This is a genomic window from Pseudomonas sp., assembly GCF_049590575.1.
Classification (GTDB): Bacteria; Pseudomonadota; Gammaproteobacteria; order Pseudomonadales; family Pseudomonadaceae; genus Aquipseudomonas.
In genome coordinates this window covers 1-42,096 of the sequence record NZ_JBAWDE010000386.1, presented here as the reverse complement: position 1 = coordinate 42,096, position 42,096 = coordinate 1, and the positions used below count along the sequence as shown (strand labels likewise).

At 59.1% G+C, this 42,096-nt stretch carries 45 protein-coding genes and 1 pseudogene; 23 read left to right on the top strand and 23 right to left on the bottom strand.

The window, feature by feature from the left end; translation table 11 throughout:
* The first annotated feature begins 136 nt into the window (after positions 1 to 136).
* The 8 genes from WBR57_RS26765 to WBR57_RS26730 all read left to right on the top strand — a co-directional run bounded on the left by WBR57_RS26765 (position 137) and on the right by WBR57_RS26730 (position 7,989).
* A complete protein-coding gene (locus WBR57_RS26765) occupies positions 137 to 1,165 on the top strand; it encodes a Gfo/Idh/MocA family protein (RefSeq protein ID WP_424088115.1) in 1,029 nt (342 codons plus the stop codon).
* A 127-nt stretch (positions 1,166 to 1,292) separates the two neighbouring features.
* A complete protein-coding gene (locus WBR57_RS26760) occupies positions 1,293 to 1,472 on the top strand; it encodes a hypothetical protein (RefSeq protein WP_076952495.1) in 180 nt (59 codons plus the stop codon).
* A gap of 48 nt (positions 1,473 to 1,520) precedes the next feature.
* Positions 1,521 to 2,456 (top strand): sugar ABC transporter substrate-binding protein, encoded by a 936-nt coding sequence (locus tag WBR57_RS26755; protein WP_424088113.1) that lies wholly within the window; start codon positions 1,521 to 1,523, stop codon positions 2,454 to 2,456.
* A 66-nt stretch (positions 2,457 to 2,522) separates the two neighbouring features.
* Complete coding sequence (locus WBR57_RS26750) at positions 2,523 to 4,076, top strand: sugar ABC transporter ATP-binding protein (protein WP_424088111.1); 1,554 nt, start codon at positions 2,523 to 2,525, stop codon at positions 4,074 to 4,076.
* Between the two features lie 31 nt (positions 4,077 to 4,107).
* Complete coding sequence (locus WBR57_RS26745; RefSeq protein ID WP_032885788.1) at positions 4,108 to 5,130, top strand: ABC transporter permease; 1,023 nt, start codon at positions 4,108 to 4,110, stop codon at positions 5,128 to 5,130.
* A 342-nt stretch (positions 5,131 to 5,472) separates the two neighbouring features.
* Positions 5,473 to 5,877: a TraR/DksA family transcriptional regulator gene (locus tag WBR57_RS26740; RefSeq protein ID WP_010564800.1), complete on the top strand. Its 405-nt coding sequence runs from the start codon at positions 5,473 to 5,475 to the stop codon at positions 5,875 to 5,877.
* Positions 5,878 to 5,974: 97 nt separating this feature from the next.
* Entirely contained in the window at positions 5,975 to 7,657 is a 1,683-nt protein-coding gene (locus WBR57_RS26735; protein ID WP_424088107.1) for a methyl-accepting chemotaxis protein, read from the top strand.
* A gap of 128 nt (positions 7,658 to 7,785) precedes the next feature.
* Positions 7,786 to 7,989: a hypothetical protein gene (locus tag WBR57_RS26730; protein WP_065906309.1), complete on the top strand. Its 204-nt coding sequence runs from the start codon at positions 7,786 to 7,788 to the stop codon at positions 7,987 to 7,989.
* Positions 7,990 to 7,996: 7 nt separating this feature from the next.
* On the opposite strand, the gene WBR57_RS26725 is transcribed toward WBR57_RS26730, so the two are convergent.
* From WBR57_RS26725 to WBR57_RS26715, 3 genes are all read right to left on the bottom strand, one after another.
* Entirely contained in the window at positions 7,997 to 8,233 is a 237-nt protein-coding gene (locus tag WBR57_RS26725; protein ID WP_424088104.1) for a DUF2789 domain-containing protein, read from the bottom strand.
* A gap of 70 nt (positions 8,234 to 8,303) precedes the next feature.
* Positions 8,304 to 8,534, bottom strand: coding sequence for a hypothetical protein (locus WBR57_RS26720; protein WP_122542956.1), 231 nt, complete (start codon positions 8,532 to 8,534; stop codon positions 8,304 to 8,306).
* 111 nt (positions 8,535 to 8,645) lie between these two features.
* Positions 8,646 to 8,918 (bottom strand): hypothetical protein, encoded by a 273-nt coding sequence (locus WBR57_RS26715; protein WP_424088102.1) that lies wholly within the window; start codon positions 8,916 to 8,918, stop codon positions 8,646 to 8,648.
* 419 nt (positions 8,919 to 9,337) lie between these two features.
* Between WBR57_RS26715 and WBR57_RS26710 the strand changes: the two genes are divergently transcribed.
* Together WBR57_RS26710 and WBR57_RS26705 are read left to right on the top strand one after the other, a co-directional pair.
* Positions 9,338 to 9,787, top strand: coding sequence for a hypothetical protein (locus WBR57_RS26710; RefSeq protein WP_205900074.1), 450 nt, complete (start codon positions 9,338 to 9,340; stop codon positions 9,785 to 9,787).
* A 133-nt stretch (positions 9,788 to 9,920) separates the two neighbouring features.
* On the top strand, positions 9,921 to 10,937 hold the full coding sequence (locus WBR57_RS26705) for an ABC transporter substrate-binding protein (RefSeq protein WP_424088100.1): 1,017 nt from the start codon (positions 9,921 to 9,923) through the stop codon (positions 10,935 to 10,937).
* Between the two features lie 70 nt (positions 10,938 to 11,007).
* On the opposite strand, the gene WBR57_RS26700 is transcribed toward WBR57_RS26705, so the two are convergent.
* Positions 11,008 to 13,134, bottom strand: coding sequence for a TonB-dependent receptor (locus tag WBR57_RS26700; RefSeq protein ID WP_424088098.1), 2,127 nt, complete (start codon positions 13,132 to 13,134; stop codon positions 11,008 to 11,010).
* 95 nt (positions 13,135 to 13,229) lie between these two features.
* Positions 13,230 to 13,619: a DUF2946 domain-containing protein gene (locus WBR57_RS26695; protein WP_424088096.1), complete on the bottom strand. Its 390-nt coding sequence runs from the start codon at positions 13,617 to 13,619 to the stop codon at positions 13,230 to 13,232.
* A gap of 93 nt (positions 13,620 to 13,712) precedes the next feature.
* Between WBR57_RS26695 and WBR57_RS26690 the strand changes: the two genes are divergently transcribed.
* Positions 13,713 to 14,150 carry a DUF3995 domain-containing protein gene (locus tag WBR57_RS26690; protein ID WP_424088094.1) on the top strand — a complete coding sequence of 146 codons (438 nt, stop codon included), beginning with the start codon at positions 13,713 to 13,715 and terminating at the stop codon, positions 14,148 to 14,150.
* 7 nt (positions 14,151 to 14,157) lie between these two features.
* Here the strand turns inward: WBR57_RS26690 and WBR57_RS26685 are convergent, their stop codons facing one another.
* From WBR57_RS26685 to WBR57_RS26655, 7 genes are all read right to left on the bottom strand, one after another.
* Positions 14,158 to 14,541: a hypothetical protein gene (locus WBR57_RS26685; protein WP_424088092.1), complete on the bottom strand. Its 384-nt coding sequence runs from the start codon at positions 14,539 to 14,541 to the stop codon at positions 14,158 to 14,160.
* Positions 14,542 to 15,077: 536 nt separating this feature from the next.
* Positions 15,078 to 15,728: a hypothetical protein gene (locus tag WBR57_RS26680; protein WP_424088090.1), complete on the bottom strand. Its 651-nt coding sequence runs from the start codon at positions 15,726 to 15,728 to the stop codon at positions 15,078 to 15,080.
* A 244-nt stretch (positions 15,729 to 15,972) separates the two neighbouring features.
* Positions 15,973 to 16,602, bottom strand: coding sequence for a hypothetical protein (locus WBR57_RS26675; protein WP_424088088.1), 630 nt, complete (start codon positions 16,600 to 16,602; stop codon positions 15,973 to 15,975).
* A 183-nt stretch (positions 16,603 to 16,785) separates the two neighbouring features.
* Positions 16,786 to 17,421: a hypothetical protein gene (locus WBR57_RS26670; RefSeq protein ID WP_424088086.1), complete on the bottom strand. Its 636-nt coding sequence runs from the start codon at positions 17,419 to 17,421 to the stop codon at positions 16,786 to 16,788.
* 149 nt (positions 17,422 to 17,570) lie between these two features.
* A complete protein-coding gene (locus WBR57_RS26665) occupies positions 17,571 to 17,960 on the bottom strand; it encodes a hypothetical protein (protein ID WP_424088084.1) in 390 nt (129 codons plus the stop codon).
* Positions 17,960 to 18,187, bottom strand: coding sequence for a polymorphic toxin type 47 domain-containing protein (locus WBR57_RS26660; protein ID WP_424088082.1), 228 nt, complete (start codon positions 18,185 to 18,187; stop codon positions 17,960 to 17,962). The genes WBR57_RS26665 and WBR57_RS26660 overlap by 1 nt, the downstream gene beginning before the upstream one ends.
* Positions 18,117 to 18,683 (bottom strand): hypothetical protein, encoded by a 567-nt coding sequence (locus WBR57_RS26655; protein ID WP_424088080.1) that lies wholly within the window; start codon positions 18,681 to 18,683, stop codon positions 18,117 to 18,119. Before WBR57_RS26655 ends, WBR57_RS26660 begins: the two co-directional genes overlap by 71 nt.
* 263 nt (positions 18,684 to 18,946) lie before the next feature.
* On the opposite strand from WBR57_RS26655, the gene WBR57_RS26650 reads away from it, so the two are divergent.
* The 5 genes from WBR57_RS26650 to WBR57_RS26630 all read left to right on the top strand — a co-directional run bounded on the left by WBR57_RS26650 (position 18,947) and on the right by WBR57_RS26630 (position 23,981).
* Positions 18,947 to 21,436, top strand: a complete 2,490-nt coding sequence (locus tag WBR57_RS26650) for a TonB-dependent siderophore receptor (RefSeq protein WP_424088078.1) — start codon at positions 18,947 to 18,949, stop codon at positions 21,434 to 21,436.
* Between the two features lie 91 nt (positions 21,437 to 21,527).
* On the top strand, positions 21,528 to 21,857 hold the full coding sequence (locus WBR57_RS26645) for a hypothetical protein (protein WP_026136677.1): 330 nt from the start codon (positions 21,528 to 21,530) through the stop codon (positions 21,855 to 21,857).
* 133 nt (positions 21,858 to 21,990) lie between these two features.
* Positions 21,991 to 22,686, top strand: coding sequence for a fumarylacetoacetate hydrolase family protein (locus tag WBR57_RS26640; protein WP_424088075.1), 696 nt, complete (start codon positions 21,991 to 21,993; stop codon positions 22,684 to 22,686).
* Positions 22,687 to 22,722: 36 nt separating this feature from the next.
* Positions 22,723 to 23,631, top strand: a complete 909-nt coding sequence (locus WBR57_RS26635) for a helix-turn-helix transcriptional regulator (protein WP_424088073.1) — start codon at positions 22,723 to 22,725, stop codon at positions 23,629 to 23,631.
* Between the two features lie 89 nt (positions 23,632 to 23,720).
* Positions 23,721 to 23,981 (top strand): hypothetical protein, encoded by a 261-nt coding sequence (locus WBR57_RS26630; protein ID WP_424088071.1) that lies wholly within the window; start codon positions 23,721 to 23,723, stop codon positions 23,979 to 23,981.
* Between the two features lie 287 nt (positions 23,982 to 24,268).
* Here WBR57_RS26630 and WBR57_RS26625 read toward each other — a convergent pair whose 3' ends face one another.
* Positions 24,269 to 24,409, bottom strand: a complete 141-nt coding sequence (locus WBR57_RS26625; RefSeq protein WP_424088069.1) for a hypothetical protein — start codon at positions 24,407 to 24,409, stop codon at positions 24,269 to 24,271.
* 223 nt (positions 24,410 to 24,632) lie between these two features.
* On the opposite strand from WBR57_RS26625, the gene WBR57_RS26620 reads away from it, so the two are divergent.
* From WBR57_RS26620 to WBR57_RS26605, 4 genes are read left to right on the top strand one after another with little or no spacing between them, the layout of a single operon-like run.
* A complete protein-coding gene (locus tag WBR57_RS26620) occupies positions 24,633 to 24,944 on the top strand; it encodes a YXWGXW repeat-containing protein (protein ID WP_424088067.1) in 312 nt (103 codons plus the stop codon).
* A 31-nt stretch (positions 24,945 to 24,975) separates the two neighbouring features.
* The gene (locus tag WBR57_RS26615) at positions 24,976 to 25,554 is read left to right on the top strand and encodes an RNA polymerase sigma factor (RefSeq protein ID WP_424088065.1); all 579 of its coding nucleotides are present in this window, start codon (positions 24,976 to 24,978) and stop codon (positions 25,552 to 25,554) included.
* Entirely contained in the window at positions 25,551 to 25,976 is a 426-nt protein-coding gene (locus WBR57_RS26610) for a hypothetical protein (RefSeq protein WP_424088063.1), read from the top strand. The genes WBR57_RS26615 and WBR57_RS26610 overlap by 4 nt, the downstream gene beginning before the upstream one ends.
* Entirely contained in the window at positions 25,973 to 26,446 is a 474-nt protein-coding gene (locus WBR57_RS26605; protein WP_424088061.1) for a periplasmic heavy metal sensor, read from the top strand. The genes WBR57_RS26610 and WBR57_RS26605 overlap by 4 nt, the downstream gene beginning before the upstream one ends.
* Before the next feature lie 100 nt (positions 26,447 to 26,546).
* On the opposite strand, the gene WBR57_RS26600 is transcribed toward WBR57_RS26605, so the two are convergent.
* The gene (locus WBR57_RS26600; protein WP_424088059.1) at positions 26,547 to 26,909 is read right to left on the bottom strand and encodes an NUDIX hydrolase; all 363 of its coding nucleotides are present in this window, start codon (positions 26,907 to 26,909) and stop codon (positions 26,547 to 26,549) included.
* Between the two features lie 127 nt (positions 26,910 to 27,036).
* Between WBR57_RS26600 and WBR57_RS26595 the strand changes: the two genes are divergently transcribed.
* Entirely contained in the window at positions 27,037 to 28,017 is a 981-nt protein-coding gene (locus WBR57_RS26595) for a Gfo/Idh/MocA family protein (RefSeq protein WP_424088057.1), read from the top strand.
* Positions 28,018 to 28,053: 36 nt separating this feature from the next.
* Positions 28,054 to 28,683 (top strand): ribonuclease T2 family protein, encoded by a 630-nt coding sequence (locus WBR57_RS26590; RefSeq protein ID WP_424088055.1) that lies wholly within the window; start codon positions 28,054 to 28,056, stop codon positions 28,681 to 28,683.
* Here the strand turns inward: WBR57_RS26590 and WBR57_RS26585 are convergent.
* Together WBR57_RS26585 and WBR57_RS26580 are read right to left on the bottom strand one after the other, a co-directional pair.
* Positions 28,680 to 29,291, bottom strand: a complete 612-nt coding sequence (locus WBR57_RS26585) for a TetR/AcrR family transcriptional regulator (RefSeq protein ID WP_424088053.1) — start codon at positions 29,289 to 29,291, stop codon at positions 28,680 to 28,682. The two genes, WBR57_RS26590 and WBR57_RS26585, sit on opposite strands and share 4 nt — an antisense overlap.
* Before the next feature lie 64 nt (positions 29,292 to 29,355).
* Positions 29,356 to 29,457, bottom strand: a pseudogene (locus WBR57_RS26580) (alpha/beta fold hydrolase); the annotation flags it as partial.
* Between the two features lie 84 nt (positions 29,458 to 29,541).
* Between WBR57_RS26580 and WBR57_RS26575 the strand changes: the two are divergent.
* Complete coding sequence (locus WBR57_RS26575; protein ID WP_424088051.1) at positions 29,542 to 30,129, top strand: LysE family translocator; 588 nt, start codon at positions 29,542 to 29,544, stop codon at positions 30,127 to 30,129.
* On the opposite strand, the gene WBR57_RS26570 is transcribed toward WBR57_RS26575, so the two are convergent.
* The 7 genes from WBR57_RS26570 to WBR57_RS26540 all read right to left on the bottom strand — a co-directional run bounded on the left by WBR57_RS26570 (position 30,071) and on the right by WBR57_RS26540 (position 41,936).
* The gene (locus WBR57_RS26570) at positions 30,071 to 30,955 is read right to left on the bottom strand and encodes a helix-turn-helix domain-containing protein (protein WP_424088049.1); all 885 of its coding nucleotides are present in this window, start codon (positions 30,953 to 30,955) and stop codon (positions 30,071 to 30,073) included. The genes WBR57_RS26575 and WBR57_RS26570 overlap by 59 nt on opposite strands.
* A 60-nt stretch (positions 30,956 to 31,015) precedes the next feature.
* Positions 31,016 to 34,423, bottom strand: coding sequence for a hypothetical protein (locus WBR57_RS26565; protein ID WP_424088047.1), 3,408 nt, complete (start codon positions 34,421 to 34,423; stop codon positions 31,016 to 31,018).
* Between the two features lie 141 nt (positions 34,424 to 34,564).
* The gene (locus tag WBR57_RS26560) at positions 34,565 to 36,172 is read right to left on the bottom strand and encodes an ABC transporter ATP-binding protein (protein ID WP_424088045.1); all 1,608 of its coding nucleotides are present in this window, start codon (positions 36,170 to 36,172) and stop codon (positions 34,565 to 34,567) included.
* Between the two features lies 1 nt (position 36,173).
* Positions 36,174 to 37,193 (bottom strand): ABC transporter permease, encoded by a 1,020-nt coding sequence (locus WBR57_RS26555; RefSeq protein WP_016972786.1) that lies wholly within the window; start codon positions 37,191 to 37,193, stop codon positions 36,174 to 36,176.
* A 1-nt stretch (position 37,194) separates the two neighbouring features.
* Positions 37,195 to 38,271, bottom strand: coding sequence for a microcin C ABC transporter permease YejB (locus tag WBR57_RS26550; RefSeq protein WP_424088043.1), 1,077 nt, complete (start codon positions 38,269 to 38,271; stop codon positions 37,195 to 37,197).
* Positions 38,272 to 40,110 carry an extracellular solute-binding protein gene (locus WBR57_RS26545; protein WP_424088041.1) on the bottom strand — a complete coding sequence of 613 codons (1,839 nt, stop codon included), beginning with the start codon at positions 40,108 to 40,110 and terminating at the stop codon, positions 38,272 to 38,274.
* Complete coding sequence (locus WBR57_RS26540; RefSeq protein ID WP_424088039.1) at positions 40,107 to 41,936, bottom strand: extracellular solute-binding protein; 1,830 nt, start codon at positions 41,934 to 41,936, stop codon at positions 40,107 to 40,109. Before WBR57_RS26540 ends, WBR57_RS26545 begins: the two co-directional genes overlap by 4 nt.
* Between the last annotated feature and the right edge of the window lie 160 nt (positions 41,937 to 42,096).

The window sequence follows — 42,096 nt, the reverse complement described above, 5'->3', positions numbered from 1 at the left end:
GCGGTGTATCAGTCAACCCGCCCGGTGACTGACCCAGCGCATTCGCGAGCAAGCCCGCTCCCACATAAAGCGAGATCCGGGAGTATCCGAAAATGCGTATCGCCCTGGATCCCTACCTGTATAGAGGAATCAACCCATGCGAATCGGACTGGTTGGATACGGCCACGGAGGGCGCTTCTTTCATGCGCCGCTGATTGCAACTCTGCCCGGCGCAACGTTCGTCGGTGTAGTAACCCGTTCTGCCGAGCGGCGCCAACAGTTAAATGCCGACCACCCCGGCGTCCAGGCCTTTGACAGCATCGGCCAGATCGTCGAGGCCGGCGTCGATGCCCTGGTGATTTCCACCACCCTCAAAGGCCGCCCGGCCCTGGTGTTGGAGGCCATCGAGCATGGCGTGGCGGTGGTCAGCGACAAACCCTTCGCCGCCAATGCCGAACAGGCCCAGGCGCTGATTATCGCTGCCGAACGCCAGGGCGTGCTGCTCAGCGTCTACCAGAACCGCCGTTGGGATTCGGACTTTCTGACCCTGCGCAAACTGATCGACGCCGGCGCGCTGGGGCAGATCACCCGATTTGAATCGCGCGTCGAACGCTTCAGCCCGCAGGCGGTGGGCAATGCCAGCGGTGGCGGCTGGCTGCGCGACTTGGGCAGCCATCTGGTGGACCAGGCGCTGCAACTGTTCGGCCCGGTGGACCGAGTGTTCGCGCAATTGCAGTTCAGCCCGCAGCATCCCAGCCTCGATCACGGCTTCTTTGTTTCCCTGACCCACGCCAACGGGGTGATTTCACACCTGTGGGGCAGTGCGCTGCAAAACAGCCAGGCCCCGCGTTTTCGCGTCAGCGGCACCTTGGGCTGCTACACCGTCGAGGGCCTGGACGGACAGGAAGACGCCTTGATGGCCGGCAAGTCGCCGAAAACCGAAGGTGAGCACTGGGGCGCGGAAGAACATCGACGCTGGGGCTGGTTTGAACAGGGTCAGGAGCGTGAACGGGTGCCCTCGGAAAAAGGCTGCTGGACGCAGTTCTATCAGCAGTTGCAAGCTGCCGTGCAAGGGCAGGGGCCGCTGCCTGTGGATGCCTATGACGCGCTGGAAACCACCCGTATATTGGACGCCGCACGCCTGAGCGCCGAGCGCCAGCAGGTGGTTTCAACAAAAATAGAATAAAATTCTAAAACAGGTTGATATGGAAATTATTTTCCAATAAAGTCTTTTCCAGGTTGCATAAAGTACGTTCGGACTCGATTCGCGCGACTCAACAAAAACAAGATCAAAAACAACCAGGTACCGTCAGATGAAAATCTTCAACGCTGTACTGCGAGTTTTACGCCCTGCCCACACGCCCCGCGGTCTGCCCCGCGCCCGGCCGTTTTATTTCTCCTTCCTTAATGTGCTGTGCGTCGAAAACCAAGGCGCCCTGGTCTGCTGCATTCCAGGTGCACCGGTCGTTCGACTGCCGTCGTCCTCGCTCTGATAAACGCAACGTCCACAAAACCAACAAGAAATTGGAGACAGACCGTTCATGAAGACCCCGATCCGTTTTACCGCGCTGGCTTTATCCCTGATGCTGGCCAGCGGTTTTGCCAGCGCCGCCGACATCAAGGTCGGCGTGAGCATGTCCGCGTTCGATGACACCTTCCTCACTTACCTGCGCGAAGACATGGACAAGCAAGCCAAGTCCTATCCCAAGGGCGACGGCGTGCAGCTGCAGTTCGAAGACGCCCGCGCCGATGTGGTCAAGCAACTGAGCCAGGTCGAGAACTTTATCAGCCAGAAAGTCGACGCCATCATCGTCAACCCGGTCGACACTGCTTCCACCAAGAACATCATCAATGCCGCGACCAAGGCGGGCATCCCGCTGGTGTTCGTCAACCGCCGTCCCGACCAGAAGGACTTGCCCAAGGACGTCGTGGCCGTGACCTCCGATGACGTCGAGGCCGGCAAGCTGCAAATGCAATACATCGCTGAAAAACTCGGTGGCAAGGGCAAGATCGTGATCCTGCTGGGCGACTTGGCCAACAACTCCACCACCAACCGCACCAAGGGCGTCAAGGAAGTGTTGGCCAAGTACCCGGACATCAAGATCGAACAGGAACAGACCGGCATCTGGCTGCGGGACAAGGGCATGACCCTGGTCAACGATTGGCTGACCCAAGGCCGTGAGTTCAATGCGGTGTTGGCCAACAACGATGAAATGGCAATCGGCGCATCCATGGCGCTGAAATCGGCCGGCAAGGAAAAGGGCAGTGTGTTGATCGCTGGGGTCGACGGTACGCCGGACGGCTTGAATGCGATCACCAAGGGTGACATGGCCGCCTCCGCGTTCCAGGACGCCAAGGGCCAGGCAGTGGGCTCGGTGGAAGCGGCACGCAAGATGGCCAAGAACGAGCCGGTCGAGCAGAACGTGATTATCCCGTTCCAGCTGATCACTCCGGAAAATGTCGCCAAGTTCAAGTAGCCCTGACATAACAACAATGAACCGGCAGGGCGGTCGTGCCCGCCCCTGCTGATGGAGTACCGTCTTATGCTCGCTCAAGCCGCTGTCTCGCAGCCTCCCGGTATCCAGCCGTTGCCGCTGGAAGAACCCTACCTGCTGGAAATCGTCAATATCAGCAAAGGCTTTCCCGGTGTCGTAGCCCTGGCCGATGTGCAGTTGCGCGTTCGCCCGGGTTCGGTGCTGGCGCTGATGGGCGAGAACGGTGCGGGCAAGTCGACGCTGATGAAAATCATCGCCGGCATCTACCAGCCCGACGCCGGGGAAATCCGCCTGCGCGGTAAGCCGATTGTGTTCGAAACGCCGCTGGCGGCACAGAAGGCGGGGATCGCGATGATCCACCAGGAACTCAACCTGATGCCGCACATGAGCATCGCCGAAAATATCTGGATCGGCCGCGAGCAGCTCAACAGCCTGCACATGGTCAACCACCGCGAAATGCACCGCGCCACCGCCGAATTGCTGGCGCGCCTGCGGATCAACCTGGACCCCGAAGAACACGTCGGTAACCTGAGCATCGCCGAGCGGCAGATGGTCGAGATCGCCAAGGCGGTGTCCTACGACTCCGACATCCTGATCATGGATGAACCGACATCGGCCATTACCGAAAAGGAAGTGGCCCACCTGTTTTCGATCATTGCCGACCTCAAGTCCCAGGGCAAAGGCATCGTCTACATCACCCACAAAATGAATGAAGTGTTTGCCATCGCCGATGAAGTGGCGGTGTTCCGCGACGGCCACTACATCGGCCTGCAGCGCGCCGACAGCATGAACAGCGACAGCCTGATTTCGATGATGGTCGGCCGTGAGCTGAGCCAGTTGTTCCCGGTGCGCGAGACGCCCATCGGCGAGCGGCTGCTGTCGGTGCGCGACCTGCGCCTGGACGGAGTGTTCCAGGGCGTGTCGTTCGACCTGCATGCCGGCGAGATCCTCGGTATCGCCGGGCTGATGGGCTCGGGCCGTACCAACGTGGCGGAGACCATCTTTGGCATCACCCCAAGCGACGGCGGGCAGATTGAACTCGACGGCAAGCCGGTGCGCATCAGCGACCCGCACATGGCCATCGAGAAAGGCTTTGCGCTGTTGACCGAGGACCGCAAGCTCAGTGGGCTGTTCCCGTGCCTGTCGGTGCTGGAAAACATGGAGATGGCCGTGTTGCCACACTACTCAGGTAACGGTTTTATCCAGCAGAAGGCCCTGCGCGCGCTGTGTGAGGACATGTGCAAGAAGCTACGGGTGAAAACGCCTTCCCTGGAGCAGTGCATTGACACCTTGTCCGGCGGCAACCAGCAGAAAGCGCTGCTGGCGCGCTGGCTGATGACCAACCCACGCTTGTTGATTCTTGACGAGCCGACCCGCGGCATTGACGTCGGCGCCAAGGCCGAGATCTACCGTCTGATCTCTTTCCTCGCCAGCGAAGGCATGGCCGTGATCATGATTTCCTCCGAGCTGCCGGAAGTGCTGGGCATGAGCGACCGGGTCATGGTGATGCACGAAGGCGAACTGATGGGCACCCTGGACCGTGCGGATGCGACCCAGGAAAAAGTCATGCAGTTGGCCTCCGGTATGACCGCGGTCCACTGACGAACAGCACAGAATAAGAAGGTGATTGGCTATGAACGCAATAACAGACAACAAGCCTGCCACGGCACCGGTCAAGAACCGCCGACGTTTGCCCACTGAGCTGAGCATCTTCCTGGTGCTGATTGGCATCGGCCTGGTGTTTGAGCTGTTCGGCTGGATCGTGCGTGATCAAAGCTTCCTGATGAACTCCCAGCGCCTGGTGCTGATGATCCTGCAAGTGTCGATCATCGGCCTGCTGGCCATCGGCGTGACCCAGGTGATTATCACCACGGGGATCGATTTGTCTTCGGGCTCAGTCCTCGCGTTGTCGGCGATGATCGCCGCCAGTTTGGCGCAGACCTCCGACTTTTCCCGCGCGGTGTTCCCCAGCCTGACTGACCTGCCGGTGTGGATCCCGGTGGCCATGGGCCTGGGTGTCGGGCTGCTGGCAGGGGCGATCAACGGCAGCATTATCGCCGTGACCGGTATCCCGCCGTTTATTGCGACCCTGGGCATGATGGTCTCGGCCCGTGGCCTGGCGCGTTACTACACCGAGGGCCAGCCGGTGAGCATGCTTTCGGATTCGTACACGGCCATCGGCCATGGCGCGATGCCGGTGATCATCTTCCTGGTGGTGGCGGTGATCTTCCATATCGCCCTGCGCTACACCAAGTACGGCAAGTACACCTACGCCATCGGCGGCAATATGCAGGCGGCGCGCACCTCGGGGATTAACGTCAAGCGCCACCTGATCATCGTCTACAGCATTGCCGGGTTGCTGGCGGGGCTCGCAGGCGTGGTGGCTTCGGCACGCGCCGCCACCGGCCAGGCCGGCATGGGCATGTCGTATGAGCTGGACGCGATTGCCGCCGCAGTGATCGGCGGCACCAGCCTGGCGGGCGGGGTAGGGCGCATCACCGGTACCGTGATCGGCGCGCTGATCCTTGGGGTGATGGCCAGCGGGTTTACCTTTGTCGGGGTGGACGCGTACATCCAGGACATCATCAAGGGTCTGATCATCGTGGTGGCGGTGGTGATCGACCAATACCGCAACAAGCGCAAACTGAAACGCTGACGCCATACAAATGTGGGAGGGGGCTGCCCCTTCCCACATCTGCGGAATACCAGGCAGTTCTAACCGTTTGTCTTCTATATAGCTCCACTCACTTGAATTTCTTGCTATAAACGCACTCCGATATCCATTCGCCAAGCCCGTCCTGGTGCCTTTTGGGGGTATATCGGAAAAAATGCCTGTCTTTTCAGTTGCTGAGCCCTCAAGTCGGCCTTAGACTGCCGCCCCTCGTAAATTGAGTGCCGGGTGGCGCTTGAAATGGACGGCGCCTTTCCGAGGCCAGCAGAGGCCTGCCGGAACGCTCCCTTATTCGCCTTAATGCACGTATTTTTTATAGAGAAATCAATGACAAAGGAAAAGTTGCTGGCCATGCCGGCGGATGACTACATGAATGCCGAACAGCACGCTTTTTTCGAGCAGTTGCTGCAAGACATGAAAGTGGAACACCACGAGCGCATTGAACAGAACCGTATCGCTATTGAAAGCCTGGACACCCCGGCCGACCCTGCCGACGCCGCTTCCGTTGAAGAAGAACGCACCTGGCTGGTAAACGCCATCGACCGCGACCAGCGCATGCTGCCGCAGCTTGAGCGTGCACTGGAGCGCATCAAGGAAGATTCCTTTGGCTGGTGTGACGACAGCGGCGAGCCTATCGGCCTCAAGCGCCTGCTGATCAGCCCGACCACCAAATACTGCATCGAAGCGCAAGAGCGTCACGAGCAGATCGACAAGCACCAGCGCCAAGCCTGATGCCGTGAAACCAGGGGGCGCCTTACGAGCGACCCCCGAAGAAACATCCGTTACGCCGCGTCTATTGATCTGCTGCAAGCTATCCCACTAAAGGCCCATGGATAATGGCCTGATAGTGGCGTTTAATGCAGCGACAATAACGACAAGCAGTGGGGTGACGACGATGGCTGGAGACGGATCTCTGATGGGCGCAGCAGTGCCACCGCAAAGGGTGGTGCGCGGGTTGCCCGGCTGGCTGACGCCGCTTTTGCAGAGCACCGCCCTGGTGCTGGTGCTGCTGGGCCTGGCGTTTGCCAGCCTGCCGATATATCTCTGCCTGCCACTGGCCCTGCTGGTCATCTGGCTGCCCAGCCTGAAAGATCGTACATCGCGCGCGGCACCGTCCGAGGCCATCGATGCGATTGGCGAGCTGACCCGCGACCTGTCCTATACCACCAGCCACAATGCACTCTCCGCTGCTGGCGTGGCCTATTCGGTCAAGCAACTGGCGGCGCGCGTGCAGTCGCAATTGGGCGCGGCCAAGCAGATCGTCAGCAGTGCCGAAGTGATGATCGGCACGGAAAAGGTCACCTCTCAACTCAGCCGTGAAGCCCTGCAAGCTGCCAGCCAGGCCCACCAGCGCAGCACTGAAGGCCGCGAGGTGCTGGTCAAGTCGATCACCCGTATGCACCAGCTCAGCCAGCGTGCGAACGCCAGCCGCGAGCTGATCGAGGCCTTAAGCCAGCGCAGCGAAGAGATCCAGCAGGTAACCCTGGTGATCCAGTCCATCGCCAGCCAGACCAACCTGCTGGCGCTGAACGCGGCGATCGAAGCCGCGCGGGCCGGTGAGCACGGGCGCGGGTTTGCCGTGGTCGCGGATGAAGTGCGTGGCCTGGCGGGCCGCACGGCCACGGCCACCGATGAAGTCGGGGTGATGGTAGCCGATATCCAGCAACGCACGGCCCAGGTGGTCGAGCAGATACGCCAGCTTTCGGCGGACTTGCACACCGGTGTCGAGCAGGTGGAGCACGCGGGCGAACAGCTGGAAAGCATCGCCAGCCTGGCGGCGGGCGTGGAAGGGCAAGTCAATGAAATCGCCCAGGGCGCCGACACCAACCGCACCCAGCTCGACAGCCTGTTCCATGCAGTGGAGCAAATGCGCAGCGACTTGGCCGTGAGCGACCAGCAGACCCGCCAGCTGGCCGATGCAGCGGTGCAGATGGAAGGCCAGGCCGAAACCATCAGCGAACGCCTGGCGGAGGTCGGTCTGGATGACTATCACCAGCGCATCTATGACCTGGCGCGTGAAGGCGCGAGCCGGATCGCCGCGCAATTCGAGGCCGATGTGCAGCAGCACCGCGTCAGCCTGGATGACCTGTTCGACCGCAGCTACACGCTGATCCCCAATACCAACCCAAACAAATACCACAGCCGCTTTGACGGCTACACCGACCAGGTGTTGCCGGCAATTCAGGAAGCATTGTTGCCGCGCCACGAGGGGCTGGTGTTCGCCATCGCCTGCACGCCTCAGGGCTATGTGCCAACGCACAACAAGGCGTTTTCCCAGGCGTTGACCGGTGATGCCCAGGTGGATGCTGTACAGAATCGCACCAAACGCAAATTTGAAGACCGCACCGGCATTCGCTGTGGCAGTCATCAGCAGGCCGTCTTGCTGCAAACCTACACCCGCGATACCGGCGAGCTGATGCACGACCTGTCGGTGCCGATCATGGTCAACGGCAGGCACTGGGGCGGCTTGCGCCTGGGGTATAAACCGGAAGGAGCGAAGGGCGGGCGCTAGGGATTATTGCGATTCATGCAATGCAGCTATTCCGGGGATAGCTTTTTCCAACGGGAGGAAAACCGTAGCATGGCGCACATTGTTAGCCAGCTAACTAATGTTGCGGGCTCATGTTGCGGAGAGAATCCATGCAAACCAAAGTTGATGTCGCCGTGATGATCGGCAGTGGCGTCCCTCCAACCCTGCGTGCGCTGGGCCAGAAGGCCTGCTGGGTGGTGTTGCTCAACGGTGAGCAACGCGGTACCGCGTTCGCCAGCCGCGATGAAGCCGAAGAGTGCAGGGCTGCCTGGCAGGCGCTGTTGCGCCTGGAGCAGTCAGACAGCCTGCACTGAGCGCGGATCAGTTCGATTGGTGCAGGCGTTGGTTCAATTCATCCACCGCAATGGCCCATTCGGCGTCATCGCCAAGCTCTTCCTTGAGAAACCCGGCTTGTTGCTTCGTCCAGAAGGGCGCATCGACCAGCTTCACGTCCTCAGGCAACGGATGCTCAGCAATAAAGGCGTCGATAGCCTCCGGCGAGGACTCCAGGCCAAGTTGATTAAACAGGGTTTCGAGGGTAGGGATTGGCGCGTCCATTTGGTTCTCCATGCAGGGTGGGTCGTTATGCATGGGAGGCTGAGGGGGCGGCAGAGTTCGAATTTGTTGATCAGGAGTTCAGTGCACCCGAATCCACTGCGCTTTTCAGTGCCTTGGCGGCATCTTTTGCGGCGATGGCAGCAGCTTCGACGGTCTTGAACCAGCGGTCTTTTTCCACCTGGTGCGTGGTGATCGTGGTCAGTGGTGGCTTGGCGCGCATCACAATGACCGCTTGAAATTCGCCCTCTACCTCTCTTGCGTCGCCATGGATGAAAAATTCGCCGATATCAAATTCCGTCACGTATGCCTTCCCTTGGAGATAACTGCACTGGTGAAACCTGGCCCGGAGGGGCAAACTTCAGTGGACGGGCCAGTATGGCAGTTGTTGCGGGTCGGCGGCGCAGTAAAGTCATCAAGCTGACGAAACGATTGCCCCATCGGGTTGCTGCAGGATCGCTTCGAGTTTTTTAGCCAGTTCGCACGCCTGGATATGATCGCTGCGAAAGCCTTTGACCCGGCCACTGATCACTTCACGGATATGAAAGAAGTTTCTGCCGGCAGGTACGACTTGGTAAAGAACAGGATCCGAGTATCCGCGGCAGCCGTGCAAGGGGTAGTATTGCGCGTCGTTATGACTTGATGAACGAGTGCGCGAAGACATAACGTGATTATTCGGTCGTTGCATGGCCTGCTCCTTTCGATCGATCCGGTTGACCTGCCAGTAGTGTTTTGAGTAGTTTTGCGCTGTACAGCTGTTCTAGTATTGTCGTCAGTGCCTGGCGTCTGGTTCCATCGCCAGGTATGTGTTCTTGTGTGGAACGTCGGAAAACTGCGTTTTTAATAGGGTCATTGTCTGAAGTTGGTCGGCTCGTGTTCTCGGGCCGTTGAACCTGTGATCTCCTGTGATGCCTGATGACCTTGCACAAGGTTGATCACGTACGCCTGTACTAGTCTTATGACGCTACAGCGTGATCTTCTTCAGTTTTTTTTCAGTGAATGTGTTGTGTGCTCGTGCCTTGATGGCCGATTTTTCGTGCTGCCCGCCCTGGCGGACAGCGCTCTTTTCGATGTGGGGGCGTTTCCTTGGCAGTCAGTAATCTGGATATGCACGCGTTATTCGTGCTGGGTGATTTGCGCGCAAAGTTGGTCAAACAGTTTCAATCCCGTTTCGTTTACATCACTGAGCAGACGCCGGAAGGCATCTATATCGCCGAAATCGATACCGAGGCGGCCATGGTGGTCGATGACAAACCACGCCTTGAACTCAAAGTGGGTGATCATTTCCGCGCAGCAGTATTGCCCAGTCGTGAAGGCGGCAAGTTTGAGCTCAAGTTCCGTGACATCAAATTAACGGTCTATGGCCTGGGCGATTACGCCTTTGTTTCTTCAGCCGAAGGCCAGGGCATCGTGTTCAAGGAAGGCCACAGCGTGATGCTGGCGTTTGCCGCCAACGAGCAACTGCAGGAAGGCCTGACCAAAACCCTTAAAGCCGTGACCGGCAAGGCCGCTAAGTGGCGCAAGGGTGAACTGGTGACGTTCAAGGCCAGCGAGTGATTACTTAAATATCCTGTCCATGTTTATCTCCCGGAACCTCTACTACAGTTGAGTTGACTTAACTATTCAGAGGCTTCGCGCATACGCAGCAAAGCCGTCCGCCATTGGCTGCGATATCGCGAGGTGCGAAGGCATGAAAGGATTGAGAACGCTGTTGGCTGCGTCCCTGACCACCCTGGGACTGTCGGTGGCTACGCTGCCGGTTTCGGCCGCCGAGGCGCCGATACATTTTGCCGACCTGAACTGGGAAAGCGGCAGCCTTATCACCGAAGTGCTGCGGGTCATTGTCGAGAAGGGCTATGACTTGCCCACCGACACTTTGCCCGGCACCACCATCACCTTGGAAACCGCCCTGGCAAAGAATGACATCCAGGTCATCGGTGAAGAGTGGGCTGGCCGCAGCCCGGTGTGGGTCAAGGCCGAGGCCGAAGGCAAAGTGGTCGGCCTGGGCGATACGGTCAAGGGTGCCACCGAGGGCTGGTGGGTGCCCGAGTACGTGGTCAAGGGCGACCCGGCCAAGGGCATCAAGCCGTTGGCACCGGAACTCAAGAGCGTGAAGGACCTTGCGCGTTACAAGGACGTGTTCAAGGACCCGGAATCCCCCGGCAAGGGGCGTTTTCTCAACAGCCCGATCGGCTGGACCTCGGAAGTGGTCAACAAACAGAAGCTCAAGGCTTACGGCCTGGATGACAGCTACGTGAACTTCCGTAGCGGTTCAGGCGCGGCGCTGGATGCGGAAATCGCCTCCTCAATCCGCCGCGGCAAGCCGGTGTTGTTCTACTACTGGTCGCCGACGCCGTTGATGGGGCGCTACAAGTTGATCCAGCTGGAGGAGCCGCCGTTTGATGCCGAGGCGTGGAAGACGCTGACGGACGCGGATAATCCGGATCCAAAGCCTACCCGGTCGCTGGCGTCCAAGTTGAGTATCGGCGTGTCCACCCCGTTCCAGAAGGAACACCCGCAGATTGCCGGATTCTTCGAGAAGGTCGAGTTTCCGATTGAGCCGCTGAACAAGGCGTTGGCGAGCATGAGCGAGAATCACACCGCGCCGCGCGAGGTTGCGCAGGTGTTTCTAAAGGAACATCCCGAGGTGTGGAAAGCCTGGTTGACCGAGGATGTGGCGCAGAAGGTTGAGGCAAGTTTGAAGTAAGCCCTTCTCGGCGCAGACTGCAGATCAGGCAAATGGGGGAGGGCAAGCCTCTCCCATGTGCGTTGCAGGTCTAGAACCGGGTTTGCACTGCCAGCTCGAACGTCCTCGGTGATCCCAGGTAATACGCCGGCGACACGTGGGCAAACTCGGCATACACCTCATTCGTGAGGTTGCGCACACGGCCCGTCACCGAGGTATGCGCGTCCACTTTGTAACGCAGGAACGTTCCGAACAGCGTGTAAGCCGGCACTGTCTGGGTGTTGGCGTTATCTGCATACACCTCGGCCACATAGCGCGCATCCACGCCACCTTGCCAGTCTTCGGCGAAATCATAGGTCAGCCACAAGTTGCCCACGCGCTTGGGCACATTGGTCGGCGTATTGCCTTTGCGCGACACCACGGCGCCGCTGGCAATCTTCTCATTGAACGCGTCGTACTCGGCATCCACCCAGGCGACGTTGCCTTCTGCCAACAGCCTCGGCGTGATGCGCAACGAGCTGGCGACCTCAATACCCCTGGATGACTGCGCACCCACCGGGATGCTGCTGGTCGGGTCCAGCGGGTCGGTGACGGCGAAGTCCTTGCGCTCGATCTTATAAGCCGCCACGGTGGCCGAGCCGCGGCCGTCGAGGTAGTCGAACTTGCTGCCGACCTCCCATTGCTTGCCCGTGGAAACGTCGAACACCTGGGTCGTGGTGCTCGGTTGTTCGGCGGCCGTGCTGTATTGCACGTACACATTGGCCGAGGGGATGAATTGGTAGGTCAGGCCCACGCGGCCGGTCACCGGTTCCCAACTGCGCTTGACGTGCCGTGGGTTGGTGGCCGTTACCGCGCGGTGGTTGGTCACGTCCAGGTCGATGGCGTCATAACGCAGGCCAGTCAGCAGTGACAATTTGTCAGTGAGGCCCAGGCGGTTTTCCACGAATAACGCCTTGGTGGTGACCTCATTGGTCTTGTCGTTACCGAAGCTCTCACGGGTTCGCGGCAGGTCGTAGAAGTGCCCAGGGTTGTAGTTGTTCGGGTCGACTGTGTTGTTGCCGGGTACATTCAGCGGGGTGCTGGTGGTGCTGTTGACCTTGTATTCAAAGCCGCCGGACCAGGTGGTCGACAGGCCGAAGAGGCTATCGTCGTGGCGCAGTTCGAACTGGTTGCCATGCTGTTCGCCTTGATGGCGCACCTGATACGCGGTGGAGCGGTTTACCGCAGTGTTACTGGCGTTGTACTGGTAGGTTTCCAGGTTGCGGTAATCGCGCTGGCTGTCCAGATGGTAGAGGGTGTTCTTCAGGGTGGTGCTGTCGTTGATGCGGTAGTCGATGATCGAACGGGCCCAAAGCGTGCGCTGCTCGTAACGACCGTCGGCAACGTTGTAGTTGTTGAAGCGATTGTGCTTGTCGATCTTCAGTTCGCCCACCTTGGGGTTGAGCACCGGCGTGCCCCAGTAGGGGCTGTCTTCATGCTCATCCTGGTATTCCAGCGCCAGGGTGTGGGACAGGTTGGGGGTCAGGTCGCTGAGCAGCGAGAATGCCAGGCTCCAGGCGTCACGCTGATCACGGTCGATGTAACTGTGGTTGGTGTTGCGGCTCACGTCCAGGCGCGCGTAATGCTGCACATCGGCGCCGGGGTCGGTCAGGGCGTGATTGACGCCAAACGCCATGCCGGCCGTGTCATAGCTGCCATAGGTGAGCTGGCCTTCGGCAGCCTGTTCCTCGCGGGTGGCCAGCTTGGTCACGTAGTTGAGCGAACCGCCCACGGAGCCGGCGCCGTTGATCAGCGAGGAAGGGCCGCCCACCAATTCCACCCGGTCATAGACCCAGGCATCCACTGGCCGGGCCAGGCCGGTGGCGACGTTGATACCGTTGAACATCTGCGTGATCTGGCTGCTGGTGAATCCTCGATACGACACAAAACCGCCAAACCCTGGCGGCGCACTCGCGTTGACGCCGGGCAGGGTGTTGGCCGCGTCGCGAAAGGTCTTGGCGCCATGGCGCTCGATGTCATTGCGATTGGCGATGGCCACCGACGCCGGGGTTTCCCGCACGCTCAATCCCAACCGCGATGCCACGCCACTGGACTGGTCGAGGGTCAGGCCGGGCTCGGCGGACTGGTCGCCGTCAATGGTGGTAGGCGCCAGTTCGATCGCCCAGGTACACACAGGCAGGCAGCCGAACAGGCCTGCCAACAGAGGTAAATGTTTCATGCTTGAATCCTGAAAAACTTGGCTTGAAAGCAACGCACGGCCACGCGTATTTCCTCGCGGAAACGCTGGTCAGTGCAGATCAGAAAGCGAAGGGATCAGGCGAGGGCAGGCGGCGCGCGCGGGTGCGCCGTGGGCCAGGTGAAGCGGGCAGGGATGTCGGCAGCCAGGACAATGGCTGGCGGTGGGGCGTGGGGTTGCGGCAATACCGCCACATTCAGGCTCGAACTCAGCGCCGGGCCCATGCCGCCCGTGGAACACAGTGGGCAGCCAAATGCCTTGGCCAGCGTCGGCAGGTTCTCATCGGTGGAGTTGGACGGCTGCGGCGCCTGGGTGCGCGGGTCCACGGTACAGAACTGCCCGCCGATGCCATTGAGCTGCATCCCCACCATCTGCCCGTGACCCATACTGCAGGCGAACACATTGAACAGGACGCAGCAATACAGCATCCAGGCAATGAGTGAGCGGTCGGCACGGGCGATTTTCATGGGGCGGCACTTTACCATCAGCCGCCGACGAAATGCCTGCAAAAAATATCAGGCCGACTATGCTGTTTCGCACCTTTTCAGGGAGAGCCAGCCATGAGCTTCGTTGTCGCACGATGGATTGTCGGCGTGTTTACCTGCATCAGCATGGTCCACCTGTACTGGGCCGCCGGCGGCAAACTCGGCAGTCTCGCCGCCATCCCCCAACTACCCGGCGAATTCGCCCGCGGGCCACGCCCGGCATTCAAACCCTCGGCGCTCGGCACTTTCCTGGTGGCAATGGGCTTGGTGGCGATTGCGCTACTTGTCTGCCTACGAGCTGGGCTGTACTTTTCGGCGGTGTCCCATGGGGCACTTCAGTGGGGGATCAGTGCGATTGCCGTGGTGATGTTTGCCAGGGCGATAGGGGACTCGGAGTTGGTGGGGTTTTTCAAGAAAGTGGGTGGGTCCAGGTTTGCGAAGTTGGATACGTATTTTTATTCGCCGTTGTGTTTGGTGTTGGGGGTTGGGTTGTTGGTGGTGGCGTGGGGGTGAGTCGGTTTTAGAGGTTTGTTGGGTATAAATAGACGTTGGTTGCTCGCAATTCAACAAAGCCCGATGGTTGAGGGATTGGTTCGTCGGTTTCAATGAGGATTATTGAGTCTGCGAATTTTAAGGCTGTACACTCTTCGCTTGAGTCTTGGATGATTTCGGCGGTTATGTGTGTCACCTTGCCTATCACAGTTATGTATGGTGCGTTGCGGGAGGATGGTATTAGGTTTTTACCCCATGAAAAAACTTCATCTAAATCGAGTTCTACATCTAGCTCGTCACCGATTTTGGGAGTGGTACCGACCCATCGTGCTGTACCATTTCCGATCTCGGATTGAAAATTTACGAGGGCCGCGTCAAGTACTTCCTGTAAGTCAGTTATTTGTATTTTCATAAAATATCCTCGAATTCTACGTGGCTTTCAGATGACAGGCAGGTAATTCAGGTCAATGATTTCGAAGTAACTTAGGTGTGTTGAGGCAGGTCGGAAAATATTCAAAGTGCTTTTTATAAGTATTCAGAGTTTATGAAGTAAATATCGTCGTAGGCGAGGCCGGCAATGAAGGTTAAATTATTTTCAAACACTTTTCTAGTTTTTTCTCTGCTAGTCTAAAAGTCACCAGGTCTGAGGGGACGGTCAAAAACAAATACCGATTTTCAACTTTCCTCAATCCATTTTACTGTCGAGAAAAATACTGCTCTGACGATGGATGCGTTATCTTCTTAAGAGAGAACATCAAAAATAATCTCCTAATAATTGATGGCTAAATTAAATTTTCGTCGAAATAATTCATCTTTAAAAGTTGTTTTTTAGTGTTTGTATAATTTTATTAATTAAGTTGGCTGCCAGCCTTTGGAAGTGTTCTGAATCTCTACGGGGTATGAATTTGTTTAAACAAGCAAGTCATTTGAAGGTGATATAGGGGTTGGTCATGTTTTTTGAATTTTGTTTATGTAGTTTGATACATCCTCCACGTTAATTTTATTAAATTGGCTTTGAGCTGCTTTTATAATTGTGTCGGTTTCCATAGATGTGTTGTGGAAAATTTGAGCTGTGGCATGCGTTTCTGCATCATAAAACCGACATATTAATGTGTCTTTTTGAGAGTCAAGAAATTTACTGATTTTTAATGGGGTTATACATTTTTCAAATATGGTCATCCTTAACCAGAATTCTTCTATTTCTTCTTCGGATTTCTGAGCCACTAACAGTGTGTTATGTGAGCCCTCGAAGGTTTGGTCTTGGATGTGTTTGGGGTCGCTTGGAAGGTTCCTGATTGTCGAATAAATTCCACTTTGATCATTTTTTTTACACAGGTCCCCCTCGTGAAGAGTTCTGGCGATATGTTTTTTAAATAGATACTCTTCAGATGTAGAGTTGAAGTCAGCGGTTAGCGTTGATCGCCATTCTCTTTTGAATGGCCACGTTTCTGATAATTGCTCCATTACATTGCACCATGATTCCCAGGCGCAGTTAAAGTTATGACTTAAGAATGTCGTCGTGGAAAATTTCGAGTCGTTGGTTGGATATAGACTTTCCCAAGGTCTAACGCCACGTTCATTTATGTATACTGTTTTCATATTTTATTTCTTGAAGTATGTGTGTGAGTCATCGCTGATCTTAAAAAGGACTTTGATTTCGTGCGTTGCATTTTTGGTATTGAAGGGTGGTCCATGATTTTCCTCTGCATGTTCCAATTAGCTTCAATTAGCTCGTTAACGTCTTTAGGTGCGATGAATTCCTCCCCGTCTGGGTTGCTTGCATTTTCAATGCAGTATTTGAGTGAGTGGGTACTTACTAGTTGCCCAAGAATCAGCGAGTGCGTTACCTGTGGATGAATTCGTAGATGTCTTCCTGCTGGATTTCTTCTAGATTGATTTTTTTGATGACTTTTTCTAAGGAAGGGGAATGTTTTGAGTGGCAGATGAGTTGGACAACACCATGTGTTTCCGAGTCATGGAATCTAAGATAAATAGCGTTTTCGTCGGAAAGTATCAATTTGAAATCGTCGATTTTTGAAATGTCTGTCAGGTTGCTTAATTTTTTCCATAGATAATCAAGGTTGCTGTTGTTCTCCAACATGAGCACCACGGACGTTCGATGGCCTGTCATACTGTTAGGGTCTGTACGATACGGATTGCTATTTAGATTGGTTATCTGAGAGTAGATGTTTGATTCATTTTTTCTATAAATATCTCCAGGTCTTGAGTTTTCATGGAATTTTTTTTGTGATGTGTGTTCTTGGCTCTTGCTGTAGTAAGGTAGTGAGTTGGTGTGCCACCTCACAATGTTTGGCCATTTTTGTTTAAGTAGCGAGCTAACCTCGCACCAAGTTTCCCACGCTCCAGAAAACGCTTGGTTGAGTAATGTTATGCTTATATAGTTTTCATCAGCGCTAGGGTTCAGTTGCTCCCAAGGGTGAATGCCTGTTTCTTTTATGAGCGCCGATTTCATTTTTATCTCCTGAAATTGAATGATTGTCTGTGTGATTTTTTAATGGCGTTGGGTTTTCATTGGTACGTCCCTCAGTATTAAAATGTGGATGCAAGTTGTCTTTTTTATGGTCAAGGGAATTAAGGTGTCAGATTTATTTGGTTTATTTGGGAGCAAATGTTAAATAAAGCCGTCCCAATTAGCTCATATTTTTTCGATGCTGTATGTGTTTGCAGTTACTGTGAAAATATTTGATTTATTTATACTTGCCTTTAAATAGTAATTTTTTTCATTTTTTTGAGGGGTGTACTTCGCAATCTGCGGTGGGCTCGGGTCTTTTTCCTCATAAATTCCACATATTTCTGCGCCTACCGCGCTCACGCCTTGGAATGTTACGTAATTGTGAAAGGTGATGAGTAAATATTCAGATTGCGAGTCGCTAACAATCACCAATAGCTCGTTGCGCTTGCAGGTCACTTGTTGGATGGTCCCTCCCGAAAATTCAATGGCGTCTGTTTCGTGTTTTTTCTTGTTTAGTGGTTGGTCGGGTCTCCAGAACTCCAAGTCGGAGCAATGTCTTTCCACATCATCCATATCATCATCGCCGAGCGTGTCATCGAATCCTTTAGAGATTATCGTTCGGATTTTTGCCAAGCGGTGTGTGATTGCGCAGTCGTCGATGAAGTCGGTGGTTGCTTTCCGATACTCTTCAGTTGCTCCAGGCTTTTCACCGTAATAGCTGCCCATTTTATGCAGTGATATTAGTATGAATTCAACCTCCCTAAGGGCGTCCATTGCTTCTTCGCCAGAGAGAGCTATATTTTTATTTTGCTCTAGCATTGTTTTTTTCTCATAGACTTGGGGTTTTCCACTGTAGGATTTCTCTTAATGGTAAGTTTTAATGTGTTATATCTAGGGTTGCGCAATTTCTCAGTGTGCGATTCAGGTACGTCGATCTCAATAGATAGTCTCGATAATTGCAATTTTAGTTATGCCGAAATTATGCAGTCATGGTCGTCCAAATGTAGCAAAAAAGTTAGGTTGCGATCAGTCAGCCAAAAAGGGTAGCCTGTTGTTTCACCTATAATGGATTCAAGATCCTGAGAGTTGTTGATATTCCACGCTCTATAATCAGTATCAAAAACCAGTAATATCAGATCGGGGTTTTTTATGCGATTCTTTATTTCTTGCCAGAAATTTGGATTGTGTTCGGTTTTGGTTTCGTTGAATTCCATAGCGTCAAGTAGTGTGCTTTCAGTTTTAAAATATTTTTTAGTCAGCGATTTTATTAGTTGATCAATCTCTCTCGCGACTATTTTTTTGTGCTCGATCTTGAGTGTATTGAGTGCTTCGTCAATTTCTTCCTCTAAGTAATTCATTAGGGGGCACCTATTTTTGAGCGGCTAACTGGAAGCAGGTCGAGCAATATGTGACCTCTTATGGCTCCGCCGCTGGATCTTTTTCCTTGAGTCTGATATCCAATATGCGGTGAGCGTGGACCTACTTTGCTCGGAACACGTGTCGGGTCGTCTATATTAACTTCTGCTCCTTTCTTCGGTCCCTTTTGACCGTTCCCAGTGCGGTTTAAAGCCAGACCACTCGCCACGAAGCCACTGCTCCAGGTCCGCCGTCAGCCCGGCGTAGGAGGCAAACAGCGCGTCCACCTGTTCCGCCGACACGCCGCCCTGCACCCGAACCTGGTAGCGTCCGCCCGCTACGCAGGCGTGCGAGCCTTTGCCGTGCTCATCCAGCATTACAACCGTGGAACTGCCGTCGTCCAGCCCGATTACCTCAACCGGGATGTCGCCAATCGGCACGTCATAAACCGACTCGAACTTACTTTCGATCTTCAGCTCGCCGCCTAACTGGCAGAGGGTGACACTGCCCAGAACGTCCGGATCGGTCATGCTCACTGCTGTCTGCGAATTACCAACGCGCAGCACCCGATCTATCCCCAGCAACGAGGGCATATCCGTCGCATGACTGACTGAATCCAGCGCCCGCGAATACCATTCGCCCATCTGCTGGCGATACACCGCCAGGCTCTGATGAAAGCCATCCAGCTCATGTTCGATAAAGGTGATGTGGGCGGCGTGGGTCATCCGTGACGTCTCGGCGAAGGGCAAGGCGTCGGAGTCTGCCGCAGGAAAAAGCGGCTGGATCAGCGGTTGGGAAAATCAGAAAGGGCTTACCAGCGAAGGGGAAAAGCCGCAAAAAACTGGGTCTGGAAGCTACACAAAAAAGCGCTGCAACTGATTGCAGCAGCTGCGGAAAAAGTATCTCAAATAAAAATCGCTCTCATCCTTGCCCGATTTGCCGACATGGCCGTCATGGTTAATAGAACCTCTATTACGCAGGATTTCCCATGTCGCGCCTCGCTCGTCCCTTGCATCCACTGGCCCTGTCAGTGGCGATAGCTTTTGCCGCCGTGCCGTTGTTGACCGTCCAATCCACCGTTGCTGCAGAAAGCAGCACTGTGCGTGGTTTCCAGATTCCGGCGGGGGATTTGAGCCAGGCGCTCAATAGCCTGGCTGAACAGGCAGGCCTGGTGCTGGCATTCGATGCAAGCCTGACACGTGGTAAACGCAGCAATGGCCTGAGCGGCCAGTACGACACCGATGTGGCGCTGGCCCAGTTGCTCGCCGGCAGCGGCCTGCAAGCCTTGAAGATTTCTGCCGACCGCTACCGCCTGGAAGCCATCCCGGATAACGGCGATGCCATGGAGTTGCAGGCCACCACCATCAGCGGCGCGTACCAGGCCGAAAGCCCCACCGGCCCGGTCTCCGGCTATGTGGCCACGCGCAGCTTGTCGGGCACCAAGACCGATACCGCGCTGATCGAAACCCCGCAGTCGATCTCGGTTGTTACCAAAGACCAGATGCGCGCGCAGAACGCCGAGAGCCTCAACCAGATCCTGCGCTACAGCGCCGCTGTGGTCCCGGAGACCCGCGGCGCCACGGCCTCGCGCCTGGACCAGTTGACCATCCGTGGTTTCTCGCCGGCGACTTACCTCGACGGCCTGCGCATGCCGTCGAGCCGTGACGCCTTGCCGCAAAAGGATGCGTTTGACCTGGAGCGCGTCGAAGTGCTGCGCGGCCCGGCCTCGGTGTTGTATGGCCAGGGCACGCCCAGTGGTGTGATCAATATGGTCACCAAGCGCCCGCTGGACACGCCGTTTCATGAAGTGGGCGTGGAATACGGCACTTTCAACAAGAAGCGCACCACCTTCGACCTCAGCGGCCCGATGGACGATCAGGGGGTTTATTCCTACCGCGTTGCCGGCCTTTTCGATGACGCCGACGGCCAGGTCGAGCACACCGAGACCCGCCGGCACTCGCTGTCCACTGCCTTCACCTGGCGCCCGGACGAAGACACCTCGCTGACCTTGCTCGGGCATTTCCAGAAGGACCCCAAGGGCGCTTCCTACGGCTCGGTACCGGCGTGGGGCTCGGTGCTGCACAGCCCGACCGGGCGCAAGATCGATGTGGATTTCTACGACGGCGAGAAGCATTTCGAGAAGAGCGACCGCGAGTATTACTCCCTCGGCTATGCGTTTGAACATCACTTCAACGATGTATGGACCGTGCGCCAGAACGCGCGTTACCTGCGCGCCGAAGGCGTCTACCGGAGCATCTACAACAGCAATCTGCAGGCGGATTACCGCACCTCCAACCGCTCGACCATCGCCACCGACGTGGACATGGACGCCTACACCCTCGACAACCAGGTCCAGGCCAGATTCGACACCGGGCCGTTGCAGCACACGCTGCTGATGGGCCTCGACTACCAGAACACCAGCACCGATACCAAGGCGGGTTACGGCAGTGGGCCGACCCTGGATATCTTCGACCCGGTGTACGGCGCCCCGGTGGCCACGCCGGCGTTCACCACGGACGCCACCTCGCGCAGCGAGCAGACCGGCGTCTATCTGCAGGAACAAATGAAATGGGATAAATGGGTGCTGCTGCTGGGCGGTCGTTATGACTGGGCCAGCACCGACGGCACCACCAAAACCCTGAGGACCGGCGCCAAGAGCAAGTCGTCTCTGGACAGTGAAGCCTTTACCGGCCGCGTAGGCGTGGTTTATCTGTTCGATAATGGCTTGGCGCCATATGCCAGTTATGCGGAGTCGTTCAACCCGCAGTCGGGCACCGGTTTCGGCGGTTCGGTGTTCAAGCCGACCGAAGGCAAGCAGTATGAGATTGGTATCAAGTACCAGCCGCCGGGCAGCAACAGTTTCATCACGGCGGCGATTTTCGACCTGCGCCAAAGCAATGTGCCGACCCTGGACCCGGACCCAACGCACCTGTGTGGCAACGGCCGCTGCAGCATTCAGGACGGCGAACAGCAATCGCGCGGCTTTGAACTTGAAGGCAAAGCCAGCCTCAACGATAACCTCGACATCACCGCCGCCTATGCTTACCTGGATAACCGCGCAAGCAAGTCCAACAGCACCGTGCAATACGCGCCGCTCACGGATCGGGGCATCGGCCCGGCGATCCCTGTTGAAGGCACCACCACCTACGGCGTACCCCGCCACACGGCCTCGGCGTGGGCGGACTACACCTTCCATGATGGCAACCTCAAAGGCTTTGGCGTCGGCGCGGGGGCGCGGTATGTCGGTTCATCCTGGGGTGATACCGCTAACACCCTGAAAGTACCGGGTTACACCCTGTTCGATGCGGCGGTGCACTACGACATTCCAAACATCGCCAACCTCAAGGACAACCTGCGCCTGGCACTCAACGCCACTAACCTGGCGAACAAAGAGTACGTCGCGTCTTGCTATTCCTACTCGTGGTGCTGGTATGGCTCACAGCGCACCGTGCAGGCCAGCGCCACCTACCAGTGGTGATGGCACGCTGAGAAGGCAATTTAATGGCCCCTTTGTAACAAAATCCTCGCCAGAATCGCTTTTATTTTCAGGTGGTTAGGTGAGGAAGCAAATGCGCACTGTTGGAATCATGCTGATCGCCTGCTCCCTGGCCGGCGGCGCGGCTGCCGTGCAGGCACGGGAGCTGCGCGAGGGTGACAAGTACATGTGCAGTTGGGGCGCCGGCACTGCCGCCAGGGCCCAGGAGCTGAAGCTGTCGGGGGTGTCGTTGTACGCCGCGCGGCAGAAGATCCAGACCATCAAGTTCAACAAATCGTGGATGCGCATGATGGCCATGGGCATCACCGAGCAGACCTATGACAGCCGCTCGCGGCTCAAGCCCGAGGCGATTCGTCAGAGTTTTTACCAGGATTGCGTACGCTACAAAGTCGCGCGCAAATAATCCCCCAACGGCCCTGGCCCTTGCGGTGACGCCGGTGCAAGCACCGCCCAGTGCAAAATCTGCGTAAGCCTGTCCAACTTCGCCGCGCCGTGCCTCGCGATACTGGCGCCTGGCAAACCAAGAGGCACAGGCCATGACCGATTACGTTTTCACCCCGGCGCCAACTCCTTCCTTGTCCGTGCAGGGCAGCGCAGCGTGTTTTCCACTGCGCCGCATATTCTGCGTGGGCCGTAACTACAGCGAGCATGCCCGCGAAATGGGGCATGACCCGGACCGCGAACCGCCATTCTTCTTTATGAAACCGGCGGACGCCGTGGTGCCGGCTGAGGGCGTGATCGCCTACCCGCCACTGACTGCCGATCTGCACCATGAGGTGGAACTGGTGGTCGCGATCGGCAAAGGCGGGGTAGACATCAGCCCAGAGGATGCCTTGTCGCATGTCTGGGGCTACGGCATCGGCATTGATCTGACGCGCCGCGACCTGCAGGCCCAAGCGAAAAAACTCTCGCGCCCGTGGGAATGGGCCAAGGCATTCGATCAATCGGCGCCGACCACCGCGCTGCAGCCGGTGAGTGCAATCGGGCATCCCTCTGAAGGGAAAATCTGGCTCAAGGTCAATGGCGAGCAGCGCCAGGTCGGCGACCTGGCGGACCAGATCTGGTCTGTCGCAGAAGTCATCAGCCACGCCTCCCACTCCGTGGCACTCAAGCCCGGCGACCTGATCTTTACCGGCACCCCGGCCGGCGTTGGCGCGCTGCAACCGGGCGACGTGGTCAGCGCCGGCATCGACGGCCTTGGCGAGTTGAATTTCACCCTCGCCCAAGGTTGAGGCTACAGTGGTGCCCAGGCCACCCGAGAGACCGTTATGCCAGGCACCCGCGTCACCACCTACGGCATGGAGCAACGCAGCGACCGCCCGGACTTCTACATCCGCGACAAACGCGGGCGGGCGGCGCTGACCAGTCCCCATCGCCATGAGTATTTCCAGATCCAGATCAACCTCGGCGGCGACACCGTGCAGCATATCGGCGGCGCGGTGCGGCCGTTTCCGCGCAAGGCGCTGGCGTTTATTTTGCCGCATCGGCTGCATGTGATTCCGCATCCCGAGGATGGCGAGTTCATGCTGATCAACTTCAGCCAGGCGTTTTTCCTGCCGCAACTGACCTGCGACCCCCTCGATCTGGAAGACATCCCCATCGGCCAGGCGCCGGAGCTGTCGCCGTTTCGCTTTCAGGAACAGCTGGATTTCATCCTCGACGATGAGGCTTTTGCCGAGTTGAGAACCTGGCTCGCGCATATGCGCGACCTCGATGCCCAGCGCACCTTCGGCGCGCGCGAACGGCTCAAGGGCTACCTGTTTCAATTGATCGGCCTGGTGTGTGAGCACTACGCCGAACCGTTGCAGGCATTTGCCGCCAACAATGCCACCCGGCGCGGGCGCAAGCACGCGTTGGCGCGGGTGCAGGCCTACATCCGCGAACACTTGCATGAACCGACGCTGAACCTGACGGACACGGCCGCCGCCGCCTTCCTGTCACCCAACTACCTGACCCACCTGTTGCGCAAGGAAACCGGCAAACCCTTCTCGCAACTGGTGCTCGACCGCCGCATGCAACTGGCGCGCACGCTGTTGCTCAATGGCACCCAGATGATCGGCGCCATTGCGCATCGTTGCGGCTTTACCGATGAGGCGTACTTCTCCCGGTGTTTTCGCAAAGCCCACGGGATGGCGCCGGGGCAGTTCCGAAGCGCGCAACACGCTGACGCGTTGTAGGGCGCTTTACAAATCCACGACATTCGCTGTGTTTCTATTTGCATACAATTGCGCACTTCGACGCAGATAGAGCAGGGCGCTCCAGCATCATGCATCAGCCAGACGAATCATCGGCCAACAGCCTGCGCTACTTCGCGGGCGCGGTGCTGTGCGTTGCCGTGTTGCTTGGCGTTTATTTCATGCAGCTCAACGCCAAGACGGACCGCCAACGACAGGAAGCTGCGGAGCGTTTAGCGCTGTGTCGGCAGGTTGAGCGCGTTGCCAGTGCGGCCTCGGTCGGTGGTGTTGAACTTAGCGAAGCGTGCAAAAAGTTGATCAATCAGTCAACGGGTAATGGCACTTCCAAGTAATCTATAACCCTTTTTTATACGTGGATATATGCTCGGTAGTTGCACCAAAAAGTGGCATTTACATGACCGACCACCTTTAAAAATGTGTGGTTATTTAATGACTTACAACGCTTTTAATCCGACGAAAGGATTAAATTAATCTTGTTACGGCTTTTTGCACTCGGTATTATTGCCGGGCGTTCACCTCCCACGGTTTATGCACTTTTGAATCCCAAGTTTCCATCAGCTACTTGGGATTTTTTTTGTCCGCGATTTGACTCCGGCTGCCGTGGGTTTGCGGCAGTAGGCTAGCCGTTGACGGTGTGGGTTGGCGTGTCGAGCGCGCCGTAATAGCGCCAGCAGCAGTGGCGATGTTCCGGCAGGATCACGCAGCCGCTGAGACTGACGATCAGCAGGGCGGCAACCAGCATGGTTAGGCGACGGTTCATGGTATTTCCTCGTGGGTTTACCTGCGTTAATCCTTCAACGTTGCCCACTGCATAAATCCGTCGCCAAGCTTTCAGATATTTCATCAAGCCCTGTCATCCCCTGCGCAATACTGCCCGTGTCCTCTGTACGAAAAATCTGCGCAGCCCGCGACGGATTTTCTGCGCACCCGCCGTTCAACCCATCAGCAACCTGCACTTTCGCCCGTTGCATGAAGGAGTTGCCATGAAACCCCTGGCCACATTGCGTTTTGCCTTGCTTGCACCGCTGGCCCTGGCCGCATTTGTCAGCACCCCGACGTTTGCCCAGACCGAAATCATCATTCAGCAGGCCCCGCCGCCAGAGCGCGTCGAAGTGATCCCGGCCCAGCGCCCCGGTTATGCCTGGGACCGGGGGCACTGGCGCTGGGAAGGGCGCGGCTACGGCTGGGTGCCCGGCCACTGGCAGCCGGTGATGCGCAATGCGCGCTGGGAGCCGGGCCATTGGGAAGCCCATGGGCCGAACTGGTACTGGCGCGAAGGGCACTGGATCCGCTGAAACCTGACCCTCGGCCGCGGGAACTCTCTGATTGAAAGACACTGACCCGGACGTTGAACTGCTGGCGCGTATCGGCAACAACGAACCTGCCGCCGTCAACGAAATGGTGACGCGCAAGCTGCCGCGTTTGCTGGCGCTCGCCGGCCGGATCCTGGGCGATGCCGACGAGGCCAGGGACGTGGCCCAGGAAAGCTTCCTGCGGATCTGGCGCCAGGCGGCCAACTGGCGCAGTGGCGAGGCGCGTTTCGACACCTGGCTGCACCGGGTCGCGCTGAACCTGTGCCACGACCGCCTGCGTCGTCGCAAGGAGCGCCCGTTGAGCGACGCGGCCACGCTGGACCTTGCAGACAGCGCGCCGTCACCCGATGAGCAGCTCGAAGCCCAGGACCGCAGTGCCCGCATGGCCGCCGCGTTGGCGGCCTTGCCCGAACGCCAGCGCGAAGCCATCGTGTTGCAGTACTACCAGGAGCTGTCGAATATCGACGCCGCGGCCCTGATGAATATCAGCGTCGAGGCACTGGAGAGCCTGCTGTCGCGGGCCCGACGCCAGTTGCGCAGCCAACTTGCCGACACACCCGGGCTCGCCCGCCCAGGAAGGGGGAAATCATGACACCCGAACGCTTTGTTTACCTGGCCGATGCCTACGGGGCAGACCTGCATCGCTGGCCCGGCGCCGAACAGTCAGCCGCCCAGGCATTGCTCGACAGCGGCAATGTGCATGCGCGCCAGGCCGTGCAACAGGCGCGCTGGCTCGACAGCCAGTTGGACGGCCATCAACTGCCAGCTGCGGACCCGGACCTGGTGCGGCAGATACGCCAATCGGCCCCACGCGCGTTCTGGTCGCGCTATGCCAGCTGGTTATCACCCGCCGGCCTCGTTGGCGTGGGCGTTGCAGGCATTGTCACCGGGATGCTGGTGGCGTCCATGAGCGTGCCGCTGCCGATGTTGTCCGCTGAAGTGCTGCCCAGTGTCTTCGACCAGGGCGATGCGGAAGTCGTGTTCAGCGTGAATGCCGAGGAAACCGAGCAATGACCGTCAGATCCCTGAAACCGTGGTTGATTGCGTCAGTGCTGCTGAACGTGTTTTTGCTCGGCGGGGTGGGCGGTGGGCTTTACCACTGGATCGCCGCCAGCACCCAGCCTGCCGAAGTGGTGGTCAACCAGCACGGCTTGCGCCAGGCCATGGTCAAGTTGCCGCCCGAACGCCGCAAGGAACTGCGCCAGTTGCTGCGGCATAACCGTGCCGACAGCCAGCCGCTGGTCATGGCCGGACGTGAGGCGCGGTTGGGCGTGATCAAGCAATTGGAGGCGCCGACGCTGGACCGCGAGGCATTGGTGGCCGAGCTGGCCAAGGCGCGTGAGGCTGACGCGGCGCTGAGGGCGCTGGTGGACAGCACGCTGGCGCAGTTTGCCGGGACGTTGCCGCAGGATGAGCGGCAGAAGTTAGTCGAAGCGTTGTATTTGCGCGGGCAGGCCAAAGGCAAAGACAAGCCACGCTCTTGAGTGTTCACATCCCCTTTGTGGCGAGCAGGCTTGCCCTGCGTCGGGCTGCGCAGCAGCCCCAAAACCTGCCACATCATCCTGCCTGCAAGCGCCCAACTCACTACAAGCGCCGTAGAAAGGATTTGACGATGTGGCGGGTCGCGTCGGTGGTGTCCAGCTCGTCCATGGCGCCATAGGCATGCCACAGGCAGTCGACAATCTCGTTGCACGGCCGCGCCTCGGCAATGTTCACCACCGAGGCTTCGAACACATGGTGCAGCGTGTCGCGGGCCTTCAGTTCCTGCAAATACAGCAGGCCGTCGACGTTCAGCCCGGTCTCTTCTTCCAGCTCGCGTTCGGCCGCTCCGACCGGGCGCTCGTTGCGTTCGACCTTGCCGCCCGGCAGCGCCCATTTTGATCTGGCCTTGCGCACGAAGAGGATGTGTCCCTCGTGCTCGCAAATGACCGTAGCGCGTATTTTCATCGTCTGTGCCCCCGCAGCGGGATGAGTGTCACAAAAGTGTAATGCAATTGTCATGCTAAGTGGTTGTGGCGCACCGCCGTGGCTATGTGGATACTGCCAGTTTGATGAAAACGGACGAGGAAACCAGATGAGCACCGTACGTTGGGGCATGATCGGCTGTGGCAGCGTCACTGAATTGAAGAGTGGACCCGCCTTCTACAAAGCGCCAGGTTCGGCGTTGGTGGCCGTGATGGGACGGCGTGAGGCGGCCGTGCGCGATTATGCGGCACGCCATGGCATTGCTCGTTTTTACACCGACGCCCAGGCACTGATCGACGACCCCGAAGTGGACGCGGTGTACATCGCGACACCGCCCGACAGCCACCTCGAATACAGCCTGATGGTGGCGGCGGCCGGCAAGCATTGCTGCGTCGAGAAACCCATGGCGCTGAACGCCGAACAGAGCGCCTTGATGCAGCGCACCTTCGAGCGTGCCGGTCTGCACCTGTTTGTCTCCTACTACCGACGCTCGCTGCCGCGCTTCCAGCAAGTGCGTGACTGGCTGCGAGACGGGCGCATCGGCGAGCTGCGCCACCTGACCTGGACCCTGTGCAAACCACCGGCCGATGACGACGCCAGCGCCGCCAACTGGCGCACCGACCCACTGATCGCCGGGGGCGGTTATTTTGCCGACCTGGCCAGCCATGGGTTCGACCTGTTCCAGTACCTGGCCGGGGACATCGTCGAGGTCAGCGGCTTTACCGCGCGCCAGGCCGGGCGTTATGCGGCGGAAGACGCGGTGACGGCCTGCTGGACCTTCAGCTCCGGCGCACTGGGCATGGGCTGTTGGAACTTTGTGGCGGACCGCAGGGAAGACTGTGTCGAATTGATCGGCAGCCGCGGGCGTATCCAGTTCTCGGTGTTCGAGGACCAGCCGCTGCGGCTTGAAGGCGAAACCAATGAGGTGTTGGACGTGCCGTGCCACGCGCATATCCAGTGGCATCACGTAGTGGCCATGAACGCGCATATCCGTGGCGAGGCCGAGCACCCGTCGCTGGCGATCGAGGCGCTGAAGACCGATCGAATCCTGGACAAGGTGTTGCAACGTAACCCCCATATTCCGGTGTAATCGCGATACACCTGGTTTTTTCCAAGGAATGAACGCATGAAATATTGGATGGTGTTGTGGCTGGCGCTGGCCACCAGCGCGTTGGCGGCGCCGCGTAGCCAGGGGCAACCGGGGGCGTTTGATTTTTACGTGTTGTCGCTGTCGTGGTCGCCGACGTTTTGCCTGACCCACCCGGACAACCAACAGTGTTCGGGCAAGGGCTACGGCTTTGTACTGCATGGCTTGTGGCCGCAGTATGCGCGGGGCGGGTGGCCGGCGTCGTGCGCCCCGCAGTCAGCGCTGAGTCGTGAAGCATTGGCCAAGGGCGACACGTTGTTCGTCACGCGTGCGCTGCTCAAGCACGAATGGGCCAAACATGGCACCTGCAGTGGCTTGGAGCCGCTGGCGTACCTGGAGAAAACCGATGCGGCGTTGGGCGCGGTTGTCATCCCGCCGCAACTGCAACCGTTAAACACACCGCCATCGCTTGAAGCCCGTGAGATCGAGGCGCTGTTTCGCGAGAGCAACCCGCGCCTGGGCGGTCATGGCCTGGCGGTGATCTGCAAGGGCAAGGCGCTGTCCGAGGTGCGCGTGTGCCTGACCAAGGACCTGGCGTTTACCGGCTGCCCACGCAGCGTGAAAACCCAGTGCCGCGACGGCGAGATCCGCATTCCCAGCCAGCGCTAGGGCAGCATTGCCACGCGGCTACGCCCGTCGTTGCCGCCCACCAGTTGCTGGAACAACGGCGCCAGTAAGTCGATCAACACCTGCGGATCGGCTCTGGTCAACGCCGCCAATTCGAGCCTCTGGCGCATCACCTGGAAGCCCGAGACCAGCGCCATCACCAGGGCTGCCCGTTCCTCGTGATGGGCGCCGGTGAGCGCCGCAGCCAGGCTTGCCTGTTGGCCTTTTTCGAGCTGCTCGCGGCCGATCGCGGCGGCGCGTTGGCTGGACGCCGAATGCAACAGGATCAGGAAACCTTCCAGCGGCGTGCTGCCGGCCTCGTCGATGCTGACCAGGGCGGTGGCGAGGGTGCGGCCGAGGTTTTCCGCGCTGAGGTTGTCTGGCGTCAGGGTCATCGGGCTGGCCAGGGTGTCGGCAAGCACTTCTGCAAACAGCTGCTCCTTGGAGTCGAAGTAGCGGTTGATCAACATCGCGGTGACCCCTGCACCGGCAGCGATTTCAGGCAACCCGACAGCGTCATAACCCGATTGGGCAAACACCTTGCGCGCGGACAGCAGAATGGCTTCGCGGGTGACGGCGGCATCGCGTCGTCGGGGAGTCGGGTTGGGCATTGGCATCCTGGCGTGGCAGTTATCTGAGTGCGCGCAGCGGGTGCGCGCCGACAGGGTACAGGGTCTATTTGCTGTCGAGGAAGCCCAACGGTGCCGCGTTGAACAACGCCGGGTCCTGCAGGAAGGCGAAGTGGCTGCTGTTCGGCAGAATCGGCAGGCCGGCGCCCGAGGGTGATTTTGTTCAATACCGTTTTGGCCTGGGCTTATACCGTGAAGCCCTGTGTGCGCCTCATCATAAAAAGGAACTGCAATGAGCATGATCATTTCCATGGCGGCCTTCGCCCTTGCCACCTCCATCACGCCGGGTCCGGTCAATGTAGTGGCCCTGAGTTCAGGGGCGCGCTTCGGCTTTGTCGCCAGCCAGAAGCACGTGTTCGGCGCGGCGGTCGGATTTACCTTGCTGCTGGTGTTGATCGGCCTGGGGCTGCATGAAGTGCTGGTGCGCTGGCCGCTCCTGACCCAGTTGATCCAGTGGGGTGGGGTGGCCTTTTTGCTGTACATGGCCTGGAAACTCGCGGTGGACGATGGGCGGCTGGACGCAGAGGGCACGGCGACAGCACCGTCGATGCTCTATGGCGCCATCATGCAATGGCTCAACCCCAAAGCCTGGCTTGCCTGCGTGGCGGGTATGGGGCTGTTTGTGGCCGATGGCGACGCTGGGCAGGTCTGGCTGTTTGCGGCGCTGTACCTGGTGATCTGCTACCTGTCGGTAGCGTGCTGGGCCTATGCCGGGACTTTTTTGCGGCGTTACCTGAGCAATCCTCGCGGCGTGCGGCTGTTCAACCGTTCAATGGCCGGGTTGCTGGTGGCCAGTGTGGGTTATTTGCTGATGGCTTGAGCAGGTCGCGGTATTGGCCGGGGGTGGCGGCGAAGTGCTGCTTGAAGGTGCGCTGGAAATGCGCCTGGTCGGCGAAACCAGCAGCCAGGGCCACATCGGCGATCAGCTCGCCATTGCGCAGTTGGGTGCGGGCAAACTGGATACGCCGGTTGACCAGGAAGGCATGCGGCGTCAGCCCGAAATACTGCTTGAACGCGCGGATCAGGTACGACGGCGACAGCTCGGCCGCCAGGCAGATATCTTCGAGTCTCAACGCGTCGGTGCAGTGCGTACGGATGTACTCGGCGGCGCGCTCCAGTTTGTGGTTGACCTCACGCACCGGGGTCTGCGAAGGGTTCAGGCGCTGCTGCACCTCGGTGAAATAACTCACCAGCGCACTCTGTTTCTGCAGCAGCTCGGCGCGCTCATCCAGCAGTATTCCGTACAGCTCGATCAAGCCGTTGTACAGCACGCTGTCGCGCGTGTGCGGCGTGTTGAACGGGCGATAACCCAGGTCGGTGCTGAAACCCAGCTGGTATTGCAGGTCAGTCAGCCAAGGCGTATCGAGGTACAGCATGTGATAGGACCAGGGCTGGTCATGGATCGGGTTGCAGGCGTGCACATCGCCGGGGTTCATCAGCACCACGGTGCCGGCACTGATCTGGAAGGTCTCTGCGCCGTGGTGGTAATAGCTGCGTCCGGTGGTGATTGCGCCGATCGAGAAATGCTCGTGGGCGTGCCGGGTGTAGGTGACTTTGCGCCCGTCGGCGATGGTCCGTGCTTCGATGAACGGCAAGCGCTCGTCGCGCCAGAAGCAAGGAATGGTGTTATCCGGGGCAAGTGCCATCAGCGCCGCTCGCTCATCTGAATGAACGCCGATGATTGCATAGAACACTCGGTGAATCATTCATTGCATGCGCATCGGGATCACCTCGGCGATGAACGCGGCCCAGGGGTCGTGTCGGTTGATGGCATCCTTGAGGGACATGGGTTGTTTGGCGCGTTCTTGCAACTCGCTGCTGCCTGTCAGCAGGTGTTGATCGACGAGGAGGGTGGCCAGTTCCTGGCTTCTGACCGCGGCAAAGGTATACGGCACTGTAACGCCAGGGCCCGGCAGCGCCGGCAGTTGGGCGAAGCGATGGGCGATCAGCGCAACCGGGGCGTTGCGCACAAGCAGCGCGCCGGTCTCGTAGGCCGGCCAGTCCACTGCTAGCAGCGAGGTACGGTTGGGCTTGAGCAGGGCCTTGAGTGGCAGGTCCGGGCGGCCGCGAATCGCCAAGCGCTTGGGGAAAAATTCATAAGCACGCGAATGCCCGGGGTAGTAGCAGTACACCAGAATGCCAAAGCGAGCGGGCTGCGTGGCGTTGGCCTGGCGCAGGCTGAAAAAATCCAGTGCGCCGGATGCCAGCGCTTCACGGCTGTACACCGACAATTGCGAGAGCCAATACCGAATGGACACCAGATGGGCTGCGCGCACGGCCTCCAGCCGCGCCTTGAATACGTCGGCAAATACCAGGTGATGAGGTTTGAGTTGCAAAAAGCTCAGGGTCATTTGCGGGTAATTGATCGCCGTATCAAGGCTGCGCCAGTTGCCCGGGTCGTGGTGCAATCTGCCCGCGAGGTGCAGGTCCACCAGTGAAAAACGCTGCTGTTGACTAAGGCCGGGCGCCGGGCTTTGCGCGGTGCGCGCACCCTCGGGTTGCCACCAGAACAGCGGCGTATCCAGTTGCCGGTTCTGCGGGAACAGTGCGCTCAGCGCCTCTAACGCTACCTGGCGTGCGCTGATCTGCGGTGCCTCCAGAGTCTGGGCGCTGCTGCGCAGCACGCTGAGCTGCTCATTCAGCGCGCCGATGGCGCGGTTGGTGTCATCGGGACTGTCGGCCTTGTCGCTCCTGGGCAGCACACCGTTGGCCACCGCCCAGTCGATAATCGGTTCCCGGCTGCGCCTGTGCGGGTTGCCAGGCACGGTGAAGTGGATCAGCGCGAGAAAATCAGTGAAGCGCATGGCACGGGTGCCGCCGGGGTTGTCATGCTCGATGCTGTCGACGAACTGTTTGAAATGCACCCAGGTCTGTGAACTCATATAGGGTAAGTCGTCAGAAATGTCCTGCACCAGAAACTCCGGCGCTACCCCGGCCAGCAGCACATGTGTGGCCAGGGGGACCGTACCGGCGTGCAGCAGCCTCATTCTCACGGTGGCATCGACCACGCTGCGGACCTCGGTGAAACTGAGCCCCCACATGTGCGGGCTGGCCAGGTCAATTCCCAGGATGCACGCCTTTTTCAGGCCTGCCTCCGGGTCCAGGCTGAGGATCAGGGCGGCCAGCAGCAACTCGTTGCGGCTGGCCCGCGTGCTGCTCGAGGTGGCATGGACGCCGTGCCAGGGCACCGCCTGGGACAGCCTGTCGGCCAGGCGTTGGGCGCGAGGGGATGCCAGGACCTGGCCCAGCAACAGGTCGGCCTGCGCACGGACATCGTTCAGGGTGATTGGCTCGATGAATGCCTGGCTCAGGTAGTCCAATAGCGTGTCGCCGCTGGAGGGCAGAAATGCCTGGACGGTTTGCAGCACCTGTTGACGCTGGTTGGGGAGCAATGGTGCGACTTGCAGCGCATTCCAATAGTTGCCGTTCAGCGGGGAGCGCGGTAGCGGTATGGCCAACAGGCGGTCAATGGCCTTGGCCTGACGCGCGGTGACGGGAATGTCGAGTTGATACAGCTCAAGCAGCTGTTGCAGGCTGACCCGCGTATCCGTGCCGATGCGCCCCCCCGTCTGTTTGAGCCGTTGCAACAACGGCGCGACCTTGGTGCTCAACGCCTTGATCTGGTCCAGCGCCACCGGCAGAGTCTTGGGCTTTGCCTCCTGGTCCAGCCCGGTCAGCCGGCCTTCGGCGTCGATCCACAGCAAACGTTCGACGTCGAGGTCATGCTCTTGCGCGAGCCGTGTGAAGGCGGGGTCGCGGCTCAGTTGCCGCAATTGCTGCGCGGCGCTGTCGATCAGCGGTTTGAACGGCGAGTCCGGGTCCGGCTCCAGCAGCGCCGCGAGGGCCGGGCCTATGCGGCTGTCGTCGGTCATTGTCGCGAGCCCCTCGCGTGCCCGGTAACGGTCGTTGAGAATGGCAATATGCTGCAAGTGTTGGTTTGCGATTGCCAGGGAGTGAGACGCGCTGTTGACGTAAGGCATTTCTACCGCGCGGTATGCACGCAATTGGTCGACCTGGGCCTGGGCATCCGTGGCGCTTGCGGGCCTGAGCAAGCGATAGGCGTTCATCAATGCGGCGAGGCTCAGGCTGGCATCTGCCTGAATGTCCATTTGCAGCAGACCGCTCAGGCGCACCAGTTCGTCCCATTGACGGTTCAGCACATTATCCTCGGTGCGATCGGCAGGTTTTGTATGAAGGGTGCGCTTGGTGTTGACCGACACAATCGCTTGTTCGCTGAATGAGTAGTGGTAGGCACTCGGCAGTTTTGCGTCCTCCGGGTTCAGGCTGAGGAATTCTTCACTCTCGACAACCCCCTCCAGGATCGCCGCTGCTGCCTTCAGGGACATGGACAACATAGAGTCCGAGCGCAGGTTCAACCGCCGACCATACACGTGCAACCATCTGAACTCGTGGCCATCGTCCAGAATGGCTTGCAGTTCATCGGCCAGTTGCCGGTAGTCACGTTGTTCTTCGGCGAGCTTTTCGCGCACGGTGGATTTGATTCGTCCACTGTCGTCGATCGCCGGAAAGCTTCTGAGCGTCATCAGTTCGTCGAGTATGACCTGGGCTTGCCAGCGATTGACCGGGGTGGGGTAGCCGTAGAAAGCCAGGACCAGGTCCAGGGACAGCTTGACCTCATGCTGACCCGCCCGCGCAGGTACATAACGCACACCTGCCTGGCCGGTATCGAGTACCTGCAAAGCCGAAATGATGGGCTCGGCTACATGCCGCCAGCCGGTGTTGTCACTCAGCGAGAAATGGGCGGTCTGCTTTACCCCGGCGTTGTTCTGCGTGGCCTGCAAGTGCGAGCCGTGCACGCCAAGGGTGGCCAGGTCGAGGTATTGGCTGCGCGCCCAGTGACGGAACGCGGCGTGATTGATGGCCTTGAGGTAGACCTCGACCCAGTGTCCCAGGTACGTACCTGCGGGTACCGCGACAGTCAGCTGGCCGACAGGGCGCTCGGTGCGATCAGTGACCCTGTCAGCCAACTCACTGATCAATGTCGAGAGCAATACCTGATCTGTGTGCAGGCGGTTGGCTTCGCGTCTGATCTGGTCGATCGCAGACGGTGAAATATAGGCGCGTTGATGGGCCAGAAAGGCAGTGGCTTGCATGGTGATAAAACCCCGTGGAGAACCGCCCGATGTGCATGGGCGGCTGGAGTCGGTATCGTCCGGTGTGCTTGGGGTTAATGAAAGATGTACCTTCCTGCGCGAGTGTGGCGTGAGTCTCCTGCCGCGGTAGGCGGCCTAGTGTTACTGCGCACACGGCGCCAGAAAGGCTGCTTCCAGCAATTGCCGGGTGTACGCATGCTGCGGATCGGCGAAAATCGCCTTGGCCTCACCTTGCTCCACCACCTGGCCATGCTTGACCACCATCAACTGATGACTCAGCGCCTTTACTACCGCCAGGTCATGGCTGATGAACAGGTAGGTCAGGTTGTACTTGGCCTGCAGGCTGCGCAGCAGCTCCACCACCTGGCGTTGTACCGTGCGGTCGAGGGCCGAGGTCGGTTCGTCGAGCAGGATCAGGCGTGGCTTGAGCACCAGCGCGCGGGCGATGGCGATGCGCTGGCGCTGGCCGCCGGAGAATTCGTGCGGGTAGCGATTGCGCGATTCCGGGTCCAGGCCGACTTCCTTGAGCGCGGCGATAATCGCCGCTTCCTGTTCAGCTGGCGTACCCATCTTGTGAATCCGCAGGCCTTCGCCGACGATTTCGCTAACGCACATGCGCGGGCTGAGGCTGCCGAACGGGTCCTGGAACACCACCTGCATTTCCCGGCGCAACGGGCGGACCTGCTGCTGGGTGAGCTTGTCCAGTTGCTGGCCTTCAAAGCGGATCCCGCCCTTGCTTGCGATCAGGCGCAGAATCGCCAGGCCAAGGGTGGATTTGCCCGAGCCGCTTTCGCCGACGATGCCCAGGGTCTGACCCTGGGGCAGGCTGAAATTGATGCCGTCCACCGCTTTGACGTAGTCGACGGTGTTGCGCAAAAAGCCCTTCTTGATCGGGAACCAGACCTTCAGGTCATCGACCTCCAGCAGTGGCGCGCCAACCGCATTAGCCGCCGGCCCGCCGCTGGGCTCGGCCGCCAGCAGTTCCTGGGTGTACGGGTGCTGGGGCGACTGGAACAGCGTCTCGCAGTCGGCCTGTTCGACAATGCAGCCTTTTTGCATCACGCACACCCGGTGCGCGATCCGCCGCACCAGGTTCAGGTCATGGCTGATCAACAGCAAGGCCATGCCCAGGCGCGCCTGCAACGCCTTGAGCAGCTCGAGGATCTTCAATTGCACGGTCACGTCGAGGGCCGTGGTCGGCTCATCGGCGATCAACAGCTCCGGCTCGTTGGCCAGGGCCATGGCGATCATCACCCGCTGGCGCTGGCCACCGGACAATTCGTGGGGCAAGGCCTTGAGGCGCTTGTGCGGCTCGGGAATGCCCACCAGTTCGAGCAACTCCAGGGTGCGCTGGGTGGCGACCTTGCCGGTCAGGCCCTTGTGCAGGCCGAGCACTTCGTTGATCTGCTTTTCGATGTTGTGCAGCGGGTTCAGCGAGGTCATCGGCTCCTGGAAGATCATCGCGATGCGGTTACCGCGAAGGTGCCGCAGGGTTTTTTCCTTGAGTGTCAGCAGGTCCTGCCCGGCATAGTCGATGGTGCCGGACGGGTGCCGCGCCAGCGGGTAGGGCAGCAGGCGCAGGATCGAGTGGGCGGTCACCGATTTGCCCGAGCCACTTTCGCCGACCAGCGCCAGGGTTTCGCCGCGCTTGATATCGAAGCTGACGTTGTTGACCACACGGTGGTGGTGTGCGCCCGTGACGAACTCGACGGAGAGGTCGCGGACTTCGATCAGATTGTCCTGATTCATCTCATTTCCTCGGGTCGAAGGCATCGCGAGCGGACTCGCCGATAAACACCAGCAAACTCAGCATGATCGCCAGTACGGCGAACGCGCTCATGCCCAGCCACGGCGCTTGCAGGTTGGATTTGCCCTGGGCTACCAGTTCGCCCAGCGATGGCGAACCGGCCGGCAGGCCGAAGCCGAGGAAGTCCAAAGCGGTGAGGGTGCCGATGGCGCCGGTGAGGATGAACGGCATAAAGGTCATGGTCGAGACCATCGCATTCGGCAGGATGTGGCGGAACATGATCGCGCCGTTCTGCATGCCCAGCGCCCGCGCCGCGCGCACGTATTCGAGGTTGCGCCCGCGCAGGAACTCGGCGCGCACCACGTCCACCAGGCTCATCCAGGAAAACAACAGCATGATCCCCAGCAGCCACCAGAAGTTGGGCTGTACAAAGCTGGCGAGGATGATCAACAGGTACAGCACCGGCAGCCCGGACCAGATCTCCAGGAAGCGCTGCCCGGCCAGGTCGACCCAGCCGCCATAGAAACCCTGCAAGGCGCCGGCGATCACGCCGATGATCGAGCTGAGCACGGTCAGGGTCAGGGCAAACAGTACCGACACCCTGAAGCCGTAGATCACCCGGGCCAGTACATCGCGGCCCTGGTCGTCGGTGCCCAGCAGGTTCACCGAAGACGGCGGCGCGGGGGCTGGCACCTTCAGGTCGTAGTTGATGCTCTGGTAGCTGAACGGGATCGGCGCCCACAGCGTCCAGGCGTCCTTGGCCTTGAGCAATTCCTGGATATACGGGCTCTTGTAGTTGGCTTCCAGCGGGAATTCACCGCCAAAGGTGGTCTCCGGGTAGCGCTTGAGCGCCGGGAAATACCAGCCGCCGTCGAAGTGCACGGCCAGCGGCTTGTCGTTGGCGATCAACTCTGCGCCGAGGCTGAGCACGAACAGAATCAGGAACAGCCACAGCGACCACCAGCCACGCTTGTTGGCCTTGAAACGCTCGAACCGGCGGCGATTGAGGGGGGACAGGTTCATCTCAATGCTCCCGGCTGGCGAAGTCGATACGCGGATCGACCAGGGTGTAGGTGAGGTCGCCGATCAACTTCACCACCAGCCCCAGCAGGGTGAAGATGAAGAGGGTGCCGAACACCACCGGGTAGTCGCGGTTGATCGCCGCTTCAAAGCTCATCAGGCCAAGGCCGTCGAGGGAGAAGATCACTTCCACCAGCAACGAGCCGGTGAAGAAAATCCCGATGAACGCCGAGGGGAAACCGGCAATCACCAGCAGCATCGCGTTGCGGAACACATGGCCGTAGAGCACACGGTGGTTGGTCAGGCCCTTGGCTTTGGCGGTGACCACGTACTGCTTGTTGATCTCGTCGAGAAAGCTGTTTTTGGTCAGCAAGGTCATGGTCGCGAAGTTGCCGATGACCAGCGCGGTGATCGGCAGCGCCAGGTGCCAGAAATAATCGAGGATCTTGCCGCCCCAGCTCAGTTCGTCAAAGTTGTTCGAGGTGAGCCCGCGCAAGGGGAACCAGTCGAAATAACTGCCGCCGGCAAACACCACGATCAGCAGGATCGCGAACAGAAACGCCGGGATTGCATAGCCGACGATGATCGCCGAGCTGGTCCACACGTCGAAATGGCTGCCGTGCCGCGTGGCCTTGGCGATCCCCAGGGGGATCGACACCAGGTACATGATCAGCGTGCTCCATAACCCGAGGGAGATGGACACCGGCATCTTTTCCTTGATCAGGTCGATGACCTTGGCGTCGCGGAAGAAGCTGTTGCCAAAATCCAGTTGGGCGTAGTTCTTGACCATGATCCACAGACGTTCCGGCGCCGATTTGTCGAAGCCGTACATCTTCTCGATTTCCTTGATCAGCGCCGGGTCCAGGCCCTGGGCGCCGCGGTAGCTGCTGGAGCCGGCCACCGAGACTTCGGCGCCGCCACCGGCAATGCGGCTGGTGGCGCCTTCAAAGCCTTCGAGCTTGGCAATCATCTGCTCCACCGGGCCACCGGGGGCGGCCTGGATAATCACGAAGTTGATCAGCAGGATCCCGAACAACGTGGGGATGATCAGCAACAGGCGGCGAACAATATAGGCCAGCATTCAATCGCCTCCGCTCGCCGCATCGGCGCTTTGGGTGGTGCTCAGGGGAATCGCCGGTTTGGCATCGGGCTTGGCCCACCAGGTGGCGGTGCCGACGTCGTAGCGCGGCGGGGTTTTCGGGTGGCCGAGGTGGTCCCAGTACGCCACGCGGAACGTCTTGATGTGCCAGTTGGGGATCACGTAGTAGCCGAACTGCAGCACCCGGTCCAGCGCGCGGGCATGGGCGATCAGGCTTTGGCGCGAATCGGCGTCGATCAGTTGTTCCACCAGTTGGTCAATCGCCGGGTCCTTGAGGCCCATGTAGTTGCGGCTGCCGGGTTTGTCGGCGCTGGAGGACTTCCAGAATTCGCGTTGTTCGTTGCCTGGCGAAGTCGACTGCGGGAAGCTGCCCACCAACATGTCGAAGTCCCGCGAGCGAATGCGGTTGACGAACTGTGAGACGTCGACCCGGCGGATCACCAGATCGATGCCGAGGTCGGCCAGGTTGCGCTTGAACGGTAGCAGGATGCGTTCGAATTCGGTCTGTGCGAGCAGGAACTCGATGGTCACCGGCTTGCCGGTGGTGTCGACCATTTTGTCGTCAACAATACGCCAGCCGGCTTCCTGCAACAGCTGGTAGGCCTCGCGCTGCTGGGTGCGGATCATGCCGCTGCCGTCGGTCTTGGCCGGTTCAAACGCCTGGGTGAAGACTTCGGTGGGGATCTTGTCGCGCAGCGGCTCGAGGATTTTCAGCTCCTCAGGGCTGGGCAGGCCGGTGGCGGCCATTTCCGAGTTTTCAAAGTAGCTGCGGGTACGCGTGTAGGCACCGTTGAACAGCTGCTTGTTGCTCCACTCGAAATCCAGCAGCAGGCTGATCGCCTTGCGGACGCGCACGTCCTGGAACATCGGCTTGCGCGTGTTGAACACAAAACCCTGCATGCCGGTGGGGTTGCCGTTGGGGATTTCTTCCTTGATCAGTCGGCCTTCGGTCACCGCCGGAATGTTATAGGCATTGGCCCAGTTCTTCGCGCTGAACTCCAGCCAGTAGTCGAACTGCCCGGCCTTCAAGGCTTCCAGGGACACGGTGCTGTCGCGGTAATAGTCAGTGATGCGGTTATCGAAATTGTAAAAGCCCTTGGTGACCGGCAGGTCCTTGGCCCAGTAATCCTTGACCCGCTCGTAGCGGATCATGCGCCCGGCCTTGACCTCGGCGACCTTGTACGGCCCGCTGCCCAAGGGGATCTCGAGGTTGCCCTTGGCAAAATCGCGCGTAGCCCACCAATGCTTGGGCAATACCGGCAACTGCCCGAGGATCAACGGCAATTCGCGGTTATTGGTACGTTTGAACTTGAACAGCACACGCAGCGGGTCTTCGGCGATCACTTCATCGACGTCGGCATAGTAGGTGCGGTAGATCGGCGAGCCTTCCTTCATCAGTTCCTGGAAGGTGAACACCACGTCTTCGGCACGGATCGGGTGGCCGTCATGGAAGCGTGCTTCGGGGCGCAGGTAGAAGCGCACCCAGCTGTTGTCCGGGGCCTTTTCGATCTTGCCGGCGACCAGCCCGTATTCGGTGATCGGTTCATCCAGGCTCTGCATGGCCAGGGTGTCGTAGATCAGGCTGACGTTGTCGGCCGGCACGCCCTTGCTGATAAACGGGTTGAGGCTGTCGAACCCGCCCATGCTCGATTCGCGAAAGGTGCCGCCTTTGGGTGCATTCGGGTTCACATAGTCGAAGTGCTTGAAGTCGGCAGGGTATTTCGGCGGTTCGTTGTACAGCGTCAGCGCATGCTGCGGGGCGGCGTGGGCCGCGGTGCACAGCAACAGGCTGGCGAACAATGCGTTGCGCAGAGGCATCATTGGGCTTTCTCCGAAGCTTTCAGCCACCACGCGCTCAGGCCCAGGCTGTAGGGCGGCGTGGTGACAAAGGCGAACCGGTTGCGGTAGGCCAAGCGATGATAGTTGAGGTACCAGTTGGGAATGCTGTAGTGCTGCCACAGCAGCACCCGGTCCAGGGCGCGGCCGGCCGCCAGTTGTTCTTCGCGGGTCTGCGCCGCCAGCAGTTGTTCGAGCAGGTGGTCGACAATCGGGTTGGCGATGCCTGCGTAGTTCTTGCTGCCCTTGATCGCAGCCTGGCTGGAGTGGAAATACTGCCACTGCTCAAGGCCCGGGCTTAAGGTCTGGTTGAGGGTGATCAGGATCATGTCGAAGTCGAACTGGTCCAGGCGCTGCTTGTACTGTGCGCGGTCGACCGTGCGCAGGCGCGCGTCGATGCCGATGCTGATCAGGTTCTCGACGTAGGGCTGCAGGATGCGCTCCAGGTTCGGGTTGACCAGCAGGATTTCGAAGCGCAGCGGTTGCCCGTCCTTGTTCAGCAAGCGTTGCCCGGACAGCTTCCAGCCGGCTTCGCCGAGCAGGCCGAGGGCGCGGCGCAGGGTCTCGCGAGGGATGCCGCGCCCGTCGGTCTGGGGCAGGCTGAAGGCTTGGGTAAACAGGTTGGGCGGCAATTGGTCACGGTAAGGCGAAAGCATCAGCCATTCACGACCGGTGGGGACGCCGGTCGCGGCGAATTCGCTGTTGGGGTAGTAGCTCAAGGTGCGTTTATAGGCGCTGCTGAACAGGGTGCGGTTGGTCCACTCGAAGTCGAACATCAGGCCCAGGGCTTCGCGCACCTTGGTTTGGCTGAAGGTCGCCCGCCGCGTGTTCATGAACAGGCCCTGGCTCTGGGTCGGGATCTGGTGGGCGATCTGCGCCTTGATCACGTCGCCACGGTTGATCGCCGGGAAGTTGTAGCCATTCGCCCAGTTCTTGGCCTGGTGCTCGATATAGATGTCGAATTCGCCGGCCTTGAAGGCTTCAAAGGCCACGTCACTGTCGCGGTAAAACTCCACTTCAACCTTGTCGTAGTTATACAAGCCCTGGTTGACCGGCAGGTCCTTGCCCCAATAATCCTTGACCCGTTCGAACACCAGTTGCCGACCCGGCGTGACCTTGGTGATGCGGTAGGGCCCGCTGCCCAGCGGCGGTTCGAAGGTGGTGGCCTTGAAGTCGCGGTTCTTCCAGTAATGCTGGGGCAGTACCGGCAGCTCGCCCAGGCGCAGGATCAGCAAGGGGTTGCCGGCGCGCTTGAACACAAAGCGGATGCGATGGCGGTTGAGGATGTCGACCCGCGCCACCTCCTGCAGGTTGGTGCGGTACTGCGGGTGGCCTTCGGTCAGCAGGGTGCGATAGGAAAACGCCACGTCATAGGCGGTGATCGGCTTGCCATCGTGGAAGCGCGCTTCGGGGCGCAGGTTGAACACCACCCAACTGCGGTCTTCGCTGTATTCCACGGACTGGGCGATCAAGCCGTAGCTGGAAGTCGGCTCATCGCCGGACGGCGCGTACAGGCCAGTGCCGACCATCAACGGTTCGTTCAGCTCATTGACGCCGTATTGCAGGAAATTGGGCGTGGAAACCGGACTTGAGCCCTTGAAGGTATACGGGTTTAGCGTATCGAAGGTGCCAAATGCCATGACCCGCAAGGTCCCGCCTTTCGGCGCTGCAGGGTTTACCCAATCGAAGTGGGTGAATTTGGTCGGGTACTTGAGCGTGCCGAACTGCGCGTAACCGTGGTTCTCGGTAATCGCCGCGTTCGCAGCAAAGCTCAAGGCCAGACTTATTAGTAGAAGGAGGGGACGCTTCAAGTCAGAGATCCGATCCAGGCGGCTTGGGCTTCATGATCGGTACAGTAACAGCTTGTTCCGGTTGGAAAAAGGCTGTTGGATTGACGCAGAACCCATGTGGAAGGGGGCTTGCCCCCGATAGCAATGCATCAGCCAACAGATTCATTGGCTGGCCTACCGC

Excerpts from the sequence above, each read along its gene's own strand:
- WBR57_RS26550 (WP_424088043.1), bottom strand. The coding sequence starts at position 38,271 with ATGCTGGCCTATATTGTTCGCCGCCTGTTGCTGATCATCCCCACGTTG.
- WBR57_RS26705 (WP_424088100.1), top strand. The coding sequence starts at position 9,921 with ATGAAAGGATTGAGAACGCTGTTGGCTGCGTCCCTGACCACCCTGGGA.
- WBR57_RS26605 (WP_424088061.1), top strand. The coding sequence starts at position 25,973 with ATGACCGTCAGATCCCTGAAACCGTGGTTGATTGCGTCAGTGCTGCTG.
- WBR57_RS26560 (WP_424088045.1), bottom strand. The coding sequence starts at position 36,172 with ATGAATCAGGACAATCTGATCGAAGTCCGCGACCTCTCCGTCGAGTTC.
- WBR57_RS26730 (WP_065906309.1), top strand. The coding sequence starts at position 7,786 with ATGCAAACCAAAGTTGATGTCGCCGTGATGATCGGCAGTGGCGTCCCT.
- WBR57_RS26585 (WP_424088053.1), bottom strand. The coding sequence starts at position 29,291 with ATGCCCAACCCGACTCCCCGACGACGCGATGCCGCCGTCACCCGCGAA.
- WBR57_RS26670 (WP_424088086.1), bottom strand. The coding sequence starts at position 17,421 with ATGCTAGAGCAAAATAAAAATATAGCTCTCTCTGGCGAAGAAGCAATG.
- WBR57_RS26675 (WP_424088088.1), bottom strand. The coding sequence starts at position 16,602 with ATGAAATCGGCGCTCATAAAAGAAACAGGCATTCACCCTTGGGAGCAA.
- WBR57_RS26555 (WP_016972786.1), bottom strand. The coding sequence starts at position 37,193 with ATGAACCTGTCCCCCCTCAATCGCCGCCGGTTCGAGCGTTTCAAGGCC.
- WBR57_RS26740 (WP_010564800.1), top strand. The coding sequence starts at position 5,473 with ATGACAAAGGAAAAGTTGCTGGCCATGCCGGCGGATGACTACATGAAT.
- WBR57_RS26610 (WP_424088063.1), top strand. The coding sequence starts at position 25,551 with ATGACACCCGAACGCTTTGTTTACCTGGCCGATGCCTACGGGGCAGAC.
- WBR57_RS26745 (WP_032885788.1), top strand. The coding sequence starts at position 4,108 with ATGAACGCAATAACAGACAACAAGCCTGCCACGGCACCGGTCAAGAAC.
- WBR57_RS26545 (WP_424088041.1), bottom strand. The coding sequence starts at position 40,110 with ATGATGCCTCTGCGCAACGCATTGTTCGCCAGCCTGTTGCTGTGCACC.
- WBR57_RS26725 (WP_424088104.1), bottom strand. The coding sequence starts at position 8,233 with ATGGACGCGCCAATCCCTACCCTCGAAACCCTGTTTAATCAACTTGGC.
- WBR57_RS26600 (WP_424088059.1), bottom strand. The coding sequence starts at position 26,909 with ATGAAAATACGCGCTACGGTCATTTGCGAGCACGAGGGACACATCCTC.
- WBR57_RS26710 (WP_205900074.1), top strand. The coding sequence starts at position 9,338 with ATGCACGCGTTATTCGTGCTGGGTGATTTGCGCGCAAAGTTGGTCAAA.
- WBR57_RS26625 (WP_424088069.1), bottom strand. The coding sequence starts at position 24,409 with ATGAACCGTCGCCTAACCATGCTGGTTGCCGCCCTGCTGATCGTCAGT.
- WBR57_RS26690 (WP_424088094.1), top strand. The coding sequence starts at position 13,713 with ATGAGCTTCGTTGTCGCACGATGGATTGTCGGCGTGTTTACCTGCATC.
- WBR57_RS26575 (WP_424088051.1), top strand. The coding sequence starts at position 29,542 with ATGAGCATGATCATTTCCATGGCGGCCTTCGCCCTTGCCACCTCCATC.
- WBR57_RS26680 (WP_424088090.1), bottom strand. The coding sequence starts at position 15,728 with ATGAAAACAGTATACATAAATGAACGTGGCGTTAGACCTTGGGAAAGT.
- WBR57_RS26645 (WP_026136677.1), top strand. The coding sequence starts at position 21,528 with ATGCGCACTGTTGGAATCATGCTGATCGCCTGCTCCCTGGCCGGCGGC.
- WBR57_RS26570 (WP_424088049.1), bottom strand. The coding sequence starts at position 30,955 with ATGGCACTTGCCCCGGATAACACCATTCCTTGCTTCTGGCGCGACGAG.
- WBR57_RS26620 (WP_424088067.1), top strand. The coding sequence starts at position 24,633 with ATGAAACCCCTGGCCACATTGCGTTTTGCCTTGCTTGCACCGCTGGCC.
- WBR57_RS26765 (WP_424088115.1), top strand. The coding sequence starts at position 137 with ATGCGAATCGGACTGGTTGGATACGGCCACGGAGGGCGCTTCTTTCAT.
- WBR57_RS26640 (WP_424088075.1), top strand. The coding sequence starts at position 21,991 with ATGACCGATTACGTTTTCACCCCGGCGCCAACTCCTTCCTTGTCCGTG.
- WBR57_RS26635 (WP_424088073.1), top strand. The coding sequence starts at position 22,723 with ATGCCAGGCACCCGCGTCACCACCTACGGCATGGAGCAACGCAGCGAC.
- WBR57_RS26565 (WP_424088047.1), bottom strand. The coding sequence starts at position 34,423 with ATGCAAGCCACTGCCTTTCTGGCCCATCAACGCGCCTATATTTCACCG.
- WBR57_RS26630 (WP_424088071.1), top strand. The coding sequence starts at position 23,721 with ATGCATCAGCCAGACGAATCATCGGCCAACAGCCTGCGCTACTTCGCG.
- WBR57_RS26590 (WP_424088055.1), top strand. The coding sequence starts at position 28,054 with ATGAAATATTGGATGGTGTTGTGGCTGGCGCTGGCCACCAGCGCGTTG.
- WBR57_RS26695 (WP_424088096.1), bottom strand. The coding sequence starts at position 13,619 with ATGAAAATCGCCCGTGCCGACCGCTCACTCATTGCCTGGATGCTGTAT.
- WBR57_RS26665 (WP_424088084.1), bottom strand. The coding sequence starts at position 17,960 with ATGAATTACTTAGAGGAAGAAATTGACGAAGCACTCAATACACTCAAG.
- WBR57_RS26750 (WP_424088111.1), top strand. The coding sequence starts at position 2,523 with ATGCTCGCTCAAGCCGCTGTCTCGCAGCCTCCCGGTATCCAGCCGTTG.
- WBR57_RS26755 (WP_424088113.1), top strand. The coding sequence starts at position 1,521 with ATGAAGACCCCGATCCGTTTTACCGCGCTGGCTTTATCCCTGATGCTG.
- WBR57_RS26760 (WP_076952495.1), top strand. The coding sequence starts at position 1,293 with ATGAAAATCTTCAACGCTGTACTGCGAGTTTTACGCCCTGCCCACACG.
- WBR57_RS26715 (WP_424088102.1), bottom strand. The coding sequence starts at position 8,918 with ATGCAACGACCGAATAATCACGTTATGTCTTCGCGCACTCGTTCATCA.
- WBR57_RS26685 (WP_424088092.1), bottom strand. The coding sequence starts at position 14,541 with ATGAAAATACAAATAACTGACTTACAGGAAGTACTTGACGCGGCCCTC.
- WBR57_RS26595 (WP_424088057.1), top strand. The coding sequence starts at position 27,037 with ATGAGCACCGTACGTTGGGGCATGATCGGCTGTGGCAGCGTCACTGAA.
- WBR57_RS26700 (WP_424088098.1), bottom strand. The coding sequence starts at position 13,134 with ATGAAACATTTACCTCTGTTGGCAGGCCTGTTCGGCTGCCTGCCTGTG.
- WBR57_RS26655 (WP_424088080.1), bottom strand. The coding sequence starts at position 18,683 with ATGACCCACGCCGCCCACATCACCTTTATCGAACATGAGCTGGATGGC.
- WBR57_RS26650 (WP_424088078.1), top strand. The coding sequence starts at position 18,947 with ATGTCGCGCCTCGCTCGTCCCTTGCATCCACTGGCCCTGTCAGTGGCG.
- WBR57_RS26735 (WP_424088107.1), top strand. The coding sequence starts at position 5,975 with ATGGATAATGGCCTGATAGTGGCGTTTAATGCAGCGACAATAACGACA.